The sequence below is a fragment of the Haemophilus sp. HMSC066D02 genome (genome assembly GCF_001810545.1).
Classification (GTDB): Bacteria; Pseudomonadota; Gammaproteobacteria; order Enterobacterales; family Pasteurellaceae; genus Haemophilus_D.
The window spans coordinates 1-54623 of record NZ_KV801826.1; the positions used below are offsets into that span (position 1 = coordinate 1).

A 54623-nucleotide genomic window follows, 5' to 3' on the forward strand; every position below is an offset into this window, starting at 1 on the left:
AACCCCGAGCTGAATGGCTTGGGGTTTTTGTTTTTAGATTGGAGTTTAATAAACTAAAAGTGCGGTCAACATCAGAAGAGTTTTATTAAAAGATGTTTAAATCTTTTAATGAGAAAATATAGGTGGAATGGTACAATCACCAAAATTTTTTATAGGATAAATAACACAAATGGCTCGTAAAAAGAAAAGTCGTAAAATTAGCGATATTATGCCAATTCGTAAATCAGATAAGAAACCTGAAGCACCGAAGCTATCAGGTAAGAAATTAACACGTTATGAATTAGATGCTAAGGCAAGAGAAGATAAGAAAAAACGTAAACATAAAGGTTTAGCATCGGGTTCTCGTCACAGTAACGCTGAGCAAAATAAGCATAATCAAGTCGTTGAACAAAAAGATCCGCGTATTGGCAGTCGTAAAAAGGTTCCACTGGTTGTTGAATTTGTAAATAAACCTGAGAAAGGGATGACAATTCCAGCAGTAAAAGAGCCGAAAAAACTTGCGCCTGAAGTTGAATTAGAACGCTTAGAAAATAATGAAATTCTAAATGAATTGTTGGATGCCTTAGATGAAGGTAAAACGATTAGTAAAGCCGATCAACAATTTGTGGATGAATGCTTAGATCGTATTGCTCAGTTAATGGAAGAATTGGGTATTCAAGATGAAGAAGAAACAGAGGATGACCTCTATCGAACCTTCGAGAAAATTGATATCAACCAGTTCAGATAATTGTCATGTGGCCGATTATTTTAAGTATCATTGCTTTGGGAATTATTGCTGGCGTATCATTTTATGCTTTCAAATTACTTAGGAAGTTACGCCATCAAAACACACTCATTAAACAGGCTAAAATAGCGCGTACAAAACGCCTAAAAGAGAGTATAGTAATTATCGCTAAAGCGATGCAAAATGGAGATTGCAACCATTCAGAAGGGGTGATTCGTTTATCAATGCTTTTACTCCCTTTTGGACAATCTTTACAGCCATATCAAGCGATGTATGCACTTTATAATATTGTAAAAGAAATGCCTACGCATGAAGCTCGGAAAGCATTGTTAAAAAAAGAAAGAATGAAACTCGATCTTGAGCGAGAAAGTGCAGAAGCAAAATTTGAAGAAGAAATTATGTTGGAGTTACGTCAGTTTTTAAATGACGTAGAGAAATTTGGGGAAGCTTAATGTCTGAAATTATTTGGGATCTTGCGTTAATTCAAAAATATAACCAATCAGGACCTCGTTATACATCTTATCCAACTGCATTAGAATTTAATGAAAGTTACACAAACGAAGATTTTATTGCAGCGGCTAATCGTTATCCGGAAAGACCACTTTCCCTTTACGTGCACATTCCGTTTTGTCACAAACTTTGCTATTTCTGTGGCTGTAATAAGGTGATTACTCGTCATCAACATAAGGCGGATATTTATCTTGATTACCTTGAAAAAGAAATCAAAGCGCGTTCAGAATTATTCAAAAATCGTGTTGCGACTCAAGTGCATTGGGGCGGCGGTACACCGACTTATTTGACAGAAGAACAATCTGCTCGTTTGATGAAGATGCTTAAAGACCATTTTACGATTGCGGATAATGCAGAAGTCAGTATTGAAATGGACCCACGCGAAATTGAACTCGATATGCTTGATCATTTACGCAATATTGGTTTTAACCGAATCAGTATGGGTGTACAAGATTTCAATAAAGCGGTTCAAAAAGCGGTAAACCGTGACCAAGATGAAGAGTTTGTGAATGCATTACTTGTTCGTGCTCGTGAGTTAGGTTTCCAATCTACTAATCTTGATTTAATTTATGGATTGCCACTTCAAAATGTAGAAAGTTTTATGTTCACATTACATAAAGTGATCGAATTGAATCCAGATCGTTTAAGTATCTTTAACTATGCTCATTTACCAAGTCGATTTGCGGGACAAGCAAAAATTAAAGAAGATCAATTACCGGCACCGGAAACAAAATTAGAAATCTTACAGAAAACGATCGAAACCTTAGGCAATGCAGGCTATAAGTTTATCGGTATGGATCACTTTGCTAAACCAGATGATGAATTAGCAATTGCTCAAGAGAAAGGTGTATTACACCGAAATTTCCAAGGCTATACCACGCAAGAAGAATGTGATTTGCTCGGTTTAGGTGTATCAGCCATTAGTTTATTAGGCGATACATATGCTCAAAACCAAAAAGAATTAAAGCATTATTATCATGATGTAGAAAATTCAGGTATTGCACTGCATAAAGGCTTAGTGATGACAGAAGAAGATTGCTTACGCCGTGATGTGATTAAGCAATTGATTTGTAACTTTAAGCTTGATTTTGCACCAATTGAAAAACAATATAATATTGATTTCAAAGAGCACTTTGCTGAAGATTTACAGTTATTACAGCCATTACTTGAAGATGGATTAATTTCTGAAACAGAAACAGGTTTACAAGTTTCGCCTAAAGGTCGATTATTAATCCGTAATATTTGCTTATGCTTTGATACCTATTCAAGAGCAGCGGCAAAACGACAACAATTCTCTCGAATTATTTAGTCATACAAAAACGGTCAAGACTTATATCTTGACCGTTTTTCTTTTTATTTATTTTGCAATACTTTCTAGTGCCCATAATTCACTGAGATTTTCTCTGCGACGAATTAAATGAGCTTTGTTTCCATCCACTAACACTTCAGCCGTACGTGGACGAGAATTGTAGTTTGAGGACATACTTGCACCATAAGCACCAGCAGAACGTTGAGCAATATAATCCCCTTCAGCAATAGCGAGCTCACGCTGTTTACCTAGGAAGTCAGAGGTTTCGCATACCGGGCCAACAACATCATAAACGGCTTTTTCACGCCCTAAAGTGCGGTCAATTTCAATGATGTTCATATAAGCTTCATAGAGTGCAGGGCGAATCATATCGTTCATGCCGGTATCGGTAATCGCGAAGTTGCGGCTTTCATTACTTTTTAGGTATTGAACTTTAGCTACTAAAATCCCCGCATTCGCCGCGATCGCTCGACCTGGTTCTAAAATAATTTCGAGATCTTCATAATCTTTTAATTTATTTAGTAACGCAGTGGCATAATAACTTGGATGTGGAGGTGTTTCATCAGTATAAGTTACGCCTAAACCACCGCCGAGATCTAAGTGTTTTAACGTGATGCCATCTTCTTTTAATTGTTCCATTAAACGAATGAGGCGATCAGTTGCATCTAAGAAGGGTTGTAATTCAGTCAGCTGAGAGCCAATATGGCAATCCATACCCGTAATTTTTACATGAGGTAAGGTTGCAGCTAATTTATAGACTTCACGTGCTTCATCTACGCTCACACCAAATTTATTTTCCTTTAATCCCGTAGAAATGTAAGGGTGAGTATGGGCATCAACATCGGGGTTCACGCGTAAAGAAATAGGGGCTACTTTACCCATTTCACCCGCAATTTGGTTGATATGGTGTAATTCCGCAACAGATTCCACATTAAAACAACGAATGCCTACTTCTAATGCTCGCATAATTTCTGCGCGAGATTTTGCTACACCGGAAAAAACAACTTTTGATGCCTCTCCGCCAGCTGCCAATACGCGTTCTAATTCGCCTTGCGAAACGATATCAAAGCCTGATCCTAACTTCGCCATGACATTCAAGATACCAATATTGGAATTGGCTTTAACGGCATAACAAATCAAGTGTGGATGCTTTCCTAAAGCAGAATCAAAGGCATGCCAATGGCGTTCAAGTGTGGCACGAGAATAAATATAAAGCGGTGTGCCGAATTCTTCAGCGAGTTGTTTGACGGGCAAATCTTCAACATAAAGTTGCTCGTTTTTATATTGGAAAAAATCCATGACAAATCCTTTAAGTGCGGTCAGTTTTTATTGTGTTTTTTGCGTGCTTTGCGGCTGTTCTTTTTCAGGAAAATATAATGGTCCTTTTACACCGCAACCTGTAGCCAAAGTGCAGAATGCACCTAATAACAAAATAGAAAGTAATTTTTTCATTTTTCAATCTCTTTAATAAGTAAAATCTGCCTTTGCCAACGAGGCGAAAGGCTTTATAATTCACGGCATTCTATCAGATTTAATCGGAAAATTTTATGAATGTTGCAGAATTTCACCAAAATATTGAACAGGTTTGGCAAAAAATTGAAGAAACGTTAGAGAATCAAGGTTGTGATGTGGATTGCGAAACGCAAGGTTCGGTATTCACGATCACATTTGATGACCGCTCACAAATCGTGATTAATAAACAAGAACCCCTTCTTGAGCTTTGGCTTGCGAGCCGCTTGGGTGGTTTTCATTTTGCCTATAAAAACAATGATTGGGTGGCAAATGATGGCAAACGCTTTTGGGATTGTTTAACCGAGGCGGTTGCCGCTCACGGAGAAACGGTAACATTCTAATGGCCGAACTCGCGGAACATGCCCCGCAAAAAACAGACTTGAAAACGACTGCACTTCATACGTTGCGGTCTGTTTTTGGTTACCAATCTTTCCGCAAAGGGCAGGAAGAAGTGATTCATGCTGCGTTAAGCGGTCAGGATGCCTTAGTGGTGATGGCCACAGGAAATGGTAAATCCTTGTGTTATCAAATTCCAGCACTTTGTTTTCCAGGTCTCACATTAGTGATTTCGCCTTTGATTTCTTTAATGAAAGATCAGGTGGATCAACTCCAAGCAAACGGCATTGAAGCCGATTTTCTAAACTCTAGTCAGACGCCAGAACAACAACAGCAAGTTGAAAATAAGCTGATTTCAGGTCAATTAAAATTATTATATGTTTCACCTGAAAAAGTGATGACAAACAGCTTTTTTCAGCTGATTTCTTATGCTCAAATTTCCTTTATCGCCATTGATGAAGCACACTGTATTTCGCAATGGGGGCATGATTTTCGTCCTGAATATACCCAACTTGGTGGCTTAAAAGCGGCATTTCCAAATGCGCCAATTATGGCATTAACGGCAACAGCGGATTACGCGACGAGACAGGATATTCTCACTCATCTTAAATTAGACAATCCTCATAAATACATTGGCAGTTTTGACCGTCCGAATATTCGTTATACGTTGGAAGAAAAATTTAAGCCGATGGAGCAGCTTACACGTTTTGTCTTAGCTCAAAAAGGCAAAAGTGGCATTGTGTATTGCAATAGTCGTTCGAAAGTAGAACGTATAGCCGAAACTTTACGAAATAAAGGCGTGTCGGCTGCAGCGTATCATGCGGGAATGGAAACTGCACTACGTGAACGTGTTCAGCAAGATTTCCAACGAGACAATGTCCAAGTTGTGGTTGCGACGATTGCGTTTGGCATGGGGATTAATAAATCTAACGTACGTTTTGTTGCCCATTTTGATTTGCCGAGAAGCATTGAATCATATTATCAAGAAACTGGTCGCGCGGGGCGAGATGATTTACCTGCGGAAGCGGTGCTTTTCTACGAACCGGCTGATTATGCTTGGTTGCAGAAAATTTTGCTTGAGAAACCAGAGACGCCACAACGTCAAATTGAGCAACATAAATTGGAAGCCATAGGTGAATTTGCGGAAAGTCAGACTTGCCGCCGTTTAGTGTTACTCAATTATTTTGGTGAATATCGTCAAACGCCTTGTCAAAATTGCGATATTTGTCTTGACCCGCCAAAGAAATATGATGGCTTAATTGATGCGCAAAAAGTGATGTCGACGATTTATCGTGTGGGACAATGTTTCGGTGTGCAATATGTGATTGCCGTATTGCGAGGGATGCATAGCCAAAAAATTGTGGAGCGCCAACATGATAAGCTAAGTGTTTATGGTATTGGCAAAGATAAAAGCAAAGAACATTGGCAATCTGTCATTCGTCAACTGATTCATCTTGGTTTTATTCAACAAGTGCTCGGTGAGTTTAATAGTGCAACGCTTCAGCTCACAGAAAGCGCTCGCCCTGTTTTAAAAGGCGAAGTGCCGCTTGAATTGGCGATGCCGCGCATTTCATCCATTAATAAAATTGTGCATACGTCTCATAAAAATACGGTGGCAAATTACGATAAAGATCTGTTTGCTCGTTTGCGTTTCTTACGGAAGCAACTTGCGGATAAAGAAAATATTCCGCCGTATATTGTCTTTAACGATGCGACGTTGCAGGAAATGGCGCAATATATGCCTACAAGTAATATTGAAATGTTACAAATTAATGGCGTAGGGGCGATCAAATTAGAACGCTTTGGACAGCCGTTTATGGCATTGATTCGAGAGCACAAAGCGATTTTAGAAAAGTCAGAAAAAGAATAAGTGCGGTCAAAAAACAAAGAATTTTTCGACTGCACTTTTTTCTAGCTGGCACTTACATCTTGTTCATCGCGTAATTGACGGTCAAAGACTTGTGCACAATCATCGGTACCCGAACCATACCAAGTGGTATCACGCAATGCTACTTCACCTTTACGGTATTTTTCCACTTCGCTTTTCTTCACCAAATAACCCGTTACACGAATTAAATCAGTATTTTTAAGGTAAGTGGTGATATAGCGGTAACCTTGCGAAAATGAACCATCGATAATATCAACGACGGCACCTAAATGATCCACATAGGTTTGGTCAAAGGCAAACAAATCTCCCGTACCTGATGGGAAATACTTATGGAATGGTGCTGATTGTTTTAAATGAGCTAATAATGTTGGTTCTTCACCCACACGAATGCGATGTGCAGGCGCATTACGTTTATCTTCTTCATGATTGCTTGCACCCACTTGCGCATGTAATAAATAACGGTTGCCCGTGCGTTCAGCATACACGCCTTCATGGTTATCCGTGACTTCTTTCAATTTATCCATAATTAAGGTCGCAATTTCATCACCGCGTTGGCTTTTACCAAAGGTTTCATTTAATCCTTCTTGTTGCAATAAATGATTTGCCGCATCTGCGAGACCAACAATGGCAAACATTCCCGTAAAATTAGTGCGTTTGATAAAACCTTCTTTTTCGAGGAATGAGGTATTGAAGAAGTTACTTTCTTCCACGACAAATTTATGGCGTTTATCCATAGTGGAGAGCGCACATTTTGCTACGCGAGGTAAAAGTTCATTGACCATTTCATCCACTGTTTTACAGGCGCGCGCGATAGTACCTAAGCGCAAACGCGTGAGGGTATAAGCTCCGCCGCATTCAGGCAGTGCGTTATAGCAGCTTGCAATACCATATTGTTCGCCTAGGTCAGAAATGTAGTAAGCATCATTGGCAAAAGACGGTTTAGAAACTAATAAACAGGCTTTTGCTGCTAATTCTGCAAATTCACGACTTGTTTTACTCTTATCGTAACGAATGGTCATATTGGGTGTTGGTGCTTCTAGCTCAATAACTGCTTTTAAAATCAAACGTCCTGCTTTGGTGTCATAAGGCCCAATATTGGCATGGCAGAATGAATCTGGCACGGTTTTATCCACATGATTTAAGAAACGTTTAATTTTGATGTAGTCTTGTTCTTCATCGGTAATAAACGGGTCAAGTAGCATGTCTAAACGCCCAATGTAAACCGGGAATGTGGTAATTGATGGCACATGGGAATATAAAATCAATAAGCCATCTAATGCTTCATCAAGATTTTTTGGTGCTGGCAATTCAAGGAATTCACAGCCTTTTTTAATATACACATTGTAATCTGGCAAAATATAACGCGGGCGATAAATCGCATAGCCTTCATTTAAATCACAGATCATTTGATTTTGAAGGAATTGCCATTCTTCATCCGTGTAGCCTAATAATTCACGAGGGTCAAATAATCGCTCGGCAATATTGCCTAAACACATGAGTTTTTGTTGATAGGTGAGCGTGTTGGATTTTACGGTATCCAAAATATCTTGAAGAGATGCAAGCATAATAATGTCCTGATTAAAAAGGGTAGCTTATTTTAAGTCAGTGAATGAGTGATGACAATTTTGACAATGTGATCTGCATCACATTTATGATATTTATCAGTCAATTCGGTTATATCATATGACGTTAAAATGTTTGGGTTTTATTGGGTTTCCCATTATGATGTCGGCGTTAAACATAAACAGGAATAATATGAAAAAAGCACGGGTGATTCCTCACACCAGTTGGGCAGCCAAATCGCTATGGTCAGTCGAAGGTAAAACGATGTCGATGCTCTTATTTGCATTGGCAATACTGGGCATAGGAGATGGCTTAATTGTGCTCGCTAATTTGGGCTCTTCACCTTGGACTGTGCTTTCTCAAGGTGTGGCATTACAAGCTAAAGTGAGTATCGGTTGGTCATCATTTTGGATTAGCTGTTTGGTGATGTTAGCCTGGATTCCCCTCAAATTAAGGCTTGGACTGGGCACCATTCTGAATATTATTGTGATTGCCTTTTTCCTTGGCTTAACCACGAAAATTGTGCCAGAACCAACCGCACTTTTTAGCCGAATTTTATTCGGTGGAATTGGGCTTTTGCTTTATGGACTAGGGACGGCATTGTATTTAACCTGTCATCAAGGCGCAGGCCCACGGGATGGTTTAATGGTGGGGCTTTGTCAACGCCTTCATTTAAAAGTGGGGATTGTGAGAACAAGCCTTGAAGTGTCGGTTTGTGTGTTGGGTTATATTCTCGGCGGCACAGTTGGAATTGGTACTGTTGTTTTTGCCGCCGCAATAGGTTGGATTGTGCAGTTATGCTTAAACTCAATTGCTCGCTTGCCACATCTTCCGCACGAAGGGGATAATCTCCACTAAGGCATCATCAATAGAAATTAAGCCTAAGTTCATTTCGTCTTTCCCTTTTGGTGGACAGAAAGCAAGATGTTTATCTACATTGTTAATCGGTTTCCAACGACGAGGCTGAGATGAGCGACTGTTTGGATAGAATCCGATTGTTGGCACATTGAATGCACTGCTTAAATGCAATGGTCCAGTAGAGCCTGCAATGAATAAATCCGCACAAGCCAGAGAGTGTGCAAAATCAACTAATCCTTTATTCTTATCGTAAACAACCACATTTGGGCTGTCGATTTTTGCCGCTAACTCATGGGCTTTTTCACTTTCACCAGGTCCTGCTGTTAAGATAATCTGGCAATCAAATTCGCTTAACAAACCTTGTATCAATTGAGCATATTGTGTCAACGAAAGACTTGTTGCTGAACCACCTGTTCCGCTATGCACAAATACCCATTTTTTATCTGGCGATAAACCGAATTGTTCTTGAAGAAAAACACGTTGATTTTTAACCGCACTTTCAGGAAGTGAAAGGTAAGGTGGTTTGGGTTCCACAATCGGCATGTTATGTTTCTTTAAGAATGCACGAGCAAGATCTTGATTGTACTCTGCTTCAGATTTTTCTGAGCGTGAACGGCGTTGTGTTAAACGATGGTTATAAAGTATTTGCACCCATTTTGTTGCGGGTGCAAGACGATAAGGAATCCCACTTTTCCATGCTAATTTACCGTTATGGGTATTGGAAAAGAAGCTAATCATGCCATCAAATTGCTGCTCTTTGATTTCTTTAACAAGACGATTAAAATCCGCTTTGTCGTTCTTGGCACTATCAATGATGACATCATCTAAATAGGGGCAAATTTGAGCCAATGGGGCTGTATAAGCTGGCACAAGTGCGGTCAGTTTTAGCTCAGGATTTGAGGCTTTCAACATCGCAAATGCCGGAAACGCCTGAACAAAATCGCCCAATTTATCGTTACGAATGACTAAAATCTTTTTCATATTTTCTCTTGTTAAATAAAAAACCGCACGAGAAAGTGCGGTCTTATTTTAGTCTATTTTTATGGATTATAAAACATCAACGCAGTTTAAGTCTTCGAAAGATTGCTCTAAGCGTTTAGACATTGATTCTTCCATTTTACGTAACCAAACACGTGGGTCGTAGTATTTTTTGTTTGGTGCATCAGGACCTTCAGGGTTACCTAATTGACCTTGAAGATAAGCTTCATTTGCTTTATAGAAGTTTAAAATACCATTCCATGCAGCCCATTGAGTATCAGTATCGATATTCATTTTGATTGCACCATAGCTAATTGCTTCGCGGATTTCTTCGCGGCTAGAACCTGAGCCACCGTGGAAGACGAAGTTGATTGGTTTAGCAGGAAGATTGCGTTCTTTTGCAACGAACTCTTGTGATGCACCTAAAATAGATGGTTTTAATTTTACGTTACCTGGTTTGTAAACACCGTGTACGTTACCGAATGCTGCTGCAACGGTAAAGTTAGGGCTTACTGGGTTTAATTGGTCGTAAACATAAAGCACATCAGATGGTTGAGTGTATAAGCGAGATTCATCGACATCTGAGTTATCTACACCGTCTTCTTCGCCACCGGTAATACCGATTTCGATTTCAAGGGTCATACCTAACTTGTCCATACGAGCAAGGTATTCACGGCAGATTGCCATGTTTTCTTCCATTGGTTCTTCAGATAAATCAAGCATGTGAGAAGAGAATAATGGACGACCAGTTTCTGCAAAGTGTTTTTCACCCGCTTCAAGTAAGCCATCGATCCATGGAAGTAATTTTTTCGCCGCGTGGTCAGTATGAAGAATAACGGGAACACCGTATTCTTTGGCTAAAGTATGAACGTGTTTCGCACCTGCGATGGCACCTAAAACGTCTGGACGTGCACCGCTTGTTGGTTTGATACCTTTACCTGCGTAGAAAGCTGCACCACCGTTTGAGAATTGGATAATTACTGGCGCTTTCACACGTGCAGCGGTTTCCAATACAGCGTTTACGGAGTCAGAGCCCACGCAGTTTACTGCTGGAATTGCGAAGTTGTTTGCTTTGGCATAAGCAAAGATTTTTTGAACATCTTCACCTGTTACTACGCCAGGTTTTACGATATCTAATAATTTAGCCATAGTTGTGTTTCCTTTTGTTTTGGAGGATTCATTCCTCCGTTTGAAGAATCAATATTTATCCCCTCTGTGCAGAGGGGATAGAAGCCATTTAATTAACCGTTCGCACGTTTTTCAAGAATTTCTACTGCAGGTAATACTTTACCTTCAACGAATTCTAAGAATGCACCGCCACCGGTAGAGATATAAGAGATTTTATCTGCAATACCGAATAAATCGATAGCCGCTAAAGTATCACCACCACCAGCGATAGAGAATGCATCGCTGTTTGCAATCGCGTGAGAAATGATTTCAGTCCCTTTACGGAAGTTAGGGAATTCAAACACGCCAACTGGACCATTCCATAAAACAGTTTTTGCATTTTTGATGATTTCAGCTAATTGTTCAGCAGATTTGTCACCGATATCGAAGATAGATTCATCATCTTTCACTTCGGTCACTGATTTTTCTGTTGCAGGTGCAGTTTCAGAGAATTCAGTACCTACACGTACATCAACAGGTACTGGAATGTCAGTGCTTGCTGCTAATTCTTTTGCTACAGGGATTAAATCTGCTTCATATAAAGATTTACCCACATTGTGGCCTGCTGCTGCGATGAAAGTATTCGCAATACCGCCGCCCACGATGATTTGGTCAGCAATTTTTGAAAGAGAGTTTAATACTTCTAATTTAGTGGAAACTTTTGAACCGCCTACGATCGCAACCATTGGGCGAGCAGGTTCTTTTAATGCTTTACCTAATGCATCTAACTCAGCCGCTAATAATGGACCTGCACAAGCAACCGGTGCAAACTCTGCTACACCGTAAGTTGACGCTTGCGCACGGTGAGCGGTACCGAATGCATCCATCACGAATACATCGCAAAGTGCGGCATATTTTTTACCTAATTCAGGATCGTTTTTCTTCTCACCTTTGTTCACACGTACGTTTTCTAAAACAACGATTTCGCCTTCTTTAACATCCACACCGTTTAAGTAGTCTTGCACTAAACGCACATTGAAACCTGCGTCTTTTAAGTAATCAACAACCGGTTGTAAAGAATCTTCAGGTTTGAATTCACCTTCAGTTGGACGACCTAAGTGAGAGGTAACCATCACTTTTGCGCCTTTCTCTAAAGCCAGTTTTAACGTCGGGATAGTCGCACGAATACGCGCATCAGATGTCACTTTGCCATCTTTTACCGGTACGTTTAAGTCTGCGCGAATAAATACACGTTTACCTTTTAAATCTAAGTCGGTCATTTTGATTACTGACATAAGCTTTCCTCTTGGGTTAGTTAAAATTAAACGGGGACATTATACCTAGTTCTTACTAGGTTGTAACGATGTAGATCAAATAAAAAAGCGAATTATGCTTATTTAGGGCAATCGATTACTTGCCATTGGCGATTGTAACAAATGAATAGTTCATTATGGCTCGCCCCTAAATAAGCGCCTTTTAATTGCGGATTATTTTGCTTCATCCATTGAAATAATTCTTTACGGCTTAATTGTTCGTTTGGCAAGGAAAGCGATTCAAATAATGCTTTCTCTTGTTTGAAATAAGCTTCTGCTGAATCAAAAGCGCAGCTACCGTGTTTTTCCCATTCGCCTTGCAACAATTTTGCGCCTGGCGAGATTGAAAGGTAAGGCTCGAGGGTTTCAATTGGAAGTGGTGCTAAATCACCCTTACAAAAACGAGGGTGATCCGTAACAGAACGCGCATTCGCATTTTGTGGCCATAAGCCATGCACTACCCAGCCGAATTGATTTTTTGTACTACATTGATATTGCGCTGAATCGGGTAAATTATTGCCATATTGCGCACGTTGTTTTTCACAGAATGCAGGTGACCAAGATAAGGCCAACATATAGTAATCAACAGGCGCATTTTTGTTTTGTCCAATGGCATCATCGCGCATGATGACATCATAATTCCCCAAATCTTGGGTATTTTTGACCGCACTTTGGCTTTGTTGTTGTGTGGTTGTTGGGGCGGGTTTTGTGTCTTTTTTGTGTTCAGTGAAATATTGCCAAATGCTAAATGCGGCAAGGGCAATAAGGGAAAGAGTAGAAACCTGTTTTTTCATAAAAATCCTGTTTAAATTTTGTCAATTTTGCTTTTGTCGGCTATAATTCGCCGCTTTCTCATATAAAGGAATGGTATGGCGTTACTGATCACAAATAAATGCACAAACTGCGATATGTGTCTCCCCGAATGTCCGAATGAAGCAATTTCAATCGGCGAGGAGATCTATGTGATCGATCCTGTACTTTGTACGGAATGTGTTGGTCATTATGACACGCCAACTTGCCAAAAAGTTTGCCCGATTACCAACTGCATCAAGCCAGATCCTGAACATCAAGAAAGCGAAGAGCAGCTTTGGGAACGTTTTGTGATGATTCACCATTCGGATAAGTTGTAGAATTTACCTGATCTTTTTCTTTTCGTCCAATGACTATGAATAAAACGAAGTTAATTAAAATCGCCATCATTCTGATTTATTTGTTCAGTCCCATTGATATTTTGCCTGAAGCGGTGCTTGGTCCATTAGGTTTAGTGGATGATGCGGCTGCGATTGCCTTATTAATTCGAATTTTATTGAAAAAATAAAAACTTGAATAAAATCAACCGCACTTTGCTTTTCTTATTCTTGCAAAATTCCGTCAATTTCTCTAAACTACGCGTCGGAAAATTTCTTTCCTCATCATTTCACTTTAAACGCTACCCGTGAGTAGCAAAAGGAACCTCAATCATGACAAACGTCAATCAATATGGCTGGAAAGCCTTGGTTGGATCAGCTGTCGGCTATGCGATGGACGGATTCGATCTTCTTATTCTTGGATTTATGCTTAGTGCCATTTCGGCCGATCTTAATTTAACTCCCGCACAATCTGGCTCATTAGTTACCTGGACACTTATTGGTGCAGTGGTGGGCGGTATTGTATTTGGTGCATTAAGCGATCGTTATGGGCGTGTACGCGTGCTGACTTGGACAATCGTCCTCTTCGCCGTATTTACCGGTTTATGTGCAATCGCACAAGGCTATTGGGATTTATTAATTTATCGCACTATCGCGGGTATCGGTTTGGGTGGTGAATTTGGTATCGGTATGGCATTAGCCATTGAAGCTTGGCCCGCAAAACACCGTGCAAAAGCCGCGTCTTACGTAGCATTAGGTTGGCAAGTTGGTGTGTTAGCGGCTGCGTTACTCACCCCTGTATTGCTTCCACATATCGGCTGGCGCGGTATGTTCGTTGTTGGTATCTTCCCAGCGTTTGTGGCCTGGTATTTACGTACCCGTTTACACGAACCTGAAATTTTCTCACGAAAACAGACCGCACTTTCTACCCAAAAAATATCCAAATTGGAATCTTTCCAACTCTTAGTAAAAGACAAAGCAACCACAAAAGTGAGCCTAGGTGTAGTAGTGTTAACTTCCGTACAAAACTTCGGTTACTACGGCATTATGATTTGGATGCCAAACTTTTTATCTAAACAACTTGGCTTTAGTTTAACGAAATCAGGTTTATGGACGGCGGTGACCGTATGCGGCATGATGGCAGGGATTTGGATTTTTGGTCGCTTAGCCGATAGAATCGGACGTAAACCAAGTTTCTTATTATTCCAACTTGGTGCTGTGATCAGCATCATCACTTACTCTCAATTAACTGACCCAACCGCTATGTTGGTGGCTGGTGCCTTCTTGGGGATGTTCGTCAACGGCATGATGGGCGGTTATGGGGCGTTAATGGCAGAAGCCTATCCGACAGAAGCGCGTGCAACAGCACAAAATGTATTGTTTAACTTAGGTCGTGCCGTAGGTGGTTTTGGACCGGTTGTTGTTGGCGCGATTGTCTCTGCGTACTCATTCAGTATTGCGATTGCTTTCTTAGCAGTGATTTATGTGATCGACATGGTAGCGACGGTCTTCTTAGTACCAGAATTAAAAGGCAAAGAATTAAGCTAAGTGCGGTCAAAAAAATTAACGTTTTTGAAAACATCGGTATGAAAGCCGATGTTTTTTATTTGTGAAAAATCAGCCAATTTCAACCGTACTTTATGCTAAACTATAAGCAATTTTCCCAATTTTGAAGAATTATCGTGTACGCTAAACGTTCAGTTTCTACCCGTATTGCTAAATATTTATTTGTAGTCATTATCTTCATGGGCATTATTAGCTCATTGAGTTTGCTAGTGATGGCCAGTAATAAATCGGATGCGGAAGCCATTAATATCTCCGGTTCTTTGCGTATGCAAAGTTATCGACTATTAACGGAAATGGAACGTTCGCCGGATACGGTTGAGCAGAATCTGGTGCGTTATCAACGTAGCCTCAATGCTGAGGCCTTGCTTTCTGTGCAGAATCAGCTTTTTGCACCTTCAGGGGTGAGGGAATCCTATCAAAAAATTCTAAAACGCTGGGCAGTGATGTCTGATTTCGCTCGTGCACATCAAATCGAAAAATATCATGCTGAACTGAAAAGTTATGTACAAGATGTCGATGATTTCGTGTTGGAATTGCAACGCTTTGCTGAACAAAAATGGATTAGTGCAGTTTCTGTGCTATGTGTTTCAATGCTATTGATCCTTGCGATGGTGTCTTATATCATTTGGTATATGAAGCGCGAAGTTGTGAAGCCTTTAGAGCAGATGACCAAAGCCAGTATGCAAGTGCAAATGGGGCAGTTTAAACATATCCAGCTTGATACAGAAAGTGGTAACGAGCTTGGTGTTTTGGCAAAAGTGTTTACACAAATGTCATCGGAATTAGGGCGACTTTATTCACGTTTAGAAGATGCCGTTAATGAGAAAACGCAAAAATTGCGCCAAACTAACCGCTCTTTAACGACGCTTTATCAAAGCTCGCAGTTGCTTACGCCCACGAAGATTAATGATAAAATTCTCAGTCAAGTGCTCAATCATATTCGTGTCAGCGAACATTTACGCTACATTGAGTTAGAAATTTTCGGATCAGAACATTGGGAAATTTCTTTTGGTCAAAAAGATCCTAAACAATCACTTCAAGTTGAAGAACTTTCCATTGAAAATGAAAACTTAGCAGTGCTCTCATGGCAAGCAGGTTTGCCTTGTCCAGATCCTCGCATGATGAAAAACTTAGGGCAAATGGTGGCAAAAGCGTTGTATTCACACAAAACGCAACGCCAACAAGAGCAACTTTTGCTGATGGAAGAGCGGTCAATTATTGCACGGGAATTACATGACTCGTTGGCACAAGTATTGTCTTTCTTACAAATTCAATTAACGCTGTTAAAGCATAATTTGAAGAAAGAAGACGAGGAATCAAAAGAAAAAAGTATTGCCATCATTGGTGAATTTGAACAAGCCTTATCAGATGGGTATTCTCAATTACGAGAATTATTGGCGACATTCCGTTTAACGGTACAAGAAGCCAACTTGCAGGTTGCCTTGGAGCAAGTTATCGAAAGTTTGCGTTCACAAACGAAGATGCAAATGACCGTAGAATGTAGTTTGCCCTCACAAAGTTTAAATCCACAAGAATTAGTGCACGTTCTACAAATTGTACGTGAGGCAACGTTAAATGCGATTAAACACTCAAAAGGCACGCTGATTGAAGTGAAAGCCCATATTAATGCCGAGGGTGAATATGAAATTCTTGTGCAAGATAATGGTGTCGGGATTCCGACATTAGATGAGCCAGAAGGGCATTATGGTTTAAATATCATGACTGAACGCAGTCGCCAATTAAATGCTCAGCTTACAATTTCAAAAGGGGAACAAGGTGGTACGATGGTTAAAATCACACTCCCTCACACGTTTTTTTAAGGAAAGTTCATGCAAAGTTTACAACCGTTTCACACCTTCAATATTCCGGCAAATGCACGTGAAATCATTGAAGCTACATCGATTGAACAAATCCAACAAGCTTGGCAAAAAGCACAAGCTGAAAATCTACCTGTCTTATTTTTAGGCCAAGGCAGCAACATGCTGTTTTTAGAAGATTTCCAAGGTGTTATAATTGTTAACCGTTTATCAGGTATTCAACATACAGAAGATAACGATTACCATTATTTACATGTCAATGGTGGTGAAAATTGGCACCAGTTGGTGGAATGGTCACTCTCGCAAGGAATTAATGGTTTAGAAAACCTTGCGCTCATTCCAGGTTGTGCTGGTTCTGCTCCTATTCAAAATATTGGTGCGTATGGCGTAGAATTTAAAGATGTGTGTGATTATGTGGATGTATTGAATCTCAACACGGGTGAACAATTCCGTTTACAGGCGAACGAATGTGAATTTGGTTATCGTGAAAGTATTTTTAAGCATCGCTATGCACAAGGCTATGTGATTACAGCAGTTGGATTGAAATTAGCCAAAAATTGGCAACCAATTTTAAAATATGGCTCATTAGTGAATTTTGATCCTCAAACTGTAACGGCAAAACAAGTTTTTGATGAAGTGTGCCATATTCGCCGTAGTAAATTGCCCGATCCTAAAGAGTTTGGTAATGCGGGCAGTTTCTTCAAAAATCCTGTGGTGAGCGCCGAGCAATTTGCGAAAATTCAAAAACAGGTCGAAAATCTACCGCACTTTCCTCAACCGGATGGTTCAGTGAAACTGGCAGCGGGTTGGTTAATTGATCAATGCTATTTAAAAGGTTTTCAAATCGGTGGCGCGGCGGTTCATCAACAGCAGGCTTTAGTGCTGATTAATAAAGGTAATGCCACTGGGCAGGATGTTGTTAAGCTAGCACATCATATCCGTCAAACCGTGGCAGATAAATTTGGTGTGTATTTACAGCCAGAGGTACGCTTTATGGGCGAAAAGGGTGAAGTGAATTCAGAGCAAGCCATTAGTTAATTTATAGGGGAAAGCAATTATGAACTTTAAAGACATTTTAGAGACTTTACCAAGCATTGATCACCTAACAGGTTTAGATGTATTAAACGATGAAACCGTAATTCATCATATTCCTGCTGCACCAGGCAAGCTTGGATCGCTTCGTCTTTATCATGCGTTAGCAGAAAAATTTAACGGGAAATTAGACCGCACTTCTGCACAACAAGGCATTGAATGGTTTGCTGAACACGTTGAAGATGCGAAACAAAATCCTGGAAAACACCCGAATATTGATTTATTGTTTAAAGTGGTGGCAGAGGATGTAGTTTATTCACTTGTGCCATTAAACTAATTTGGAAAATTTTCAGTAATTAATTTGAACTTTTAATCGTTAAAAACTGTCAAATGAAACAAATTGAGGTATAATGACAACAGTTGTTATACAATAACAAATAAGTAATGAGTCGGGGCGTCGCTCCGCATGCTGTGAGGAGAAGAATGAATAAAGAAACTCAAATGATGTTAGTTCCTCAAGGTAGCATCGAAGGTTATATTCGAGCAGCAAACGAATATCCGATGCTAACTGCAGAGGAAGAAAAAAGCTTAGCAGAACGTTTGTATTATGACGGTGATATTGAAGCAGCGAAAAAATTAGTTTTATCACACTTACGTTTTGTTATTCATGTTGCGCGTGGTTATTCAGGTTATGGATTACCGCAAGCAGATTTAATTCAAGAAGGTAATATCGGATTAATGAAAGCGGTAAAACGTTTTAATCCGGAAGTGGGTGTTCGCCTTGTATCTTTTGCGGTGCATTGGATCAAAGCTGAAATCCATGAATATGTCCTTCGCAACTGGCGTATTGTGAAAGTTGCTACCACGAAAGCACAACGTAAATTGTTCTTTAACCTACGTAAAACTAAACAACGTTTAGGTTGGTTCAATGAAAACGAAGTGGATATGGTGGCGAATGAGCTTGGTGTGTCAAAAGAAGATGTCATCGAAATGGAATCCCGTATGACAGGGGCTGATGTCGGCTTTGATTTGCCAACAGACGATGATGACGAAGCTTATGCACCTTCTTTATATTTAGAAGATAAAAGCTCAAACTTTGCGGCAGAACTTGAAAGCGAAAACTTTGAAGAACAAGCAACAGAAAAATTAGGTACAGCCTTAGCAAATCTTGACGAACGTAGCCAAGATATTATCAAAGCACGTTGGTTAGATGATGATAAAGCCACCCTTCATGATCTTGCAGCAAAATATAATGTGTCTGCAGAACGTATTCGTCAGCTTGAAGCAAACGCACTGAAAAAACTTAAAAGTGCGGTTGATTTCTAAGCTGTTTTGATAAAAAGAAAACCTGTCGATTATCGACAGGTTTTTTTATTTATTTCTTTTTGGATTTGCCCCACATTTTATCTTCTTGGCCTCGCCATAAGCGCTGAATGTTGTCGTGGTGGCGATAAATCAGCAAACAGCAAACTAAGGCAACGGGGAAGGTAAATTCTGGTTTAAGCCACCAAACATAAAACGGTACAAGAAGTGCAGTGATAACCGCACTTAATGAGGAATAGCGACTAATTAAGAAGACTAACAACCAAGTGCCAAGCGTTGAACCAGCGACGCCCCAAGAGATGGGCGCAATGGCACCGAATGCGGTCGCTACACCTTTCCCGCCTTTAAATTGAAAGAAAATGGGGAAAATATGGCCTAAACACGCACCCAAGGCAACCATGCCTAATTCAAATTGTGTGAGTCCTAAATAATAACCCGCCCAAACAGGTAACATTCCTTTTAAAATATCGCAAATTAATACTGCAAGCGCCGCCCAACGTCCGCCAATACGCAATACATTGGTCGCACCAGGGTTATGAGAGCCATTTTTTCGCGGGTCAGGCAAGCCTGCTACCTTACAAATCAAAATTGCACTGGAAATCGAACCCAGTAAATAAGCAAAAATCATATAAAAAAGGGCAAATAGGCTCATTTTGTGCTCCACAATCTTGATTGTATTTGAAAAACTTGTTCGTTATTTTAACCAAACTTGATAGCATAAGCCCACTATATTTTTACAGGAATGAGAGATGGATCGTATTTTTATTGAAGAATTAGTGGTCTTCGCACAAATTGGGGTGTATGACTGGGAGCAACAAATCAAACAAAAGCTCGTTTTTGATTTGGAAATGGCATGGGATTGTCAAAAAGCCGCAGAAACAGATGATGTGCAATACTGCCTCAATTATGCGGAAGTGAGTCAATTTATTTTAGATTATGCCCAAGCTAAGCCATTTTTATTGATTGAGCGTGTGGCTTATGAAGTAGCAGAGCAATTACAACAACGTTTTGGGATTTCATGGTTACGCCTCAAATTAAGCAAACCCAAAGCGGTTGCTCAAGCAAGTAATGTCGGAATTATTGTAGAACGAGGCGAGTTGAAATAATCGCTGAAAATTGACCGCACTTTTGGGAAACCTAACTCAGTTTAAGGTTGGGCGATTCTCCAATGCATTTTTAACGTAGCCAACTTTCATCCAAGTTAGGTGTTTGTCGAAACACTTTACCATGTTCATCAATTACTGCATGCCATTCTTGGGCAGTTTTCAGTGAAATACGCTCCATTAGCGGCATACATTCAGCGCGTAAAGCCGTATAAGTTTGTGCTTGGCTTAAACCAAGACGATTAAAGAGACGTAGGGCATATTGATCGGCGATAAAAACTTTACGTTCAAAAAGATAGAGCAGCATCGCATCTGCAGTTTCTTGTCCCACACCTTTTAGAGAAAGTAACTGTTTGCGTAGTGTTTCCGTTGGTGTTGTTTTAAAGGCAGATAACTCTCCGCCTTGTTCCGCAAACCATCTCATTTGATGTTTAATATAAGTACTCTTCTGTTTATAAAATCCAGCTGGGCGAATACGTTGTTGTAATTCTTCATCTGACACGGTGAGTAGTTGTTCCAGCGTTAAAATATCCTCGAGTTGCTGCAACGCATTGATGGCATTTTTTGCAGTCGTTTGCTGAATTAAAATCATCGAAACCCAATCGGATAAACGATTTTTGTCGTTCCACCAATTCTGCTCGCCATAGTGTCGATATAATTTTTCTAAGGTTTGTTCGATTCTATCAAGCATAAGTATTTCCATTTCATTTTTACTGCTTTTTTAATGCTAAGCGGAACGTAGCAATCCCACTTTTTAATACCAACACACTTAGTATCATACTTGCCAATGGGTCAACCCATAACCATCCCAGAAAATAGGCACTGATACCCGAAAGAATAGCAATAATGGAACCGAATAAATCGGTCAGTACATGTAGATAAGCCGCTTTGATATTGAGATTATCATGATCGCTGTTTAACATCATCTTTGCAACGAAAAGGTTTACCAATAATCCTAAAGATGCCACACCAAGCATCGGTAATGCCATCATCTCGATGGGATTTTGCCAGCGTTGAATGGCTTCAACTAAAATCATCAATGCCACAACAATCAATGAGCCGCTATTAAGTAGGGCAATGTATCGTTGTTTTTGAGCGGATAGAAACAACGCTAACAAGGCTAAAAATAACGATAAGCCATCATTTGCCATGTGACCCGCATCAGCCATGAGAGCCAAACTGTTAAACCAATAGCCGCCAACAAATTCGACGACCATAAAGCCGGTAATGATGGCAAAACTGAGCGCTAAGATTTTTTTATCTTGTGGAATATGTTCATGAGATGAATGCTCATGATGTTCATGGGAATGGTGGTCGGACATAATGTTCCTCATTGTGTCTTTAATTAACTTGAGATAAAGTATAAAGTCCGTAGTAACTACAAGGTCAAGGCTTGATTTAAAAAAATGAAGATTCACGAACTCAGCAAACAAAGCGGTATTCATTTAGAAACGATTCGGTATTATGAAAAAATGGGCTTGATGCCGGAGCCTAAACGGCTGGCAAATGGTTATCGAGATTATGATGAAGCCAGTTTGAAGCAATTAAAATTTATTAAAACCTGCCGAGCATTAGATTTTAGCTTGGCCGAAATTAAATTTTTTAATGAGATGAAAACGCAGCAATCTCAACATTGTGAAGTGGATAGTATGTTGGCAAAACATTTGGTTTCAGTAGAAGAAAAAATTGCCGAACTGACTGAAATTAAACATTTCCTACAAAGTTTAATTACCGAAGATGATCATCAAGCTGCTGATTGTAAAGCAATGGCCCAATTAAAAGCCTATTAAGTGCGGTCTAAAAAATATCAAAAATCCGCACATTGATGTGCGGATTGGTCATTACTCCGGATCATCCGTAAAGGCATTGTTTCGGAATATCGGCACAAAGGTGGCCAAATACAGTATAAACACAATGGCAATTAAAATAGCCGGAATCGTGATAAAAAACAGCTCGTCCACATACATTAAACAAGTCCGGGAAAGCGCCGCCGTGAAAAGACAAAGCACGGCAAGGCGACAGAGTTTTGGGTAATCCAGTTTCGTAAAGCCACTATGCCATAATCCCGCAGTGAGCCAAATCATCATCATACTGCCGAGAATGCCGCCGAGTGTCACCATGTGTAATGGATCGGCGGTAGGCTCATCAATTAATTTATTTATACCAATCCACAAATAGCCAATCGCGGCGAACAGTTGAAGGAAATAATAAGTGCGTACGTAATGTTTGCGTAGCAGTTCGTGATGATGTAATTCGCGTAACTTGGCAAGCAAGATAAAGCCAACGGCAAAGGCTGTAAAAGCGGCTGTTTGTGCAGGCAACCAAAGCTCTGCTGCGGTATGAAGTAATAAAAATGTAATTGCGATATTTTTATACACGACATTCGGGATAAATACGGGATCTTTCAATATACTTTCTTTCAGTGCCTCTGCGCCTAATAGAATGCTGACTCGAATTGATACAAACATCACTGCCGCCATATTCAAATGCACCTGTGCCCGCAATAATTTCAGACTATCAGTCATGGCGTAAGCCGTCTGACAAACCGTAAATGCAGCAAGTAACATCAGTAAAGTAAAATTGTCGGTATTGCGATCCAACCAAAACAGCCAAGCACAAAAGAGTAACAAAGCGAGCCAATAAGCTGCCACTAAAAACGAGGCGGTTTGCGGGGAAAATGGCAATAATACCAATCCTGCAAGCAAGAGCATCGCTAAAATCGTTGCAATAGGTTTTAAATTACCTTTGTAATTTGTCCATTCGAGCATGGAAGCCGTCAGAAAGCCGCCGTATGCGGCTGGCAGCATAAATTCTAAGAATATTTTGCGGTGTAGGATGAGATCATCGGGGCTGATGAAAAAGCTCAAGGCTCCAACAATCGCAAGAATGGAGGCACCAACAAAAAAGGGTCGCATTGGATGAGTAAAGAAATTATTCATAGTAATGGATTCCTTGAAATTCGCGTGCGACTACGGTTTCTTCAAAGGCTGAATTACGTTCGGATAATGGTGTTGGCAAGGTAATCACATTTTGCACATCCATCCCTTTTGGAGAAAGCTGCATAATCTCTTGGCTTAATCGAGCTGCTTCAAAACGATCGTGCGTCACTAAAATGCAAGCCATGCCTTGTTGCTCAATTTTTTCCACTAACATGGCGGCTAAAATATCACGTAAATCGCGATCCAAACCAACAAAAGGTTCGTCCAATAAGGCTAAATCACAGCCGCATAGTAATAGACGCAAAAATGCCACGCGTTTTGCCATTCCACCCGATAATTCGGTCGGGTATTTATTCAAATCACCCGAAGAAAGTCCGATCTTTTCTGCCAGCGCAATGATTTCATTTTCATTAGGATTATCCATAAAAATGGCGATATTCTGCATAGCAGTGAGATTTTCTAATAGACGATTTTCTTGAAATAGAAACCCAGTTTTGCGGAATGTATTATGGATTTCGCCTGATTTTGGTGTTTCTAAACCTGAAATTAAACGCAGTACCGTAGTTTTACCACAACCGCTTGGGCCGAATAAAGTTTTCACTTCGCCCGGTTGTAAATCCATACTGAAATCGCGCACGATGGGATCGCGGAGAATTTCAAAACGTACATTTTTTAAACTCAGCATTATCTTCTCCACGGCATAAATAGGATTTCCAATGGCTTGGTAATCAAATATTCAAAGAGTGAAACAAATACAATCACCAACAGCACATAAGCCATGACCGTTGACGTATCTAACATGGCTCTGGCATCGGCAATCTGTGCTCCCACCCCCTCATTGGCACCCAAAAGCTCTGCCATAATTACCACTTTTACGCCCATCGCAACCGAGACGCCAATGCTGGAAATTACATAGCCCGTGAGATGGGGAACATATAAATAGCGGATTTTTTTCCACAATCCGAGCTTGTACGCATCAAACAATTCTTCATGTTGTTTGTTTACACTTGCCATGCCTATAGCAGCACTGGCAAAGGTTAGCGGGGCGACTAATACGATAATGGTAAATAGCACACTTGGGTTGCCAAAGCCAAACCAAAATAATGCCATCACGACCCAAATGATTGGCGGCATGGCTAACAAAATCGTAATGACAGGTTTGAGCAATGCCATAGCGGTTTTAAAGCTGCCCGCAATCAGCCCAGCGGCTAAGCCTGCGACTAATGCAATGGTAATACCTACCACAGAACGCCATAACGAAATACCGATTTCGTTTTGTTGGAAATGATCGAGCAGCTCAAGGGCTTTTTGAAAAACATCCGCGGGAGCAGGCAGCATAAATTCACCAAATACTGAGCTGCCCCAAGCCCACAAGGCAACCACCATCATCGCCACACTCAAGCCGGTAAAGCCGCTCCAGAGATAGTCGATGATGTAAAACAGGACAGGTTGTGGTTTACGGATTTTGTCAGTTTTAATCATGTTATGTGATTCAGTTTCAAATTAAGCCAAGAAGAATTTATCATCTGGTAATTTACCACCTAAGAGTTTTGGATTGAACTCCATCAAGGTTTCATAGAATTGCATGATTTCATTTTTCAGTTCACTGGCTTTGGTTACTGTTAAGCGTGCACCGTCTAAGCCCATTTCAATAGCGGCTTCTGGAGCAGGAAGATAATTAGCGCCAATTTCAGCCGCACTTTTGCGGTTAGCCATAATCCAGTTTAACGCATCACTTAAATCTTGGTGAAGTAGATCAAACTCTGCCTTGTGTGCGTGGAAGTATTCTTCGTTAGCAATAATGCCCGCCATTGGAATAAGCGGTTTCGTGTTAAACGCTTGACCCCATTCTTTCACTAAATCAAAGCCACGTACAATCTCTGTACCGACAATTTTAGCTTTTTGCACAACGGCGCTCGCCATCGGTTCCGGCAGGATGGCCGCATGGAAATCTTTCAGTAGGAACAAACCAATCGCTTCAGTTGGTGTTGCCGCATAGGTGATATCCACTTTATTAATATCAATATTCAGTTTTTTCAGTAAAGCTTGCAATACGATGTCAGGCATATCGTTTTTAAATGGCACAAGGATTTTTTTACCCACCAATTCTTGCGGTGAAGTAATAGCACCACTTTTACACATCAACTGCGTAATCCCATTGGTGAGAATATTTACCATGCCAACTTGTTGCCCTTGGTTACGTAAATTCACGCCGACATTACTTGGGCTCATCATCACCTTAAATTGTCCACTTGCCACACCCGCACGCAACTGATCAGGCGAACGCCAAATTTCTAATGCTACATCCGCTTGTTTGGCTAATTTACCTTGTGCTGCCGCCACCGCAATGGTTACACTTGGCATCGCGGGTGCGCCATAAATGGTAAATTGTTCTTTTGTTGCCGCAAAGAGAGAAGGCGACATGCCTGCAGCGGTAAGTGCAGCACTCATTCTTAAAAAATCACGTCTATTCATTGTCATGGTTATCTCCTTATAATGAAACAAGTCTAACACTTGTATCTTGATAATGGTTTTCATTTATTATCTTACTACTGTGATTAAAGTAAAGAAAGACAAAAGTGCGGTGAGATTTTTAGGTGTTTTAAATTCTTCTACTTTGTTAAGTCGTAGCTCCAATCCAACAATTTGAAGATTTCTTCGGTTTCTACGCCATGATCTAACACAATCGTTAGCCAGTGGGTTTTGTTCATGTGGTAGGCAGGCAAGAAATTAGGTGATTGTCTCAAAATATTCACCATATCGGGTGGACATTTGAGATTGATAAAATCAGTTTCTCCCTCTTCTTGTAGGCCAAGCTTTGTTTTTCTGATTTTGCCAATAAGTGCATACCATTTCCCTTTGGCATTACCATGGCGCAAGATGGCATATTCGGGGTATTTTTCCCACAGATATTCCGGCTGTGTCGCATATTGATTAGCCGCATAATCAAAGATTTGTTGTGCTTGGTGCATGGTTTGTCTTTTTATCATTTAGGTTATAAAAAAACGCCTAAAATAGAATTTTAGACGTTTTTTGAATTTTATTTTATTCCCCAATAAACAAGTCCTTTATATGGTAGTTTAATATTAGGCAACCAAAAATCCTCCCCCTGCCAATCGTTGTTTTTATTTCCCACGACTTTATAAAGTGTAAGAAATAAATCATTAGGATATTCTTCTCCTAATTTTCTATCATCTGGAGAAAGCATTGTGCCAGTCCCTTTAGAAAGATTACGCCCTGTTTTGACCAAAACATAAGTTTTAAAAGTTGGACGTTGAGTCTTCAATGCTTGAATGCTGATGATAAATTTTTTCTTATCCCAGTCGTCCAGTGCATAATCGCCGAGTTTATCCAGAATTAAGAATAAATCATCTGTATCTATTTGATATAAATTGGCTTGGACTTCATCTTTCAAAATAGAAGGTAAAAGGTCATCAATAGCCGATAAGTTGTTTTCATTCGGACGAAACGGAAAGTAATTCACGCCACCGACCATTTGATTAATACCCTCTGATTTTAATACATTTTTTCGGGTTGGGTTAATATTTTGGGGATAAATAATCTGAAGATTGCCGTCTAATTTTTTTGCCTGCTCAATAATCAGATTATTTGCCTGATTAAGTTGAACAAAGAAATGATAGACATCAGACGGAATATAAAGCCGTAATAATGACTTATCCCGGTCATATCCAAAAATACGAGAATGTTGCCAGAAAGTATCTGCATTCGGTTTTTTAGCTGTGCGACTGTAATAAACTGTTTGCAATTTTGGAATAGTCAATCCTCGCCCAATCACATTACCACCAATAATAATGTTGAAACCTTCTTCTAGATTGAAATCAGCTTCTGTCTGTGAGTTAACAACAAGGGTACAGATTTGCTTATTTTCTAAAAGAGCGGTTAGCTTTTCGTAGATTTCTTCAAAGTGATGAATATCGGGTTTGGTTTTTTGTAAATCTAAGTAGTTTTCTTTAAAACTATCTGCAATATTTTCTCCATTATTGATCGCTTGAACTAAATCATTCAAAAAGGCTTGGATTTTTTGAGAAAAAGCTTGATGGTCGAGAATTTTATAGCTTGGATGCAGAGCAAAATTACAGTTAGTTTTACCACATAGCGCAAATTCTGCACTGGTTATCATAAAACTGAGTAATGCTTGTTTTACCCCTTCGGCAATTTCACCACTTTCGTCTTTCATATCATCTAATTCACTGTTAATAAAACGAACGATATAACAGGGTGGATCAGAAAATACAAAATTACCACCAATGTATTTTTCTCCTGCTTCAAAGAAGTGGATAAATTCAGGTTGCCAATCGGATTCATCATGTTGCAACAAAAGTGATTGTGGTGTGGCTGTCAATTGGATAAATAGACTTTGACAACAGGAATTTTTGATGTCGCTCAATAGCTTATTGATAGTGCTAGCATCTTTATCATGCTTATCAGCGTTAGTGTTCAGGCTGGCCGCATCGGCTTCATCGTCCACAATAACTAAAGGATAGCCTTTCAGACTGTTTTGGCTAGTAAATAGATTGCGCCAACGTTTCAGTACACGAGCGTTCTTTTTAATCACTACTAAGATAGGATTATTTGCCTTCATCACTTCCATAAAACTTCTGTCGTCATTTTCTGACAATACGATAAAGTTTTTCAGATTGGTTTTGGCACGTTTGACTGTTTGTTCCTGCAAATCTACACTGTCGGTGGTGAGATATAGAAAAACTTTGTGATCATTATCAGCTAATGCACTTAACACCCCCAAAACCTGCGCTGTTTTGCCACTTTGAACATTTCCAAGTAATAAAACATTTTGTGAAATTTTTGGTTTTGTTTGCGCTAATTTTGCCATAAAACCGTTAACAGTATTTTTAACAGAATCAGCTAACTCAGGTGGAGTTAATTGGTTTAAGTAGGTTTGTAGCATTAGTTTTTCCCCTTAAATGAGAGTAACCAAATATTAGGATTGTCTGTTGAGCGAAGTTCAATATGGTCATTGCCGTATTTGCGTAGAGTTTCTTCAGTTACAGGTTCTCCCGTCCTTAAACAATCAGTAGCTTCTAAACGTCCTTTAATCCATTTACCAAAAATGGTCTGGTCTCCTTTTGAGCTGAAATTCTTACCGTTTTGTCCAGTGGTATTACATTCAAATTGCCATCCATCATCTGTAATCACTGTGAATTCTTTTTGTTTTGGGTATCCATCTGCACTTAAAAATTTTGTTGATACAATCAATTCAGCTTCATACCATGGCCTAGGTAAATAAAACCCTCGTTTATTTTTACGGCCTTTGGCGAAAAATCGATTTAAGCTACTTTCTGGAAAAGTTTTAACAGGTAAATTAAAATGATAAGCCGATATTTGTGAGAAAAGTTGTTCAACTTTAGAATCACTGATTTTCTCAACGCCTAAGCATTTTTCCAGATGAACATTATGTTCTTTAAAATCAGTTGGTTTTTCTACTTTATTAATAGTTACTCCCAATTGCTGAATGACCTGTTCTATATCATTATGTAACTTGGATGCCATCTGAAAATTACTCAAATGAAGCATCGTTTCATAGGTGCGCTCAGTGTTATCCCAAAAGCAAGTAAGATTAGCAGAGCCAATCAACCCATGAATCTCATTCTGACTTTTAAACGAATACATTTTTCCATGAAATTTTACACGTGGTGAAATGTATACAGCTCCACGTTGTTCTTCTTGTAAAAAATGATTTAATTCACAGAGGCTGTTGTATTGTGGTCTAGTAAATCCCTCTAAATAGTGCATGCCAACCAACAAATTGATTTTCTGACTATGTTCGCTATCTTCTAAAATTTTATGTAACTCTTTGACTGCATCATTTGATACATAGCCTGTTGCCATTAAAACTTCATTGGCAGACATAAATAAATCCATCCAAACTTTATTTAATGGCTTATCTGTAATTCGTGCATTAGCAATATTAGAAAAAACAGTATTCATCGTTTTCCTCCTCGAATTTTGCTTAATCGCTCATGGAATAAAATTTCTTTTTCAGCTTCTAATTTCTTATGTAAATCTACTTTTTCGTAGTTGCCTGAAAAAATCGGCAAAATACTTTTTGCTAGTTCAACGACCCCTTGTGGTGGAACGGCATTACCAATTTGACGACGAACTTCTGTCGTTGAACCAATAAACTCAAAATCATCAGGAAAACTTTGTAATCTTGCACGTTCACGATTAGTAAAAGCACGAGGTTCAGGATAATGGTAACCCCAAGTACCCCCTCCCCCTGCAGCAATGATTGTTGTGGAAGGTTTATCTCGGTGCATACGGCGATAAACAAGGCTTAACATACTTTTTACATATAAAGGATGTTCTTTAGGAATGTCGCTATAGTTTCCTCCTTCAGGGATTAGCTCTAAACGCTTACGAGTTTGTTCACTAATCTTCAGTAGCTCATTATTACTGGCATTTGGAGGGATATTGGATACTGCATGACCTGCGGTTACATATGGTTTTAACCCATTTTCGCCAGTCTCATTGTGAGTCGGTTTTGGATGGTGAAAATCAAATCCTGTGTCTAACCGAACACCAACAATCAGGACTCGTTCTCGAAATTGAGGAACGCCAAATTCAGCAAAGTTATATAACTTTGCCTGAACGTAATAGCCACAATTTTCAAAGTCGGTAATGATTTGTTGGATGGCTTTTTTCTTGTTGGCGGTCAGAAGACCTTTGACATTTTCGGCAACAAAAACTTTTGGTTTTTTTGCATTCACAAAACGTAAAAAACTTTTATACAGATTCCCTCGCTCACCTTCTAAACCAGGTTGTTTCCAAATCATGGAAAAATCCTGGCAAGGAAAGCCACCTAAAATAATGTCACATTCAGGAATAGTTGGATCATTTGGGTCAATTTGTTCAATATCACCTTCTACGATTACATCGCCAATATTTTTGCGAAAACTCTCGCAAGCCCAATGGGAAAAATCATTAGCCCAAACAGTCTCATAACCAGCTTGATGAAAACCCAAATCCAAGCCTCCACAACCTGAAAATAGAGATAGAATCTTAGGTTTATTTTCGGTTGATTTAATAAGAGGAAGTTGTTCAGAATACATATGAGTTTTCTCCTATGTGGGAATTATTTAGAAAATCATGAAACAATTGTAGAAGAAAGTTGTATCTTATCCATAAGATACAGATTAATGAATTTAAAAGTATCATCTTTAACATTTTCTTATATAGCTGTTATTTTATTGCTCATTATTATTTTTTATTAAGATCATATTGAAAATATATTATGTGGCACATATTGTGCATTAGAGCACAGATGTTTTTTGTGTTTTTAATTACTCAGTCACGTAGAAAACTTGTTTTTCAAATTCGTGTTTACCAATTTTGACAGTCAGCACATATTTGCCGATTGGATCTCTTCGGTCGAATGTCCAACAGTTCATCATATATTTGCCATTTTCTAATGTTGGTCTGGTATAAGTGATAGTATGGAGTTTTTTATTTGGTGATGACACCACTTTTGCATTCTCAATCGAACTAGTGAATTCACTTTGGGCTTGAGCTTTAAAGGTTTCACTTACCGTTGCTTTTTTACCAAAATTCCCCGTTGCTACCCAACATACTTTCTCAGTTTTATTGGAACGAGAGGTTTCTTTTTTATTTAAATCAGGTGATGGCTCCTGAGTTCTATCAAACACAGAGAGATAAATAGTAGGCTCATTTGCAGTATCTTTAGCTGTTTCTTTTGATTCTGGTGCTACAGCAAATGTGCCAGTTGAGAATAAGGTCGCAATTAAAGCGAATGTTGAGATTTTTTTCATGTTAGATTCCTTTTTATATCATTATTTTATTGAACAATCATTATACCAAGGCAGCCCATATCTGCCAGCATTAAATTGGATGAGCCAAATAAGAAGGGATGAGTATTTGACGAAGGTTGTTCAAATTTTACTAAAATTTGTACTTTCTTTTTCACCCAAACCGTGTCTTTCCATGCTAGTTCCGACGCATCGACGTTGACGTCATCTTGGCTTTCAATAACAAATTTAGCCCCTTGAATGGTGAAGCCAACTGGCAGCGAACTGTTGATGACCCAACGTTCGACAGTACCGACTTTGGCCGACACATCAACTCGGCGAGGATCGAAGCGTTGTTTGTTGATTAAGCCATTTGTTACATCCAATTCAAAGGTGCGTTCTTGGGCGATTTTACTCTCGAGTATCGCCGTGGCATCAGTATTGAATTGCTCATTCATTTTTTTACTGAATGCGGAGATTTCACCTTGTGGTCTAAGTTCTAAAACGGTGTTATCTGCAAAATCATTACCTGAACTGAACACATTTTTGATTTTGTCAAAGATACCACGTTTAGCGCCAGAGATAAGCGATACGCCTTCTCCTTCGCTTAAATTGACTAACACTTCTGCACGTTCTCCCGGTGCAAGAATGAGAGAATTTATCGCTTTACCTTGAGGTAAAAAACCTAAATCTCGTGCAATGAGCAACATGTCTTGTTCGTTATCTAAACGCAGATCATAGGCTCTTGCCAATGAGGCATTAAGCAAGCGTAAACGTACCCAACCGCGAGGGACGTCAAGATAAGGCGCTTCTTGTCCATTCACAAGAAGACGATTACCGACAAAGTGCGGTTGATTTTGCTTAAATAATTGTAATCCGTCGCTGTTAAATTCCATGTCTTGTAAGATTAATGGAATATCGTCCACGCCATATTTATGAGGCAGTTGCGATTTTAAGCTTTGATCATCTTCAATTAACCACATCCCCACAATTCCACGATAGGTTTGATAAGCAGAGTTAGCCAGGGTCGCTGAACGATACCAGCAAGTCGAGGCAGGTTGCTCTATCGGGATAATCGGAGCCCAAGATTCTCCTTTCTTTAAGACTTTTGCGGCACCACCAAATAATTCGCCACTGGCTTGTAATCCTTGAATGGAGAGGGCAATGCTTTGTGGCAAATTGTTGTGATAATTGAGTTTTGCAAAGGAACCCGATTTGATGCGAATAGTAGGCCCAAGATAATTGCCGTTAAAGCCCCATACACTGACACTATGGGAGCCATCTAGCTTATAACCGGTTTCTTCCATATTAAGAATAATGGGGCGACCACGTTTTGCCTCCATCAACGGAGGAATAGTTAATTTTTCACGGGATGCTGCTAATACTGATTGAGGTGTGGCAGCAAGTGCAGTTGAAATTGCGGTAGTTTTTAATAATTGGCGACGAGAAAGACGCAACATATTATTTTCCTTGTGCAACTTCAGCATCGAGTTCGGCGATGCGTTTTTCCATTAAATCGTGACAGTAAGAAGCGAGTTCGCGCACATTGTCTTTTGTGTATGCTGACACATCAATTGGCTCCATCATTTCACAAATTACCTTACCATTATCCCAACGATTCAAATCAATTTTGTTATGCGTCGTTGAACACACTACAGGCACGATTGGCACACCAGCCGCGATTGCAGCATGGAATGCCCCTGTTTTGAATGGCAATAAGCCGCGACCACGGCTACGTGTACCTTCAGGGAACATCCAAATTGACAGGTTGTCTTTATTGATACGGCGAGCAAGTTCCGTCATGGTGCTGTGTGCTTTAGAACGATTTTCACGATCTAGGAAAATATTACCCGTTACCCAATATAAAATACCGAAGAAAGGAATCCAAATTAGGCTTTTTTTACCCACACTCACCGTGCGAGGTAATACCATGTAAGAGATAGTTACCATATCGAAATTATTTTGGTGGTTACCGATATAAATACAACGCGGCATATTCTCTTTATTTTGTGGAAAGCGGTGTTCTACTTCTAAGCCAAATAAAGGGTATAAACGACCAAACCAGCGAGCCATAACGCCCACATTACTTGGATTTTTGAAACGAATAAAGGAATAGATCGTACCGAGCACACAAATTAAAATACAGCAAAGTGCAATGATGAGAATTCTGGCGATTTTTAACATAGAAAATACCTAATTAAAATTTTTGGAAAGTATAGCAAATTACACAAAAATGTGTGCTAATCTAATGAAAAAAATGACGGAATAGTTATGAAACCCATTTATTTTATTGCAGATCTTCATTTGAGCGAAACCCATCCGGAATTAACCGCACTTTTTAACGATTTTATGCAAAACAAAGCACAAGAAGCCCAAGCGGTTTATATTTTGGGGGATCTTTTTGATTTTTGGATTGGTGATGATGAAACTTCACCTTTAATCTCACAAGTCAAACAGTTGATTAAAAACCTGACAGAAAAGGGCATTGCTTGTTATTTCATTCATGGTAATCGAGATTTTCTCGTAGGGAAAAAATTTGCACAAGATTGTGGTTTAACGTTATTGCCTGACTATCATTGTGTTGATCTTTATGGTGTGAAAACCTTAATTTGTCATGGTGATACGTTATGTGTTGATGATGTGAAATATCAGCAATTTCGCCGAAAAGTGCATCAAAATTGGCGACAAAGGCTGTTTTTATGTTTGCCACTAAAAGTGCGGTTAAAAATTGCAGAGAAAATTCGCGCGAAGAGTAAACAAGATAAGCAATATAAGTCACTGGATATCATGGATGTGAATTTAGCGTTTACGGCACAAACAGTGAAAGAATTTGGCGTTAATCGGTTAATTCACGGCCATACACATCGAGAAGCCATTCATCAGGAGGAAACATACATGCGAATTGTGTTAGGCGATTGGCGAAAGGATTATGCCTCAATTTTGGAAGTGACAGAAAACGGTTATCGGTTTATTTAAACAAAAAGCACAGGATTAAACCTGTGCTTTTTTGTATTAAAATGCGCTGATTTTTAACCGCACTTTATTCTACTGTTACCGATTTTGCTAAGTTACGAGGTTGATCCACGTCGGTTCCTTTAATTAATGCCACGTGGTATGACAATAATTGCATTGGAACGGTGTAGAAAATTGGTGCAATAATTTCATTCACTTTTGGCATGGTGATAATTTTCATGCCTTCGCTTGGTGTGAAGCCTGCTTCTTTATCAGCGAACACATAAAGCTGACCACCACGAGCACGTACCTCTTCAATGTTTGATTTCACTTTTTCAAGTAATTCATTATTTGGTGCGACCACGATAACCGGCATGTCTGCATCGATTAAGGCTAATGGACCGTGTTTTAATTCACCTGCCGCATAAGCTTCAGCATGGATATAAGAAATTTCTTTTAATTTCAATGAAGCTTCCATTGCGATTGGGTAGAATTCACCACGACCTAAGAAAAGTGCATGGTTTTTCTCTGCGAAGTCTTCTGCTAATGCTTCGATATCTTTATCAAATGCAAGGGCTTTTTCAACTTCAGCCGGAAGTGATTGTAACGCTTTTACAATTTCCACTTCTTGTTCGTTTGAGATATTGCCTTTTACTTTACCAATTGCAGTCACTAACATTAATAATGTAGCCAACTGAGTGGTAAAAGCTTTAGTTGATGCCACACCGACTTCAACGCCAGCACGTGTCATGAATGCAAGATCGGATTCACGTACTAAAGATGAACTTGATACGTTACAGATCGTTAATGCTGCCATGTAACCTTTTTCTTTTGCAAGACGAAGTGCTGCAAGGGTATCCGCTGTTTCACCTGATTGAGAGATAGTCACTAACAAGCTATTCGGGCGAGTGACAAATTTGCGATAGCGGAATTCAGACGCGATTTCAACATCACAGCTTACGCCAGCAAGTGCTTCAAACCAGTAACGAGCCGTCATCCCTGCATTATATGAGGTACCACAAGCCACGATTTGAATATGTTCAACTTTTTCTAAAATTTCAGCTGCGCCATTACCAATAGCATCCACAATCACGTTGTTATGAAGGATACGTCCTTCCATGGTGTTGATTAATGCATTTGGTTGCTCATAGATTTCTTTTTGCATGAAATGGCGGAATTTGCCTTTTTCTGCTGCATCATTTTCAAGGTTAGACTCGTGCACTTCACGTTCTACTTTTTGACCATTCGCATCGTAAATATCCACGGTACGACGTGTAATTTCTGCAATGTCGCCTTCTTCTAAGTAGATGAAACGACGAGTCACGCTTAATAACGCGAGTTGGTCAGATGCCAGGAAATTTTCACCAATCCCTAAACCAATTACTAATGGGCTGCCTGAACGTGCAGCCACTAAATGTTCTGGATGTTCGCGATCTAATACCACCATACCGTATGCACCGGTAAGTTGTTTTACGGTTTTTTGGACAGCTTCAAGAAGATTTGAGGCTGTACGCATTTCCCATTCAACGAGGTGAGCAATTACTTCGGTATCAGTTTGAGAATTGAACACATAACCACGAGATTTAAGCAATTCACGTAATTCTTCGTGATTTTCGATGATGCCATTATGTACGACAGCAAAGTTACCCGAAGTATGTGGGTGAGCATTGGCTTCAGAAGGTTCACCATGAGTTGCCCAACGTGTGTGCGCAATCCCCGTACCACCGATTAATGGTTTTATTGCAACGGCTTCATCAAGGGCTTTTACTTTACCTAAGCAGCGCACTCGGTGTAATTCATGGTTTGGATCCACGACAGCAACACCTGCAGAGTCATAACCACGATACTCTAAGCGGTGTAAACCATTAATTAAAATTTCTGCTACATCACGTTGTGCTACCGCACCAACAATACCACACATAGTTTTTCCTTATTTACTAAAATTAAAAGTCTTATTTTTCTGACCGCACTTTATGCCACATCTACACAAATTACTTCTACGCCTTGCGCCATTATGGCGTCTTTATCAGTCTGAGATAATTTGTTATCAGTAATCAGCACATCAATTTGCTGCCAGGTTAATTCCACATTTGGCATTTTTCTGCCAATTTTTTGTGATTCCACCATCACGATCACTTCGCGAGATACTTCAGCCATCACTTGGCTTAAGCGAACCAACTCATTAAATGTCGTTGTACCACGTTCTAAATCAATGCCATCGGCACCAATAAATAATTGGTCAAAATCATAAGAACGTAGCACTTGTTCGGCAATATTGCCTTGGAAGGATTCGGAACGCGTGTCCCAAGTGCCTCCCGTCATTAAGAGCGTAGGTTCATTTTCGAGTGAACGTAATGCTGTCGCCACCGAAAGCGAATTCGTCATCACAACCAAGCCTTGCTTGCGATTAAGTTGTTTAATCAATGCAGCGGTTGTGCTGCCACTATCCACAATAATACGATTATGATCACGAATACGTTCTGCAGCTGCCTTAGCTAAGACTAACTTTCGTTGCGAAAGTTCATCATCTTGTTCTTCTTCGATGATTTCTTGTGGCATTAAAATGGCACCACCGTATTTACGAAGAAGGAAACCATTACTTTCCAATGCAGTGAGATCTTTTCGAATCGTCACTTCAGAGGTGTCAAATAACTGTACTAGCTGTTCTACACTGACTTCACCTTGTTCTTGCAGCAGTTGCATGATGGCATGTCTGCGCTGTTGGGTATTTCGGTGTTGAATGTTTCGTTTCATTATTTATATCCCGCAATAAGTTTCGGTTCGGAATTATATCGGCAAAATAATGATTGTAAAGCTAAAATTTAGGCAACAAAAAACCCTGACAAAGCAGGGTTCAATTAAAATTCGTTTTAAGAGCAATTATTTGATTGCGTCTTTTAATGCTTTACCAGATACGAATGCTGGAACTTTAGATGCTGCGATTTTGATTTCTGCACCAGTTTGTGGGTTACGGCCAGTACGTGCTGCACGTTTGTTTACTTTGAATGTACCGAAACCGATTAATTGAACAGGTTCACCTTTTTTAAGGCTACCAGTGATAGCGGCTAAAGTAGCTTCTAATGCAGCTTTAGCTTGTTTTTTGTTTAATTCAGCTGCACTTGCAATTGCATCGATTAAATCTGTTTTGTTCATAAATTTGTACCTTCTGTTAAATTAAAATTGACTCTATTTAAATAAGCGTAGCTTTTAACTGCTACGGCTTGGGCAAGTCTAATCGAACTTGGCAGGAAATAAAAGCCCGATTTGCAAAAATTGTGACAAATCTCACGTTATTGCTCAATTTTTATACCAATGTTGGAGATTCCCTCCTGTTTAATCTCGTTTCGGAGGGATAAAATCAAGTCTATATCGCGTTTTTCACAGTCTTTGAGTAAGCGATAGATTTGCCATTGAAGGTCTAGTTCTTCTTCAATTTCTTCACGGCTTTTCAGTTCAGTTTCAGAAAGCTCACGATCTTCTTGTGTTTCTAACAAAGAACAAACCGTGCCTAATGAAATTTGGCTGATTTGAATTGCTTTTTCAAGTGTCTCGCCCGCGATAATCGCGTGCAATAATTCACCTAACGCTTCACAAGCATCGAGAGCGGGTACCACACCAAAGAAGTCATAATCATTCACATCAGGAATAATTTCTTCAAGTTTCTCTAATTGGTTCTCGAAATTAATCTTTGCCTCTTTAACCGTTAGAAACTCCCACACTAAGTTTAAAATGTTATGATAGGTTTTTTCTGCAGGCTTTTGTTCGGTCATTTGACAAAACAGGGCAAAGTTCGGTGCCATACGTTCGCATAAGCAAGCCATAAAGGTCAGATGTTGCCAGCTTTCAACATTTTCGAGGCGCTTGTGAATTGGATTTCGCATTTTTTTCTCGCTTATTTATGATAGGCTTTTGAGAACTCATGAATGGCATCCACGAAGATTTTTGGTGCACTTTCTGGCACATCTTGGTGGATTCCATGACCTAAGTTAAATACATGTCCGCTGCCTTGACCAAAATCAGCTAAAATTGACCGCACTTCTTGCTCAATACGCTCTGCTGGTGCATATAACACGCTTGGATCCATATTGCCTTGTAGTGCCACTTTATGGCCCACACGCGCTTTTGCATCAGCCAAATTAACTGTCCAGTCTAATCCGAGTGCATCACAGCCTGTATCAGCCATGGCTTCTAACCATAACCCGCCGCCTTTAGTAAATAAGGTTACCGGTACTTTACGACCATCGTGTTCACGAATTAAACCATCAACGATTTTGTGCATATATTGCAGAGAGAAATCTAAATATTCACGATGACCTAACACACCGCCCCAGGTATCAAACACCATGACCGCTTGTGCACCAGCTTTGATTTGAGCATTTAGGTATAAAATCACGGAATCCGCTACTTTATCTAATAAAAGATGTAAAGTTTGCGGTTCGGCATACATCATTTTTTTGATTTTATTGAAGGTTTTGCTGCTACCACCTTCAACCATATAAGTTGCCAGTGTCCACGGGCTACCAGAGAAACCAATCAGTGGCACTTCGCCTTTTAGTTCGCGACGAATTGTACGCACAGCATTCATCACATATTGAAGTTCGCCTTCTGGGTCAGGAATCGGTAAATTTTCGACCGCACTTTTATTTTCAATTGGATGAGCAAATTTGGGGCCTTCACCTGCACCAAAACTTAAGCCTAAGCCCATCGCATCAGGAATGGTCAGAATATCTGAGAACAAAATAGCCGCATCTAAAGCATAGCGACGAAGTGGCTGTAAGGTAACTTCACAAGCTAAATCCGCATTGCGGCAAAGAGACATAAAATCGCCTGCTTCTGCACGTGTTGCTTTATATTCAGGCAAATAGCGTCCCGCTTGGCGCATCATCCATACGGGGGTCATATCCACTGGTTCACGTAATAAGGCTTTTAAATAACGATCATTTTTTAATTCAGACATGGACTTTCCTTTATTTATTTTGTTCCGCTTTGCAAAGCTCAAGCGTAGCATTAATTAATTTGAGTGCGATAGTACCTGTTGGTGGTAATTCTGGCAAGGGGGCAGTAGTAGAAAACCATTGCGCATCATGCAGTTCTGTCTCTTGCAGTTGAATTTCTCCGCTGTCGTAATCAGCTAAAAAGCCCACCATTTGTGAATTAGGGAATGCCCAAGGTTGGCTACCGAAATAGCGAATGTTTTTAATACGAATCCCCGTTTCTTCAAACACTTCACGATGAACGGCATCTTCAAAGGTTTCACCCACTTCCACAAAACCGGCTAGCGTGGTGTAAATACCTGCTTTGCCTGGCGTGTAATGGCGTTTATGGTTGGCTAATAAAATCTCTGTGCCACGGCGAACGGCGACAATAATCGAAGGGCAAATAACGGGATAAGTACGATAGCCACAACTTGTGCATTGAACCGCTAGCTCATCGTGAGTTTGTTCCGCTTTTTGACCGCACTTTCCGCAGAATTGGTGGGTTTTCAAAAAATGATTGATTTCCACGCCTCGGCTTAACAAATGAAAATCTTCAGTTGGTAAAGACAACAAACTCCGCAGGGAAAGGTATTCTCGTTCATCTTGATCATTTTCTGCCACAAGCCATAAAGGTTGTGATTTCCATTTCCCGAGCAACATTGCTTTTTGCGTTGTGAGGCCGAGTTCCTTTGCTGTTCCGAAAGGCAGATCATTTTCCTGCCAATAAAGTGTCGATCCTTTGGTGAACAGCCAATATCCCTGATCTTCGGGCTGAATTGCTTTCATATTTTTCTCTTTTTGTTTCAAAAGTGCGGTCATTATAAAAGGGATTTTTCGGAAAAACGAATTTAATTTCTGTGATAAAAATAGCTAGTCAGTTTTCGTTGTGCTACAGTAGCAACCTGTTTTTCTCTTTAAAATTAGGAATGACAAATGTCTTTTTTCTCTTTTGCTTTTTTAGAAAATTCGATGTCTTTTGAAGGTTATTTTAAATATATCGCCATTTTTGTCTCGTTAGGTGCATTGCTTGTGGTGACAAGCTTATATTTACGTCATCGGTTACAAACCAAATATCGCGATCTCAGTATTATCTTTCTTTTATTAATTATTTTCTTGCTCGGTGTGCAATATAAGCAATATGAGCAAAATGAAGTCTATGCAGCTGATATCTCTAGCGTGGTGACATTTTTAAATTCGGTGAAAGATAGTCAAAATTTACAGAAAGAAGATATTCGTACCAATAGCCGTACATTAATGAACGGCATGATTTTAAATATTCGGGATCAGTATTTCGAAGTCCATTTTAATAATGATTTTTCAGCGTATACCTTATCCCCAATTAACTTAGTAAACCCTAATGTTACTGTGATTGATAAGGAGGATAAATAATGGATGGCTACACATTATTAGGCTTGAAATTGGCCATGGGTATTATTGGACTGGTACTCCAAATTAACTTAATGGGAAAAGGTAACCTTGCACCGACTTCCGCGATGGATCAGGTACAAAACTATGTGCTAGGTGGCATTATTGGTGGTGTGATTTATAGCGATAGTATTGGGGTATTCCAGTTCTCTCTCGTGCTCGTGCTTTGGACATTATTGGTTTTTACCCTCCGTTTTATCAAAAATCATAACAAATTAGTTAAATCTTTGATTGATGGTAAACCTGTTTGGGTGATTTCAAACGGTAAGGTTAAAACCGCTGAATGTATGAAACACAGTATTACTGCTAATGACCTCATGTTTAAGTTACGTGCTGCCGGTATTTATGAAATCAAAACGGTTAAACGTGCGGTATTCGAACAAAATGGGCAACTCTCGATTATTCAATACGGCGATGATAACTTACGTTATCCATTAATTGTTGATGGACAATTAGATGATGATGTTTTAGACATTATTGATCGTGATGAAGAATGGGTTAAAGCTGAGTTAGAAAAACAGAACATAACGATTGAGCAAGTGTATATTGGCGAATACTTGAATGGTCAGTTAGTGGCACATGTATATGAAAACAAATAAAAGAGACCGCACCTTAAAAGTGCGGTCCTTTTTTCGCTCATTTTAACCGACAACAAAAGGTAAGTAACCTGCTCGGATAGCAAAAGGAATAGAAGTAATAATCACACCGAGTACCAATACAAGTACTAGCAATGCTTTACCGCCCCATACTCGGTATGGCAAGTTTGGATGAATTGAGCGTGCTTTCCAAACTAATGATACCGGTAAAACCACGGCGTAGAACGCGAACATTTGACCGGCATAACCTAGAGCGAGAATAAAACCTTCCGGATAGAAAAGGGAGAAAAGCACTGAGGGAATAAAGGTCATTAAACCTAATGAAATACGCCCTGCATGAATATCAAAAGATTGTTTGAGTAAGTCTTCGATACATTCTAATAAACCTAATGCCACCCCTAAGAATGAAGTGACCAATGCTAAAGTGGAGAAGATTTTTACTGCGTTAGCAATAATTGGGCTTTGGGTGATTTCTAAGGTTGCTTTCACTAAGCCATTTAATGTGGCGTCTTCACGTAAAATTTGTAAGAACTCATTTTGGCTGAGTAAGCCATGCGTAGAGAGCTGCCATAAAAAGTAAGCAAATAATGTGATGCCGGAACCCACTAAAATTGCAATGCGTAAGGATTTTACGTTACCGTCTAAGTATTTATTTAAGCTAGGAATGGAACCGTGGAAACCAAATGCCGTGAAAAATACAGGGCTTGCCGAAATAATTAAGGCATTATCAATCGGCATCGCCATTAAGTTATCAAATTTGATGTTTGGTAACATTAATGCGAGCACTAAGATAAAAGTGGCAATCATCACAAAGAATAGGACACGGTTAATTTTATCCACACTGTGTGTGCCAATGACAATAAAACTACCGAAGAAAATGGTGAATACAAGCACCGCGATTTTGTTCATGGTGTCTTTATCCCCCATGGCTGGGAGTAAATCCATTAATAAGGAACCACCACCACTTACATAAGCAGCAATTAAGGCATATAAAAAGACAATTAAAACAGCGGTGGAAATAATTCGCCCCGCTTTACCAAAATATTGTGCAGCAAGTGTGCCGATCCCCGCATCGCTGTCAGCAGTTTGATACAGTTCCACGAATAACAATGCGGTGAATGTGAGTACCGCCCACAAGCCAATTAATAAGAAAACCGTCGCCGTTAAGCCAATCCCTGCTGAGGTGAGCGGCATTGCCAACATCCCCGCACCAATCATGGTTCCTGCCACAAGCAAGGTACTTCCCACAGTCTTGTTCATTTTACTTTCCTTTGGTTGTAATAATTAATTTACGATGATTGTATTTTAATCTTTACAGTGTGTAAAGTGGAGAAAACAAATTTCTTCTACAAAATGTACGGTAGAAATGACCGCACTTTCCCGATAAAATAACCGGCAAATCAATTAAGACGAGAGACAATAGTAGGAGAGCGCTTATGATTTATAGTATGACAGCCTTTGCACGCCTTGAAATCAAGAAAGATTGGGGCGATGCAGTTTGGGAAATTCGTTCGGTTAACCAACGTTATTTGGAAAACTTTTTCCGCTTGCCAGAGCAATTTAGAGGCTTGGAAAATGCTTTGCGTGAGAAACTTCGTCAAAATCTCACTCGCGGTAAAATTGAATGTTCATTGCGTATTGATAGCAAAAAACAAGCAGCGGCTGAGCTCAATTTAAATAAAGAATTAGCGAATCAAGTGATTCAATCTTTACAATGGATTAAGTCGCAAGCTGGCGAGGGTGAAATCAATTTAGCAGATGTATTGCGTTATCCTGGCGTGGTGGAAGCGGCTGAGCAAGATCTTGATGCCATCAGTCAAGATTTGTTGACAGCTTTTGATGAATTGTTGGTGGAATTTATTGCAATGCGTGGGCGTGAAGGCGAAAAATTGCAAGCTATTATTCAACAACGTTTAGATGGCATTACGGTAGAAGCTGAAAAAGTGCGGTCACAAATGCCGGCGGTTTTACAATGGCAGCGTGAGCGTTTATTACAACGTTTTGAAGAAGCAAAGATTCAACTTGATCCACAACGTGTCGAACAAGAAATGATTTTATTGGCGCAACGTGTGGATGTGGCGGAAGAATTAGATCGTCTGCAAATGCATGTGAAAGAAACCAACAACATCTTGAAAAAAGGTGGGGCAGTGGGACGTAAACTGGACTTTATGATGCAAGAGCTCAATCGTGAATCTAACACGTTGGCATCAAAATCCATTAATGCTGATATCACCGCTTCTGCTGTGGAATTAAAAGTATTAATCGAACAAATGCGTGAGCAAATTCAAAACCTTGAATAGGAAAAATCATGGCAACATTTATTTCATTAAACCAATATGATTTGGTGGAAGTGGCGGGCGTGGATGCGGAGAAATATCTGCAAGGCCAATTAACTTGTGATGTGGTGCATTTGGCAGCAGGTGCTTCAACGCTTACAGCGCATTGTGATCCTAAAGGCAAAATGAACTCGTTGTTCCGCTTAATTAAGCTTTCTGCAGAGCAGTTTTTGATTTTAATGCCGAAAGCTTTATTGGCTCCACTCGATCATTTGAAAAAATATGCGGTGTTTTCAAAAGTCACTTTCCAAGTATTGGATTGGCAAATTGTCGGCTTGATTGGTGAAAAGTGCAGTCGAATTCACGCGCAGATTGAATTAGATATTGATGAAGATCGTGCAATTTTGATCAATCCAACACCGTTAGATGTCACCTTTAATGGTGATGAAAAACAATGGCTTTGTGCGGATATTCAAGCAGGTTTACCAAGCTTGAGTGTGGAAACGCAAAATGAATTTATCCCACAGGCATTAAATCTACAAGCGATTGAACAAGCGATTTCTTTTACGAAAGGCTGTTATATCGGACAAGAAACCGTCGCGCGTGCCAAATATCGTGGCGCCAATAAACGTGCAATGTATGTGCTTTCGGGTGAGACAACGGTTACACCGAAAATCGGCAGCGAAATAGAAATGCAGTTAGAAACGGCTTGGCGTAAAACGGGGACAATCGTCAGTGCGGTCAATTTTGACGGCGTGTTATGGTTACAAGTCGTGATGAATAACGATTTAGAAGAAGGAACGCATTTCCGTTTACCGGAAGATGAAACGGTTTTAAAAATTGAACCGTTACCTTATTCCATCAATAGCTAAAAAACGATTTAGTCATTGATGGCTTATAAGAAGAAAAGAGAGAACCACAATGTTCTCTCTTTTTTTATTTTTTTAAAATCCGCTATAATTCTGAAAAACTCACGAATTAAATACTATGACTTATTATCTTGGCATCATGTCTGGCACCAGCCTTGACGGGGTGGATATTGCCCTTACTGACATCCAATCTAATCAAACCAAATTAATTGCGGCAGATTTCACACCGATGCCCGCAAAGTTACGCGAAAAAGTGACCGCACTTATTCAATCTGGTGAAACCACGTTACAAGCATTGGGTGAGCTTGATCATCAATTTGGTTTGCTCTATGCAGATTGCGTAAATGCCTTTTTACGTAAACACCAATTAAAACCAGAAAAGATTGAAGCCATTGGCTGCCATGGCCAAACAGTGTGGCATTCCCCAAAAGGTCAATTCCCGTTTACCATGCAAATTGGTGATATGAATTTATTAGCCGCTAAAACGGGCATCACGGTTGTCGGTGATTTGCGACGTAAAGATATGGCGTTTGGTGGACAAGGGGCGCCTTTAGTACCCGCTTTTCACCAAGCGGTATTTTTTGATCCTAACTGGGCAACAGTGGTGCTTAATATTGGCGGTATTAGTAATGTATCGTTATTGATACCCGAACAGCCTGTCATTGGCTTTGATACGGGAACGGGTAATACTTTGCTCGATCAATGGATCGAAAAGCATCAAGGCAAAGCTTACGACAAAAATGGTGAATGGGCGGTTTCAGGTCAAGTGAATTCAGATTTGTTAGCGGCATTATTAGATGAAGATTTCTTTCAACTGCCACCACCGAAAAGCACAGGGCGTGAATTATTTAATTTGGCTTGGCTAGAGAATAAAATTCAAAAAATAGCAGGCAAAACGACCGCACTTTTACCACAAGATGTACAAGCCACTTTGGCAGAATTTACCGTGCAAAGCATTGTTTTAGCCCTTAATAATATTCAGACGACATTACCATGCCGATTACTTGTTTGTGGCGGAGGTGCTAAAAATCAGGCGATCATGAATGGTTTAAAACAGGCATTACCAAATTGGCGTATTCAACTGACGACGGAATTAGAACTTGATATCGATTATGTGGAAGCGGCAGCTTTTGCTTGGTTGGCCTATCGTCGTATGCATAATTTACCCGCGAATTTGCCGAGTGTGACGGGTGCCACAAGTGCGGTCAGTTTAGGAGCGATTTTTCCAAAGGAATAAACCATGGCAGAGAATTTATTACAAACCCTTTCAACTTTAATTACTGAACAACGGAATCCTAATTCCATGAATGTGGATAGCTTGTCTGCATTAGAAATTGTGCAGTTAATGAATCAGGAAGATAAACAAGTACCTCTGGCAATTGAAAAATGTTTACCTCAAATTGCTCAAGCGGTCGAATGTATTGTTGCTGCATTTCAACAAGGTGGTCGATTAGTCTATATTGGCGCCGGAACCAGTGGTCGATTAGGCGTACTGGATGCCTCTGAATGCCCGCCAACATTTGGCGTGTCACCTGAAATGGTGAAAGGTATTATTGCAGGCGGCGAGCGCGCATTGCGTCATCCAATTGAAGGGGCGGAAGACAGTAAAGCACAAGCTGTGGTTGACTTACAAACAATTCACTTTTCCTCAAAAGATGTGTTGGTGGGTATTGCTGCAAGTGGCCGAACACCTTATGTGATCGGTGCATTGGAATATGCGAAAAGTTTAGGTTCAGTGACGGTTTCGATTGCAAGTAATCCGAATTCAGCGATGGCGAATATTGTGGATATTGCCATTGATACGGTAGTGGGGCCAGAAGTACTGACTGGTTCGAGCCGTTTAAAATCAGGTACGGCACAAAAATTAGTACTGAATATGCTTACTACGGCTTCTATGATCTTAATGGGTAAATGCTATCAAAACTTAATGGTGGATGTGCAGGCAAGTAATGAAAAACTGAAAGCTCGTGCCATTCGTATCGTCATGCAAGCCACGGATTGCGATAAGGCTCTCGCAGAAGAAACATTAAAGCAGGCTGATCAAAATGCGAAATTAGCGATTATGATGATTCTGAGTGGATTAGATCGTGCCCAAGCAGAGGCTTTATTAGAAAAACATCAGGGCAAGTTACAACTTGCATTGGAATAAGCAAAAATAAAACGCTAGGCATCAAACCTAGCGTTTTTTATTATTTAATAGTTTGCTCAATTAGCAATCTTGTTTGCCGTAAGCATCTTGACGAAGGATTTGACGAACGCCTTCATCAAATTGAGCTAAAACTTGATCCGCGTCTTTTGGATCTTTACCGCGAGCATCAAGATAGAACTTGATTTTCGGTTCTGTACCAGATGGACGAACGATTAAGCGGCTACCGTTTTCTAATACGAATACAAGGATGTCGCTTTGGCGATCAGTTTTAGTGTGGTCGATGAATTGTGCCACTTTAACACCACCTACTTCAGCTGGAGGCGTGTTACGAAGTGCGGCCATTAATTTACCAATTTCAGATAAATCGCTTACACGGATAGAAATTTGGCCACTTACATAAGCACCGAATTCTTGTGTGAAGTCATTAGCATAATCCGCTAAGGTTTTGCCTTGTGCTTTTAAGTGACGCACTAAATCTAAGAATACGATCGCCGCTGAAATACCGTCTTTATCGCGTACTTTATCTGGGTCAACTAAGTAACCAAGCGCTTCTTCGAAACCGAATAATAAGCCTTGAACTTTACCGATGTATTTGAAACCGGTTAAGGTTTCTTCTGATTGGAAACCGTATTTTTTCGCAATTTCAGCAAGCGCTGGAGAAGATACTAAAGAACACGCTAATACGCCTTTCTCACCTTTTGCATGATATTGTTTTGCTAAATACCAACCTAAGAAACAACCTACTACGTTGCCGTGTAAAGGTTTCCAGTTACCTTGCGCATCAGGAACAGCTACAGCTAAACGGTCTGCATCAGGGTCATTGGCAATAATGAATTCTGCATTGTGTTCTTTTGCTACTTTAATCGCTAAGTCTAATGCACCTTTTTCTTCTGGGTTAGGGAAGTTTACTGTTGGGAATGTGCCATCTGGCCATACTTGTTCTGCCACAATGTGAGGTTGTGGAAGACCTGCTTTGGTTAAGGTTTTGCTTAATACTTCATAGCCTACACCGTGCATTGCGGTATAAACGTAGTTAATGTCTGCTTTAGGTTCTTTAGCAAGAGAAGCGGTTTTTTCGATATAAGCATTAACTACTTCATCATCTAACACCACATAATCTTGGCTACGTGGTAAATCTTTTACATTGCCTGCAGCTACTTTATCGATTAATGCGGCGATATCTTTGTCAGCAGGAGAAACGATTTGGCCACCGCCGTTCGCTTTACCTAAGTAAACTTTATAGCCGTTATCTTCCGGTGGGTTATGACTTGCAGTCACCATGACACCAGCAGTGGTATCAAAATATTGGATTGCGTAAGCTAATACTGGAGTGGGTAATTTACGTGGAAGTAAATAAGCTTTCACGCCTGCACCCGCCATGATTTCAGCGGTATCACGAGCGAAAACATCAGAGTTTTTACGACCATCGTAACCAATCACGATAGAAGGCTGTTTGTCGTAATCTTTTAAATAATCCGCTAAACCACCAGCTGCTTGTGCTACTAAAACACGGTTCATCCCCATAGGGCCTGCTTGTAATGGTCCACGAAGCCCAGCAGTACCAAATTGTAAACGGCCACTAAAGCGAGCTTGTAATTCAGATTGTGCTTTTTCATCACCATTTTTCGCCGCCGTTAAAAGTGCGGTTAATTCTGCATGAGTTTCTGCATCAGGATCTTGGTTTAACCAGTTTTGTGCAATATCAAAAAGCGTTGTCATGATGTTTTCTCCTTGTAAAAACTAATTCTTGTTAGACTAGCTGAAAATGACTTTAATTTAAATGGCTATTTTGCTTTTTTACTGAAAATTTAAGCTTTTTTTGATCGCAACCGTTTTCTCTTGATATAAAAAAGGCGTAAAAAATATTTACGCCGTGAGAGTGATATAAATTTATATAAAATAATAAAAATTAGAGAAGAAGGGCTGAACCCCATTTAATAATATCAAAGAAGAATTTGTTTTGATTGGTTGCAATACCATCACCCGTTTTCTTCAATGTGCCATCATCATTTTTCGTTTCATCTACCATGCCATTTACATATTGGCCTTTCACGACATCTAAGTCTTCTTTTGCCTGAGTACGTAAAATTTGGCAAGCTTTTGGCTCTAATGCATCGACATCACCAATTTCTGCACGGAACTTCTTAAATTGATAGGTTGCGTAATTCATCGATTTTTCATCTTTTTGAATCATTTTTACATAGTCTTCACCGATGATTTTTTCTAACGGATAGAAAAAGACATATTGGGAATGAATATAGCTATCTTCTTTGGCAAAATGTTGTTGCTGAATACGAGTTAAATTTGGATAGATACATTGTTCAGCTTGTTTACTTGCTACAGCCCATGTTTTTGCATTGGCATCAGACAGAAGGTAGTCTGCTTGTGCGAATTCAGCAGGAATAGTTGATTGTGATGAACCAAATAAACTACAAGCATTCAATAACATGATGCTGCTTAAAAAAATAATTTTTTTCACTTAAATTTCCTTACTAAAGTTGGAATGGCGGAATTTTAACAATAACGACATAATTGTAAAGTCTTCAGTAATTGATTTTCTTTCCTGAAGTAAGAAACTTCCGCTATAATGACCGCACTTTTTACACTTATAAAGGAAAGAACAATGCAAAATCCAAAAGATGATGTTTTATATGCACCAGTTGAGTGGGTTGACCATAGCGAAGGTTATACTGATATCCGTTTCCACAAATCGACTGATGGTATTGCAAAAATCACCATTAACCGTCCCGAAGTGCGCAATGCATTTCGTCCGCAAACAGTTAAAGAAATGATCCATGCATTTTCTAACGCGCGTTTCGATGAAAAAATTGGCGTGATTGTGTTAACTGGCGAAGGCGAAAAAGCATTCTGTTCTGGCGGTGACCAAAAAATTCGTGGTGACTACGGCGGTTACAAAGATGAAAGCGGTGTGCATCATTTAAATGTATTGGATTTCCAACGTGATATTCGTACTTGTCCAAAACCAGTGGTGGCAATGGTGGCTGGATATGCAATTGGTGGCGGTCACGTATTGCATATGTTATGTGATTTAACCATCGCAGCAGAGAATGCGATTTTTGGTCAAACTGGTCCTAAAGTAGGTTCATTTGACGGTGGCTGGGGTGCAAGCTATATGGCACGTTTAGTTGGTCAGAAAAAAGCTCGCGAAATTTGGTTCTTATGCCGTCAATATAATGCGCAAGAAGCATTAGATATGGGCTTAGTGAATACCGTAGTACCTTATGCAGATTTAGAAAAAGAAACCGTGCGTTGGTGTCGTGAAATGTTACGTAACAGCCCAATTGCATTACGTTGCTTGAAAGCTGCATTAAATGCAGACTGTGATGGCCAATCTGGTTTACAAGAACTCGCGGGTAACGCAACCATGTTGTTCTATATGACTGAAGAGGGTCAAGAAGGTCGTAACGCGTTCAACGAAAAACGTGCACCAGACTTTAGTAAATTCAGACGTAATCCTTAATTTGAATATAAAAAGTGCGGTTAAAAATCAGTGTGTTTTTAACCGCACTTTTATCATCAAGGAGAATAAGATGGAAACCAAATCATTTAATCTTTATCGTTATTCTATTCCCGTCGATAGTCAGTTAATTTTACGTGGACGTTTTTTAAAACGTCGAGAAGGCTTGATTGTGCGTGTTGCTTGCAGCCGTGATGGTTGGGGAGAAATTGCCCCTTTGCCAGGATTTAGTGAAGAAACCATCGAACAAGCGCAAGACCAAGCCATTGAATGGCTGACAAATTGGTGTCATGCAAGCTGCGAAGCGCCAAGAGTCCCACTTGACGGTTGTTATCCTTCTGTTGCCTTCGGTATTAGCACGGCGATGGATGAGATGAAACGTTATTTAAATGAGGAAGGTAACTATCATACTGCACCGTTGTGCTATGGCGATCCTGATGAGTTATATGCAGAACTGAATCAAATGCCAGGTGACAAAGTGGCTAAAATTAAGGTCGGGATGTATGAAGCGAATCGTGATGGTTTGATTACGGATATGTTTCTTGAAGCCATTCCTGATTTGCAATTACGTCTAGATGCGAATCGTCAATGGACCTTGGAAAAAGCATTAAAATTTGCGGAGAAAGTAAAACTAGAACATCGTTCTCGCATTCAATTTTTGGAAGAACCTTGTAAAACCTGTGAAGAAAGCCGCCAGTTTGCTGCTCAAACCGGTATTAATATTGCTTGGGATGAAAGTGTGCGAGAGCCAGATTTTCTTTTAGAAAAAGAACCGCACTTAAGCGCCATTGTGATTAAACCAACATTGATTGGCTCGCTGCAAGATTGTCAAAAGCTGATTGCACAAGCGCATAGCTTAGGCATAAAAGCGGTGATCAGCTCGAGTATTGAAAGTAGCCTTGGATTGACGCAACTTGCTCGTATTGCAGCGCAATATACCCCCAATGTGACACCTGGACTGGATACATTGAACTTAATGCAACATCAAGTATTACGCGCATGGCCGGGCTCAGATTTACCGCTAATTGATCTAAATTCAGAATTTATTACCAAAATCGTATAGAGATACGACCACCATTACACAAAAAATCGCTATAATTCGCATAAGTTAAAGGATGTGAAAATGTCAAAAAAATTCAATATTTTGCTGTTAAATGGCCCGAACTTAAATATGTTGGGCGCAAGGGAACCAAAACATTATGGTTCACTTTCATTATCTGCCATTGAAGAAAATGTGGGTAAACTTGCTGAGCAGCATGGTGTGAATTTGGAGTGTTTCCAAGCAAATAGCGAAGAAAAGTTAATTAATAAGATTCATCAAAGTTTTCAGAAAGTGGATTTTATTTTAGTTAACCCAGCAGCTTATACGCATACCAGTGTTGCATTGCGTGATGCGTTGCTTGCAGTGTCAATTCCTTTTGTTGAAATCCATTTGTCTAATGTGTATAAGCGCGAGCCATTCCGTCACCATTCTTACTTTAGTGATGTGGCTGAAGGCGTGATTTGTGGCTTAGGTGCAAAAGGCTATGAGTTTGCTCTCCAATTTGCGTTAGATTTTTTAAATAAAAAAGCATAAAATTTCACAAAATTTACAGATTTTCGCAGAAATTTATCGCAAAGTGCATGATTTTGCGGTAATCTTGCCGACACAAAAAAAACAGGTTTTAAAATTACCGCGCTTTGGAAATCAATTCTGAAAGTGCGGTTAACAATTCATTATTATTTTTAGGAAGAACGTATGGACATTCGTAAAATCAAAAAACTGATTGAATTAGTAGAAGAATCGGGTATCACTGAATTAGAAGTGCAAGAAGAAGAAGGTACAGTACGTATTAGTCGTGCGGCACCAGCGGTTGCACCTGCTGCAATTCAATATGCAGCAGCGCCAGTCGCACCGGTTGCGGCTCCGGCAGCAGCGCCAGCACCTGCAGCGGCTGCACCTGCGGAAGCGCCTGCAGCTGAAATGTCTGGTCACCAAGTACGTTCACCAATGGTGGGTACATTCTATCGTAGCCCAAGTCCTGAAGCGAAAGCTTTCGTGGAAGTGGGACAAACAGTCAAAGTAGGTGATGCACTTTGTATCGTTGAAGCAATGAAAATGATGAACCGTATTGAAGCTGATAAAGCTGGTGTGGTTAAAGCAATCTTAGTAAATGATGGCGAAGCGGTTGAGTTTGACCAACCATTAATCGTTATCGAATAATCCCTATCAATCTGAAATGGCGAGCTTTCTCGCCATTTTTTCACCCAAGTGGAAATTGTTATGTTAGAAAAAGTTGTGATTGCTAACCGTGGTGAAATTGCACTGCGTATTTTGCGTGCCTGTAAAGAATTAGGCATTAAAACCGTGGCGGTTCACTCTACCGCTGATCGTGATTTAAAACACGTGTTACTTGCAGATGAAACAGTCTGTATTGGACCTGCTCCATCTGTAAAAAGTTATTTAAATATTCCTGCTATTATTGCAGCTGCAGAAGTAACTGGTGCGGATGCTATTCACCCTGGTTATGGTTTCCTTTCTGAAAATGCAGATTTTGCAGAGCAAGTTGAGCGTTCTGGTTTTATTTTTATTGGTCCAACAGCAGACGTCATTCGTTTGATGGGGGATAAAGTTTCTGCGATTAAAGCAATGAAAAAAGCGGGCGTGCCTTGTGTACCGGGTTCAGATGGCCCAGTAGGTAGCGATATCGCGAAAAATAAAGAAATTGCAAAACGTATTGGCTATCCAATTATTATCAAGGCATCTGGCGGCGGCGGTGGTCGTGGTATGCGCGTGGTACGTAGTGAGGATGCACTTGAAGAATCCATTGCGATGACCAAAGCTGAAGCAAAAGCAGCGTTTAACAATGATATGGTTTACATGGAAAAATATTTAGAAAATCCACGCCATATTGAAATCCAAGTTTTAGCGGATACACACGGTAACGCAATCTACCTTGCAGAGCGTGATTGTTCTATGCAACGTCGTCACCAAAAAGTCGTAGAAGAAGCACCCGCACCAGGTATTACCGAAGAAGTTCGTCGTGATATTGGTTCCCGCTGTGCGAAAGCTTGTGTTGAAATTGGCTATCGTGGTGCTGGTACATTTGAATTCTTATATGAAAATGGTGAGTTCTATTTCATCGAAATGAATACTCGTATTCAAGTAGAACACCCAGTAACAGAAATGATCACCGGTGTGGATTTGGTGAAAGAACAGTTGCGTATTGCGGCTGGCTTACCACTTTCTTACAAACAAGAAGATATTAAAGTGAAAGGTCATGCGATTGAATGTCGTATCAATGCAGAAGATCCAAAAACATTCTTACCGTCTCCAGGTAAAGTGGTACACTTACACTCACCAGGCGGTTTAGGTGTTCGTTGGGATTCTCATGTGTATGGTGGTTATACCGTTCCTCCACATTATGATTCTATGATCGCAAAATTAATCACATATGGTGATACTCGTGATGTAGCAATCCGTCGTATGCAAAATGCATTATCAGAGACGATCATTGATGGTATCAAAACAAATATTCCACTTCATGAACTCATTCTTGAAGATGAAAACTTCCAAAAAGGTGGGGCAAATATCCACTATTTAGAGAAGAAATTAGGGATGTATGATTAATTTATAAATTATTAAGGTAAAGACAAAATATTGTCTTTACCTTATTTTTTATATAGGTTTATATATAATCATATTAAATTTATGATAAGATAAAATTTACATAAATTTATGTTATGTCTGTCTATTAATTGTGTTTCGTTAACAACCTAAGAGGTAAATTATGAAAAATACTATTTTAAAGTTTAGTTTAACAGCTTTATCCGCATTAACTTTAGCTGCTTGTGGAAGTAGTGGCGGTGGTGATGCTGGAAGTAGTAGTCAAGCACCAACAAAAGATAAACAAGCTGCACAAACAACTCAGCCAGCTAAAAAACAGAATAATTCAAGTAATCCAGTATCAACATCTTCAAACAATAAAACAGGTGGTGCTATAGTAGTTGATTCAGATAATAAGGGACATGTTACAGCTAAAACTGTAGCACTTACTTCAGCAAATTTATATAAAATTAATGTTGATGGAAAAGATATTCCTATTGGGTTTGGTCCTGGTATTAGCGCGAGAGGCTGGACACAGGCCACAGCTAAAACAATTAATGGTATGAAATTAAATGGTAAATTAGAAGTTTGCTGTGGTTCTTATAGCAATGTTCGTTTTGGAGCAATTGAGAGCCAAGATCCTAGTCAAGATGATATCTTGTTTTATAACGGATATCCTACAACTTCAATGCCATCATCAGGCGTAGCGTCCTATAGAGGGGATAGCATTATTTCAGCTGATACGGATAAATTACCAGATGAAGATTATTTAAAAGGTTCATCTAGCTTTACTGCTGATTTCGGTAATAAGAAATTAACGGGTACCTTAAGCACGCATAACAAAGATGTAGTTAAGATTGATGCTAATATTTCTGGAAATGGTTTTTCAGGTACAGCTAAATCAGATTTGTTAAATTCTCAGGGTAAAGCTGAAGGTAAATTCTATGGTGAGAATGCAAAAGAATTAGGTGGTTCAGCAAACGCTAATGATAATTCTTGGGGCGCTGCATTTGCTGCTAAAAAGTAATTATCACCGTATTTAGGAAAATATCTAACTTTATACATCCATTTTTAGTTTAAAACTGCTAAAAGACGGCTCTAGTCTCTATTATTTAGAGAGAAATTTGGATGTATCATTAATAATAAAATGGCTAACACAATTAGGTTAGCCGTTTTTATTGTCCGTAGTTAATTTTATGTTAATGAATTATAATTTTAATTTGAAAATGTATTTTAAATCCTTTTATAATGCACCCTTATTTTTACCTAAGGAAAAATTATGAAATTTAATCTCTCTAAATTAAGTTTAACAATTCTTGCAACTGTAACGTTAGCTGCCTGTGGAAGTAGTGGTGGTAGCAATACTCAACCAGTTAACCAAATAAAACCAGCTGAGTCAGTAAAACCAGCTGAGCCAGTAAAGCCAGCTGAGTCAGTAAAGCCAGCTGAGTCAGTAAAACCAACTGAATCAGTAAAGCCAGCTGAGACAGTGAAACCAGCTGAGACAGTGAAAGCAGCTGAGACAGTGAA

At 39.7% G+C, this 54623-nt stretch carries 58 protein-coding genes; 28 read left to right on the top strand and 30 right to left on the bottom strand.

Annotated features, from left to right (window positions below; all coding sequences use genetic code 11):
* Positions 1-169 precede the first annotated feature (169 nt).
* The 3 genes from yihI to hemN are packed head-to-tail and all read left to right on the top strand — an operon-like array spanning position 170 to position 2543.
* Positions 170-727 (top strand): Der GTPase-activating protein YihI, encoded by a 558-nt coding sequence (gene yihI / locus HMPREF2750_RS08475; RefSeq protein WP_070583432.1) that lies wholly within the window; start codon positions 170-172, stop codon positions 725-727.
* Positions 728-732: 5 nt separating this feature from the next.
* A complete protein-coding gene (locus HMPREF2750_RS08480) occupies positions 733-1176 on the top strand; it encodes a DUF2489 domain-containing protein (protein WP_070583433.1) in 444 nt (147 codons plus the stop codon).
* Positions 1176-2543, top strand: a complete 1368-nt coding sequence (gene hemN, locus HMPREF2750_RS08485; protein WP_070583435.1) for an oxygen-independent coproporphyrinogen III oxidase — start codon at positions 1176-1178, stop codon at positions 2541-2543. Before HMPREF2750_RS08480 ends, hemN begins: the two co-directional genes overlap by 1 nt.
* Before the next feature lie 48 nt (positions 2544-2591).
* Here the strand turns inward: hemN and lysA are convergent, their stop codons facing one another.
* Positions 2592-3842, bottom strand: a complete 1251-nt coding sequence (gene lysA, locus HMPREF2750_RS08490; RefSeq protein WP_070583438.1) for a diaminopimelate decarboxylase — start codon at positions 3840-3842, stop codon at positions 2592-2594.
* A 27-nt stretch (positions 3843-3869) separates the two neighbouring features.
* Entirely contained in the window at positions 3870-3995 is a 126-nt protein-coding gene (gene lptM, locus HMPREF2750_RS10105) for an LPS translocon maturation chaperone LptM (protein ID WP_080970246.1), read from the bottom strand.
* Between the two features lie 95 nt (positions 3996-4090).
* Here lptM and cyaY point away from each other — a divergent pair, with 95 nt between their 5' ends.
* Both cyaY and recQ read left to right on the top strand, forming a co-directional pair.
* Positions 4091-4396: an iron donor protein CyaY gene (gene cyaY, locus HMPREF2750_RS08495; RefSeq protein WP_070583440.1), complete on the top strand. Its 306-nt coding sequence runs from the start codon at positions 4091-4093 to the stop codon at positions 4394-4396.
* Positions 4396-6261: a DNA helicase RecQ gene (gene recQ / locus HMPREF2750_RS08500; protein ID WP_070583441.1), complete on the top strand. Its 1866-nt coding sequence runs from the start codon at positions 4396-4398 to the stop codon at positions 6259-6261. The genes cyaY and recQ overlap by 1 nt, the downstream gene beginning before the upstream one ends.
* A 41-nt stretch (positions 6262-6302) precedes the next feature.
* Here recQ and HMPREF2750_RS08505 read toward each other — a convergent pair whose 3' ends face one another.
* The gene (locus HMPREF2750_RS08505; RefSeq protein WP_070583443.1) at positions 6303-7844 is read right to left on the bottom strand and encodes a YjjI family glycine radical enzyme; all 1542 of its coding nucleotides are present in this window, start codon (positions 7842-7844) and stop codon (positions 6303-6305) included.
* 190 nt (positions 7845-8034) lie between these two features.
* Here HMPREF2750_RS08505 and HMPREF2750_RS08510 point away from each other — a divergent pair, with 190 nt between their 5' ends.
* Positions 8035-8700: a membrane protein YczE gene (locus tag HMPREF2750_RS08510; protein WP_041918219.1), complete on the top strand. Its 666-nt coding sequence runs from the start codon at positions 8035-8037 to the stop codon at positions 8698-8700.
* On the opposite strand, the gene HMPREF2750_RS08515 is transcribed toward HMPREF2750_RS08510, so the two are convergent.
* The 4 genes from HMPREF2750_RS08515 to HMPREF2750_RS08530 all read right to left on the bottom strand — a co-directional run bounded on the left by HMPREF2750_RS08515 (position 8650) and on the right by HMPREF2750_RS08530 (position 12892).
* The gene (locus HMPREF2750_RS08515) at positions 8650-9681 is read right to left on the bottom strand and encodes a glycosyltransferase family 9 protein (RefSeq protein WP_070583445.1); all 1032 of its coding nucleotides are present in this window, start codon (positions 9679-9681) and stop codon (positions 8650-8652) included. The genes HMPREF2750_RS08510 and HMPREF2750_RS08515 overlap by 51 nt on opposite strands.
* Positions 9682-9747: 66 nt before the next feature.
* Entirely contained in the window at positions 9748-10827 is a 1080-nt protein-coding gene (fbaA, locus tag HMPREF2750_RS08520) for a class II fructose-bisphosphate aldolase (RefSeq protein ID WP_005699675.1), read from the bottom strand.
* A gap of 92 nt (positions 10828-10919) precedes the next feature.
* The gene (pgk, locus tag HMPREF2750_RS08525; RefSeq protein WP_005696971.1) at positions 10920-12080 is read right to left on the bottom strand and encodes a phosphoglycerate kinase; all 1161 of its coding nucleotides are present in this window, start codon (positions 12078-12080) and stop codon (positions 10920-10922) included.
* A gap of 98 nt (positions 12081-12178) precedes the next feature.
* Positions 12179-12892 carry a ribonuclease T2 family protein gene (locus HMPREF2750_RS08530; RefSeq protein ID WP_070583447.1) on the bottom strand — a complete coding sequence of 238 codons (714 nt, stop codon included), beginning with the start codon at positions 12890-12892 and terminating at the stop codon, positions 12179-12181.
* A gap of 75 nt (positions 12893-12967) precedes the next feature.
* Between HMPREF2750_RS08530 and HMPREF2750_RS08535 the strand changes: the two genes are divergently transcribed.
* From HMPREF2750_RS08535 to rpoH, 7 genes are all read left to right on the top strand, one after another.
* Positions 12968-13228 carry a YfhL family 4Fe-4S dicluster ferredoxin gene (locus tag HMPREF2750_RS08535; protein WP_014064693.1) on the top strand — a complete coding sequence of 87 codons (261 nt, stop codon included), beginning with the start codon at positions 12968-12970 and terminating at the stop codon, positions 13226-13228.
* Between the two features lie 35 nt (positions 13229-13263).
* The gene (locus HMPREF2750_RS08540; RefSeq protein ID WP_005696968.1) at positions 13264-13416 is read left to right on the top strand and encodes a DUF1232 domain-containing protein; all 153 of its coding nucleotides are present in this window, start codon (positions 13264-13266) and stop codon (positions 13414-13416) included.
* Positions 13417-13558: 142 nt separating this feature from the next.
* Positions 13559-14773, top strand: coding sequence for an MFS transporter (locus HMPREF2750_RS08545; RefSeq protein ID WP_070583449.1), 1215 nt, complete (start codon positions 13559-13561; stop codon positions 14771-14773).
* A gap of 134 nt (positions 14774-14907) precedes the next feature.
* Positions 14908-16611: a nitrate/nitrite two-component system sensor histidine kinase NarQ gene (narQ, locus tag HMPREF2750_RS08550; RefSeq protein ID WP_070583451.1), complete on the top strand. Its 1704-nt coding sequence runs from the start codon at positions 14908-14910 to the stop codon at positions 16609-16611.
* Between the two features lie 9 nt (positions 16612-16620).
* The gene (murB, locus tag HMPREF2750_RS08555) at positions 16621-17646 is read left to right on the top strand and encodes a UDP-N-acetylmuramate dehydrogenase (RefSeq protein WP_070583452.1); all 1026 of its coding nucleotides are present in this window, start codon (positions 16621-16623) and stop codon (positions 17644-17646) included.
* A gap of 19 nt (positions 17647-17665) precedes the next feature.
* Positions 17666-17977 carry a DUF2322 family protein gene (locus HMPREF2750_RS08560; protein ID WP_049368697.1) on the top strand — a complete coding sequence of 104 codons (312 nt, stop codon included), beginning with the start codon at positions 17666-17668 and terminating at the stop codon, positions 17975-17977.
* A 146-nt stretch (positions 17978-18123) separates the two neighbouring features.
* On the top strand, positions 18124-18966 hold the full coding sequence (gene rpoH / locus HMPREF2750_RS08565) for an RNA polymerase sigma factor RpoH (protein WP_049368696.1): 843 nt from the start codon (positions 18124-18126) through the stop codon (positions 18964-18966).
* 49 nt (positions 18967-19015) lie between these two features.
* On the opposite strand, the gene plsY is transcribed toward rpoH, so the two are convergent.
* The gene (gene plsY, locus HMPREF2750_RS08570) at positions 19016-19615 is read right to left on the bottom strand and encodes a glycerol-3-phosphate 1-O-acyltransferase PlsY (RefSeq protein ID WP_014064698.1); all 600 of its coding nucleotides are present in this window, start codon (positions 19613-19615) and stop codon (positions 19016-19018) included.
* Positions 19616-19712: 97 nt separating this feature from the next.
* Here plsY and folB point away from each other — a divergent pair, with 97 nt between their 5' ends.
* Positions 19713-20069 carry a dihydroneopterin aldolase gene (folB, locus tag HMPREF2750_RS08575; protein ID WP_065244670.1) on the top strand — a complete coding sequence of 119 codons (357 nt, stop codon included), beginning with the start codon at positions 19713-19715 and terminating at the stop codon, positions 20067-20069.
* Between the two features lie 70 nt (positions 20070-20139).
* Here folB and HMPREF2750_RS08580 read toward each other — a convergent pair whose 3' ends face one another.
* Positions 20140-20757 carry an endonuclease III domain-containing protein gene (locus tag HMPREF2750_RS08580; RefSeq protein ID WP_070583454.1) on the bottom strand — a complete coding sequence of 206 codons (618 nt, stop codon included), beginning with the start codon at positions 20755-20757 and terminating at the stop codon, positions 20140-20142.
* A 19-nt stretch (positions 20758-20776) separates the two neighbouring features.
* Entirely contained in the window at positions 20777-21388 is a 612-nt protein-coding gene (locus HMPREF2750_RS08585; RefSeq protein WP_070583456.1) for a cation diffusion facilitator family transporter, read from the bottom strand.
* Between the two features lie 84 nt (positions 21389-21472).
* Here HMPREF2750_RS08585 and HMPREF2750_RS08590 point away from each other — a divergent pair, with 84 nt between their 5' ends.
* Complete coding sequence (locus tag HMPREF2750_RS08590) at positions 21473-21856, top strand: MerR family transcriptional regulator (RefSeq protein ID WP_049356170.1); 384 nt, start codon at positions 21473-21475, stop codon at positions 21854-21856.
* Positions 21857-21907: 51 nt separating this feature from the next.
* Here the strand turns inward: HMPREF2750_RS08590 and HMPREF2750_RS08595 are convergent, their stop codons facing one another.
* From HMPREF2750_RS08595 to HMPREF2750_RS08645, 11 genes are all read right to left on the bottom strand, one after another.
* The gene (locus tag HMPREF2750_RS08595) at positions 21908-23005 is read right to left on the bottom strand and encodes an NnrS family protein (RefSeq protein WP_070583458.1); all 1098 of its coding nucleotides are present in this window, start codon (positions 23003-23005) and stop codon (positions 21908-21910) included.
* Positions 22998-23690 carry an ATP-binding cassette domain-containing protein gene (locus HMPREF2750_RS08600; RefSeq protein WP_186821585.1) on the bottom strand — a complete coding sequence of 231 codons (693 nt, stop codon included), beginning with the start codon at positions 23688-23690 and terminating at the stop codon, positions 22998-23000. Before HMPREF2750_RS08600 ends, HMPREF2750_RS08595 begins: the two co-directional genes overlap by 8 nt.
* Positions 23690-24487, bottom strand: coding sequence for an ABC transporter permease (locus tag HMPREF2750_RS08605; RefSeq protein ID WP_070583459.1), 798 nt, complete (start codon positions 24485-24487; stop codon positions 23690-23692). Before HMPREF2750_RS08605 ends, HMPREF2750_RS08600 begins: the two co-directional genes overlap by 1 nt.
* 21 nt (positions 24488-24508) lie before the next feature.
* Positions 24509-25486 carry an ABC transporter substrate-binding protein gene (locus tag HMPREF2750_RS08610; protein WP_070583461.1) on the bottom strand — a complete coding sequence of 326 codons (978 nt, stop codon included), beginning with the start codon at positions 25484-25486 and terminating at the stop codon, positions 24509-24511.
* Between the two features lie 131 nt (positions 25487-25617).
* Positions 25618-25977 carry an MmcQ/YjbR family DNA-binding protein gene (locus HMPREF2750_RS08615; protein WP_070583462.1) on the bottom strand — a complete coding sequence of 120 codons (360 nt, stop codon included), beginning with the start codon at positions 25975-25977 and terminating at the stop codon, positions 25618-25620.
* A gap of 68 nt (positions 25978-26045) precedes the next feature.
* Positions 26046-27932: a Z1 domain-containing protein gene (locus tag HMPREF2750_RS08620; RefSeq protein WP_070583464.1), complete on the bottom strand. Its 1887-nt coding sequence runs from the start codon at positions 27930-27932 to the stop codon at positions 26046-26048.
* On the bottom strand, positions 27932-28972 hold the full coding sequence (locus HMPREF2750_RS08625) for a restriction endonuclease PLD domain-containing protein (protein ID WP_070583467.1): 1041 nt from the start codon (positions 28970-28972) through the stop codon (positions 27932-27934). The genes HMPREF2750_RS08620 and HMPREF2750_RS08625 overlap by 1 nt, the downstream gene beginning before the upstream one ends.
* Complete coding sequence (locus HMPREF2750_RS08630) at positions 28969-30093, bottom strand: DNA cytosine methyltransferase (protein WP_070583469.1); 1125 nt, start codon at positions 30091-30093, stop codon at positions 28969-28971. Before HMPREF2750_RS08630 ends, HMPREF2750_RS08625 begins: the two co-directional genes overlap by 4 nt.
* A 231-nt stretch (positions 30094-30324) precedes the next feature.
* Positions 30325-30810: a hypothetical protein gene (locus HMPREF2750_RS08635; protein WP_070583471.1), complete on the bottom strand. Its 486-nt coding sequence runs from the start codon at positions 30808-30810 to the stop codon at positions 30325-30327.
* 26 nt (positions 30811-30836) lie between these two features.
* Complete coding sequence (locus HMPREF2750_RS08640) at positions 30837-32246, bottom strand: multicopper oxidase domain-containing protein (RefSeq protein WP_070583473.1); 1410 nt, start codon at positions 32244-32246, stop codon at positions 30837-30839.
* A 1-nt stretch (position 32247) separates the two neighbouring features.
* A complete protein-coding gene (locus tag HMPREF2750_RS08645) occupies positions 32248-32970 on the bottom strand; it encodes a 1-acylglycerol-3-phosphate O-acyltransferase (RefSeq protein WP_070583475.1) in 723 nt (240 codons plus the stop codon).
* Between the two features lie 87 nt (positions 32971-33057).
* On the opposite strand from HMPREF2750_RS08645, the gene lpxH reads away from it, so the two are divergent.
* Positions 33058-33762 (top strand): UDP-2,3-diacylglucosamine diphosphatase, encoded by a 705-nt coding sequence (lpxH, locus tag HMPREF2750_RS08650; RefSeq protein WP_070583477.1) that lies wholly within the window; start codon positions 33058-33060, stop codon positions 33760-33762.
* A 64-nt stretch (positions 33763-33826) separates the two neighbouring features.
* On the opposite strand, the gene glmS is transcribed toward lpxH, so the two are convergent.
* The 6 genes from glmS to nudC all read right to left on the bottom strand — a co-directional run bounded on the left by glmS (position 33827) and on the right by nudC (position 39500).
* Entirely contained in the window at positions 33827-35659 is a 1833-nt protein-coding gene (gene glmS, locus HMPREF2750_RS08655; RefSeq protein WP_070583479.1) for a glutamine--fructose-6-phosphate transaminase (isomerizing), read from the bottom strand.
* 50 nt (positions 35660-35709) lie between these two features.
* Entirely contained in the window at positions 35710-36492 is a 783-nt protein-coding gene (locus tag HMPREF2750_RS08660; protein ID WP_070583481.1) for a DeoR/GlpR family DNA-binding transcription regulator, read from the bottom strand.
* 126 nt (positions 36493-36618) lie between these two features.
* Positions 36619-36891, bottom strand: coding sequence for an HU family DNA-binding protein (locus tag HMPREF2750_RS08665; protein WP_005696943.1), 273 nt, complete (start codon positions 36889-36891; stop codon positions 36619-36621).
* Between the two features lie 137 nt (positions 36892-37028).
* Positions 37029-37619: a YjaG family protein gene (locus tag HMPREF2750_RS08670; RefSeq protein ID WP_070583483.1), complete on the bottom strand. Its 591-nt coding sequence runs from the start codon at positions 37617-37619 to the stop codon at positions 37029-37031.
* 11 nt (positions 37620-37630) lie between these two features.
* Positions 37631-38695 carry a uroporphyrinogen decarboxylase gene (gene hemE, locus HMPREF2750_RS08675; protein ID WP_070583484.1) on the bottom strand — a complete coding sequence of 355 codons (1065 nt, stop codon included), beginning with the start codon at positions 38693-38695 and terminating at the stop codon, positions 37631-37633.
* A gap of 10 nt (positions 38696-38705) precedes the next feature.
* A complete protein-coding gene (gene nudC, locus HMPREF2750_RS08680) occupies positions 38706-39500 on the bottom strand; it encodes an NAD(+) diphosphatase (RefSeq protein WP_070583574.1) in 795 nt (264 codons plus the stop codon).
* Positions 39501-39647: 147 nt separating this feature from the next.
* On the opposite strand from nudC, the gene HMPREF2750_RS08685 reads away from it, so the two are divergent.
* Together HMPREF2750_RS08685 and HMPREF2750_RS08690 are read left to right on the top strand one after the other, a co-directional pair.
* A complete protein-coding gene (locus HMPREF2750_RS08685; RefSeq protein ID WP_070583486.1) occupies positions 39648-40103 on the top strand; it encodes a DUF3290 family protein in 456 nt (151 codons plus the stop codon).
* A complete protein-coding gene (locus HMPREF2750_RS08690) occupies positions 40103-40738 on the top strand; it encodes a DUF421 domain-containing protein (protein ID WP_049365275.1) in 636 nt (211 codons plus the stop codon). The genes HMPREF2750_RS08685 and HMPREF2750_RS08690 overlap by 1 nt, the downstream gene beginning before the upstream one ends.
* A gap of 42 nt (positions 40739-40780) precedes the next feature.
* On the opposite strand, the gene HMPREF2750_RS08695 is transcribed toward HMPREF2750_RS08690, so the two are convergent.
* Positions 40781-41995: an aromatic amino acid transporter gene (locus HMPREF2750_RS08695; RefSeq protein WP_070583488.1), complete on the bottom strand. Its 1215-nt coding sequence runs from the start codon at positions 41993-41995 to the stop codon at positions 40781-40783.
* 176 nt (positions 41996-42171) lie between these two features.
* Between HMPREF2750_RS08695 and HMPREF2750_RS08700 the strand changes: the two genes are divergently transcribed.
* The 4 genes from HMPREF2750_RS08700 to murQ all read left to right on the top strand — a co-directional run bounded on the left by HMPREF2750_RS08700 (position 42172) and on the right by murQ (position 46029).
* Positions 42172-43035 (top strand): YicC/YloC family endoribonuclease, encoded by an 864-nt coding sequence (locus HMPREF2750_RS08700; RefSeq protein WP_070583490.1) that lies wholly within the window; start codon positions 42172-42174, stop codon positions 43033-43035.
* Between the two features lie 8 nt (positions 43036-43043).
* Complete coding sequence (locus HMPREF2750_RS08705) at positions 43044-43883, top strand: CAF17-like 4Fe-4S cluster assembly/insertion protein YgfZ (protein WP_070583492.1); 840 nt, start codon at positions 43044-43046, stop codon at positions 43881-43883.
* 115 nt (positions 43884-43998) lie between these two features.
* Positions 43999-45117 (top strand): anhydro-N-acetylmuramic acid kinase, encoded by a 1119-nt coding sequence (locus tag HMPREF2750_RS08710; protein WP_070583493.1) that lies wholly within the window; start codon positions 43999-44001, stop codon positions 45115-45117.
* Positions 45118-45120: 3 nt separating this feature from the next.
* Positions 45121-46029, top strand: coding sequence for an N-acetylmuramic acid 6-phosphate etherase (gene murQ, locus HMPREF2750_RS08715; RefSeq protein ID WP_070583495.1), 909 nt, complete (start codon positions 45121-45123; stop codon positions 46027-46029).
* 60 nt (positions 46030-46089) lie between these two features.
* On the opposite strand, the gene HMPREF2750_RS08720 is transcribed toward murQ, so the two are convergent.
* Positions 46090-47748, bottom strand: a complete 1659-nt coding sequence (locus HMPREF2750_RS08720) for a phospho-sugar mutase (protein ID WP_070583497.1) — start codon at positions 47746-47748, stop codon at positions 46090-46092.
* 190 nt (positions 47749-47938) lie between these two features.
* A complete protein-coding gene (locus tag HMPREF2750_RS08725) occupies positions 47939-48508 on the bottom strand; it encodes a DUF5358 domain-containing protein (protein WP_083304584.1) in 570 nt (189 codons plus the stop codon).
* Positions 48509-48652: 144 nt separating this feature from the next.
* Between HMPREF2750_RS08725 and menB the strand changes: the two genes are divergently transcribed.
* The 6 genes from menB (at position 48653) to HMPREF2750_RS08755 (ending at position 54120) form a co-directional block, all read left to right on the top strand.
* A complete protein-coding gene (gene menB, locus HMPREF2750_RS08730; protein ID WP_014064726.1) occupies positions 48653-49510 on the top strand; it encodes a 1,4-dihydroxy-2-naphthoyl-CoA synthase in 858 nt (285 codons plus the stop codon).
* A 70-nt stretch (positions 49511-49580) separates the two neighbouring features.
* Positions 49581-50570, top strand: coding sequence for an o-succinylbenzoate synthase (gene menC / locus HMPREF2750_RS08735; protein ID WP_070583499.1), 990 nt, complete (start codon positions 49581-49583; stop codon positions 50568-50570).
* Positions 50571-50630: 60 nt separating this feature from the next.
* Entirely contained in the window at positions 50631-51083 is a 453-nt protein-coding gene (gene aroQ / locus HMPREF2750_RS08740; protein ID WP_070583501.1) for a type II 3-dehydroquinate dehydratase, read from the top strand.
* Between the two features lie 162 nt (positions 51084-51245).
* Positions 51246-51710, top strand: coding sequence for an acetyl-CoA carboxylase biotin carboxyl carrier protein (gene accB / locus HMPREF2750_RS08745; protein WP_070583502.1), 465 nt, complete (start codon positions 51246-51248; stop codon positions 51708-51710).
* A gap of 60 nt (positions 51711-51770) precedes the next feature.
* Positions 51771-53117 (top strand): acetyl-CoA carboxylase biotin carboxylase subunit, encoded by a 1347-nt coding sequence (gene accC, locus HMPREF2750_RS08750; protein WP_049368242.1) that lies wholly within the window; start codon positions 51771-51773, stop codon positions 53115-53117.
* A gap of 160 nt (positions 53118-53277) precedes the next feature.
* Positions 53278-54120, top strand: coding sequence for a Slam-dependent surface lipoprotein (locus HMPREF2750_RS08755; RefSeq protein ID WP_070583504.1), 843 nt, complete (start codon positions 53278-53280; stop codon positions 54118-54120).
* Positions 54121-54623: the final 503 nt, after the last annotated feature.

What these genes read in the sequence shown, in the direction of transcription:
- yihI (WP_070583432.1), top strand. Translation starts at nt 170, where the DNA reads ATGGCTCGTAAAAAGAAAAGTCGTAAAATTAGCGATATTATGCCAATT.
- HMPREF2750_RS08480 (WP_070583433.1), top strand. Translation starts at nt 733, where the DNA reads ATGTGGCCGATTATTTTAAGTATCATTGCTTTGGGAATTATTGCTGGC.
- hemN (WP_070583435.1), top strand. Translation starts at nt 1,176, where the DNA reads ATGTCTGAAATTATTTGGGATCTTGCGTTAATTCAAAAATATAACCAA.
- lysA (WP_070583438.1), bottom strand. Translation starts at nt 3,842, where the DNA reads ATGGATTTTTTCCAATATAAAAACGAGCAACTTTATGTTGAAGATTTG.
- lptM (WP_080970246.1), bottom strand. Translation starts at nt 3,995, where the DNA reads ATGAAAAAATTACTTTCTATTTTGTTATTAGGTGCATTCTGCACTTTG.
- cyaY (WP_070583440.1), top strand. Translation starts at nt 4,091, where the DNA reads ATGAATGTTGCAGAATTTCACCAAAATATTGAACAGGTTTGGCAAAAA.
- recQ (WP_070583441.1), top strand. Translation starts at nt 4,396, where the DNA reads ATGGCCGAACTCGCGGAACATGCCCCGCAAAAAACAGACTTGAAAACG.
- HMPREF2750_RS08505 (WP_070583443.1), bottom strand. Translation starts at nt 7,844, where the DNA reads ATGCTTGCATCTCTTCAAGATATTTTGGATACCGTAAAATCCAACACG.
- HMPREF2750_RS08510 (WP_041918219.1), top strand. Translation starts at nt 8,035, where the DNA reads ATGAAAAAAGCACGGGTGATTCCTCACACCAGTTGGGCAGCCAAATCG.
- HMPREF2750_RS08515 (WP_070583445.1), bottom strand. Translation starts at nt 9,681, where the DNA reads ATGAAAAAGATTTTAGTCATTCGTAACGATAAATTGGGCGATTTTGTT.
- fbaA (WP_005699675.1), bottom strand. Translation starts at nt 10,827, where the DNA reads ATGGCTAAATTATTAGATATCGTAAAACCTGGCGTAGTAACAGGTGAA.
- pgk (WP_005696971.1), bottom strand. Translation starts at nt 12,080, where the DNA reads ATGTCAGTAATCAAAATGACCGACTTAGATTTAAAAGGTAAACGTGTA.
- HMPREF2750_RS08530 (WP_070583447.1), bottom strand. Translation starts at nt 12,892, where the DNA reads ATGAAAAAACAGGTTTCTACTCTTTCCCTTATTGCCCTTGCCGCATTT.
- HMPREF2750_RS08535 (WP_014064693.1), top strand. Translation starts at nt 12,968, where the DNA reads ATGGCGTTACTGATCACAAATAAATGCACAAACTGCGATATGTGTCTC.
- HMPREF2750_RS08540 (WP_005696968.1), top strand. Translation starts at nt 13,264, where the DNA reads ATGAATAAAACGAAGTTAATTAAAATCGCCATCATTCTGATTTATTTG.
- HMPREF2750_RS08545 (WP_070583449.1), top strand. Translation starts at nt 13,559, where the DNA reads ATGACAAACGTCAATCAATATGGCTGGAAAGCCTTGGTTGGATCAGCT.
- murB (WP_070583452.1), top strand. Translation starts at nt 16,621, where the DNA reads ATGCAAAGTTTACAACCGTTTCACACCTTCAATATTCCGGCAAATGCA.
- HMPREF2750_RS08560 (WP_049368697.1), top strand. Translation starts at nt 17,666, where the DNA reads ATGAACTTTAAAGACATTTTAGAGACTTTACCAAGCATTGATCACCTA.
- rpoH (WP_049368696.1), top strand. Translation starts at nt 18,124, where the DNA reads ATGAATAAAGAAACTCAAATGATGTTAGTTCCTCAAGGTAGCATCGAA.
- plsY (WP_014064698.1), bottom strand. Translation starts at nt 19,615, where the DNA reads ATGAGCCTATTTGCCCTTTTTTATATGATTTTTGCTTATTTACTGGGT.
- folB (WP_065244670.1), top strand. Translation starts at nt 19,713, where the DNA reads ATGGATCGTATTTTTATTGAAGAATTAGTGGTCTTCGCACAAATTGGG.
- HMPREF2750_RS08580 (WP_070583454.1), bottom strand. Translation starts at nt 20,757, where the DNA reads ATGCTTGATAGAATCGAACAAACCTTAGAAAAATTATATCGACACTAT.
- HMPREF2750_RS08585 (WP_070583456.1), bottom strand. Translation starts at nt 21,388, where the DNA reads ATGTCCGACCACCATTCCCATGAACATCATGAGCATTCATCTCATGAA.
- HMPREF2750_RS08590 (WP_049356170.1), top strand. Translation starts at nt 21,473, where the DNA reads ATGAAGATTCACGAACTCAGCAAACAAAGCGGTATTCATTTAGAAACG.
- HMPREF2750_RS08595 (WP_070583458.1), bottom strand. Translation starts at nt 23,005, where the DNA reads ATGAATAATTTCTTTACTCATCCAATGCGACCCTTTTTTGTTGGTGCC.
- HMPREF2750_RS08600 (WP_186821585.1), bottom strand. Translation starts at nt 23,690, where the DNA reads ATGCTGAGTTTAAAAAATGTACGTTTTGAAATTCTCCGCGATCCCATC.
- HMPREF2750_RS08605 (WP_070583459.1), bottom strand. Translation starts at nt 24,487, where the DNA reads ATGATTAAAACTGACAAAATCCGTAAACCACAACCTGTCCTGTTTTAC.
- HMPREF2750_RS08610 (WP_070583461.1), bottom strand. Translation starts at nt 25,486, where the DNA reads ATGACAATGAATAGACGTGATTTTTTAAGAATGAGTGCTGCACTTACC.
- HMPREF2750_RS08615 (WP_070583462.1), bottom strand. Translation starts at nt 25,977, where the DNA reads ATGCACCAAGCACAACAAATCTTTGATTATGCGGCTAATCAATATGCG.
- HMPREF2750_RS08620 (WP_070583464.1), bottom strand. Translation starts at nt 27,932, where the DNA reads ATGCTACAAACCTACTTAAACCAATTAACTCCACCTGAGTTAGCTGAT.
- HMPREF2750_RS08625 (WP_070583467.1), bottom strand. Translation starts at nt 28,972, where the DNA reads ATGAATACTGTTTTTTCTAATATTGCTAATGCACGAATTACAGATAAG.
- HMPREF2750_RS08630 (WP_070583469.1), bottom strand. Translation starts at nt 30,093, where the DNA reads ATGTATTCTGAACAACTTCCTCTTATTAAATCAACCGAAAATAAACCT.
- HMPREF2750_RS08635 (WP_070583471.1), bottom strand. Translation starts at nt 30,810, where the DNA reads ATGAAAAAAATCTCAACATTCGCTTTAATTGCGACCTTATTCTCAACT.
- HMPREF2750_RS08640 (WP_070583473.1), bottom strand. Translation starts at nt 32,246, where the DNA reads ATGTTGCGTCTTTCTCGTCGCCAATTATTAAAAACTACCGCAATTTCA.
- HMPREF2750_RS08645 (WP_070583475.1), bottom strand. Translation starts at nt 32,970, where the DNA reads ATGTTAAAAATCGCCAGAATTCTCATCATTGCACTTTGCTGTATTTTA.
- lpxH (WP_070583477.1), top strand. Translation starts at nt 33,058, where the DNA reads ATGAAACCCATTTATTTTATTGCAGATCTTCATTTGAGCGAAACCCAT.
- glmS (WP_070583479.1), bottom strand. Translation starts at nt 35,659, where the DNA reads ATGTGTGGTATTGTTGGTGCGGTAGCACAACGTGATGTAGCAGAAATT.
- HMPREF2750_RS08660 (WP_070583481.1), bottom strand. Translation starts at nt 36,492, where the DNA reads ATGAAACGAAACATTCAACACCGAAATACCCAACAGCGCAGACATGCC.
- HMPREF2750_RS08665 (WP_005696943.1), bottom strand. Translation starts at nt 36,891, where the DNA reads ATGAACAAAACAGATTTAATCGATGCAATTGCAAGTGCAGCTGAATTA.
- HMPREF2750_RS08670 (WP_070583483.1), bottom strand. Translation starts at nt 37,619, where the DNA reads ATGCGAAATCCAATTCACAAGCGCCTCGAAAATGTTGAAAGCTGGCAA.
- hemE (WP_070583484.1), bottom strand. Translation starts at nt 38,695, where the DNA reads ATGTCTGAATTAAAAAATGATCGTTATTTAAAAGCCTTATTACGTGAA.
- nudC (WP_070583574.1), bottom strand. Translation starts at nt 39,500, where the DNA reads ATGAAAGCAATTCAGCCCGAAGATCAGGGATATTGGCTGTTCACCAAA.
- HMPREF2750_RS08685 (WP_070583486.1), top strand. Translation starts at nt 39,648, where the DNA reads ATGTCTTTTTTCTCTTTTGCTTTTTTAGAAAATTCGATGTCTTTTGAA.
- HMPREF2750_RS08690 (WP_049365275.1), top strand. Translation starts at nt 40,103, where the DNA reads ATGGATGGCTACACATTATTAGGCTTGAAATTGGCCATGGGTATTATT.
- HMPREF2750_RS08695 (WP_070583488.1), bottom strand. Translation starts at nt 41,995, where the DNA reads ATGAACAAGACTGTGGGAAGTACCTTGCTTGTGGCAGGAACCATGATT.
- HMPREF2750_RS08700 (WP_070583490.1), top strand. Translation starts at nt 42,172, where the DNA reads ATGATTTATAGTATGACAGCCTTTGCACGCCTTGAAATCAAGAAAGAT.
- HMPREF2750_RS08705 (WP_070583492.1), top strand. Translation starts at nt 43,044, where the DNA reads ATGGCAACATTTATTTCATTAAACCAATATGATTTGGTGGAAGTGGCG.
- HMPREF2750_RS08710 (WP_070583493.1), top strand. Translation starts at nt 43,999, where the DNA reads ATGACTTATTATCTTGGCATCATGTCTGGCACCAGCCTTGACGGGGTG.
- murQ (WP_070583495.1), top strand. Translation starts at nt 45,121, where the DNA reads ATGGCAGAGAATTTATTACAAACCCTTTCAACTTTAATTACTGAACAA.
- HMPREF2750_RS08720 (WP_070583497.1), bottom strand. Translation starts at nt 47,748, where the DNA reads ATGACAACGCTTTTTGATATTGCACAAAACTGGTTAAACCAAGATCCT.
- menB (WP_014064726.1), top strand. Translation starts at nt 48,653, where the DNA reads ATGCAAAATCCAAAAGATGATGTTTTATATGCACCAGTTGAGTGGGTT.
- menC (WP_070583499.1), top strand. Translation starts at nt 49,581, where the DNA reads ATGGAAACCAAATCATTTAATCTTTATCGTTATTCTATTCCCGTCGAT.
- aroQ (WP_070583501.1), top strand. Translation starts at nt 50,631, where the DNA reads ATGTCAAAAAAATTCAATATTTTGCTGTTAAATGGCCCGAACTTAAAT.
- accB (WP_070583502.1), top strand. Translation starts at nt 51,246, where the DNA reads ATGGACATTCGTAAAATCAAAAAACTGATTGAATTAGTAGAAGAATCG.
- accC (WP_049368242.1), top strand. Translation starts at nt 51,771, where the DNA reads ATGTTAGAAAAAGTTGTGATTGCTAACCGTGGTGAAATTGCACTGCGT.
- HMPREF2750_RS08755 (WP_070583504.1), top strand. Translation starts at nt 53,278, where the DNA reads ATGAAAAATACTATTTTAAAGTTTAGTTTAACAGCTTTATCCGCATTA.